Annotated in this window: 45 protein-coding genes and 1 other RNA gene (1 of these 46 running past the window's edge); 26 read left to right on the forward strand and 20 right to left on the reverse strand. The window is 61.7% G+C overall.

The genetic code is table 11. The features are described 5' to 3' along the window. Positions 1 to 200: 200 nt before the first annotated feature. The 8 genes from PMI16_RS14035 to PMI16_RS14070 form a co-directional block, all read right to left on the reverse strand. The gene (locus PMI16_RS14035) at positions 201 to 932 is read right to left on the reverse strand and encodes a 2OG-Fe(II) oxygenase (RefSeq protein WP_007880549.1); all 732 of its coding nucleotides are present in this window, start codon (positions 930 to 932) and stop codon (positions 201 to 203) included. Positions 933 to 1,052: 120 nt separating this feature from the next. Further along, positions 1,053 to 1,895 carry an aldo/keto reductase gene (locus PMI16_RS14040; RefSeq protein WP_007880550.1) on the reverse strand — a complete coding sequence of 281 codons (843 nt, stop codon included), beginning with the start codon at positions 1,893 to 1,895 and terminating at the stop codon, positions 1,053 to 1,055. A gap of 60 nt (positions 1,896 to 1,955) precedes the next feature. Next, entirely contained in the window at positions 1,956 to 3,203 is a 1,248-nt protein-coding gene (locus PMI16_RS14045) for a phospholipase D-like domain-containing protein (RefSeq protein ID WP_007880551.1), read from the reverse strand. A gap of 30 nt (positions 3,204 to 3,233) precedes the next feature. Continuing rightward, positions 3,234 to 3,875: a MotA/TolQ/ExbB proton channel family protein gene (locus PMI16_RS14050; protein ID WP_007880552.1), complete on the reverse strand. Its 642-nt coding sequence runs from the start codon at positions 3,873 to 3,875 to the stop codon at positions 3,234 to 3,236. A 64-nt stretch (positions 3,876 to 3,939) separates the two neighbouring features. Next, a complete protein-coding gene (locus PMI16_RS14055) occupies positions 3,940 to 6,339 on the reverse strand; it encodes a TonB-dependent receptor (RefSeq protein WP_007880554.1) in 2,400 nt (799 codons plus the stop codon). Between the two features lie 68 nt (positions 6,340 to 6,407). Next, positions 6,408 to 7,142 carry an energy transducer TonB gene (locus tag PMI16_RS14060; protein ID WP_007880556.1) on the reverse strand — a complete coding sequence of 245 codons (735 nt, stop codon included), beginning with the start codon at positions 7,140 to 7,142 and terminating at the stop codon, positions 6,408 to 6,410. Continuing rightward, positions 7,139 to 7,546 carry an ExbD/TolR family protein gene (locus tag PMI16_RS14065; RefSeq protein WP_007880564.1) on the reverse strand — a complete coding sequence of 136 codons (408 nt, stop codon included), beginning with the start codon at positions 7,544 to 7,546 and terminating at the stop codon, positions 7,139 to 7,141. The genes PMI16_RS14060 and PMI16_RS14065 overlap by 4 nt, the downstream gene beginning before the upstream one ends. Positions 7,547 to 7,661: 115 nt before the next feature. Then, positions 7,662 to 8,231, reverse strand: coding sequence for a hypothetical protein (locus PMI16_RS14070; RefSeq protein WP_007880565.1), 570 nt, complete (start codon positions 8,229 to 8,231; stop codon positions 7,662 to 7,664). 207 nt (positions 8,232 to 8,438) lie between these two features. Here PMI16_RS14070 and PMI16_RS14075 point away from each other — a divergent pair, with 207 nt between their 5' ends. Both PMI16_RS14075 and PMI16_RS14080 read left to right on the forward strand, forming a co-directional pair. Beyond that, positions 8,439 to 8,801, forward strand: coding sequence for a transcriptional regulator (locus PMI16_RS14075; protein ID WP_007880571.1), 363 nt, complete (start codon positions 8,439 to 8,441; stop codon positions 8,799 to 8,801). Between the two features lie 121 nt (positions 8,802 to 8,922). Further along, positions 8,923 to 9,678, forward strand: coding sequence for a CDP-diacylglycerol diphosphatase (locus tag PMI16_RS14080; RefSeq protein WP_007880573.1), 756 nt, complete (start codon positions 8,923 to 8,925; stop codon positions 9,676 to 9,678). A gap of 34 nt (positions 9,679 to 9,712) precedes the next feature. On the opposite strand, the gene PMI16_RS14085 is transcribed toward PMI16_RS14080, so the two are convergent. Further along, entirely contained in the window at positions 9,713 to 10,153 is a 441-nt protein-coding gene (locus tag PMI16_RS14085; protein WP_007880575.1) for a MerR family transcriptional regulator, read from the reverse strand. Positions 10,154 to 10,269: 116 nt separating this feature from the next. On the opposite strand from PMI16_RS14085, the gene PMI16_RS14090 reads away from it, so the two are divergent. Then, positions 10,270 to 11,328, forward strand: a complete 1,059-nt coding sequence (locus tag PMI16_RS14090) for an SDR family oxidoreductase (protein WP_007880578.1) — start codon at positions 10,270 to 10,272, stop codon at positions 11,326 to 11,328. A gap of 11 nt (positions 11,329 to 11,339) precedes the next feature. Here PMI16_RS14090 and PMI16_RS14095 read toward each other — a convergent pair whose 3' ends face one another. Further along, positions 11,340 to 12,347 (reverse strand): GlxA family transcriptional regulator, encoded by a 1,008-nt coding sequence (locus PMI16_RS14095; RefSeq protein ID WP_007880579.1) that lies wholly within the window; start codon positions 12,345 to 12,347, stop codon positions 11,340 to 11,342. Between the two features lie 130 nt (positions 12,348 to 12,477). Between PMI16_RS14095 and PMI16_RS14100 the strand changes: the two genes are divergently transcribed. The 10 genes from PMI16_RS14100 (at position 12,478) to PMI16_RS14145 (ending at position 28,085) form a co-directional block, all read left to right on the forward strand. Further along, positions 12,478 to 13,233 carry an SDR family oxidoreductase gene (locus PMI16_RS14100; protein ID WP_007880582.1) on the forward strand — a complete coding sequence of 252 codons (756 nt, stop codon included), beginning with the start codon at positions 12,478 to 12,480 and terminating at the stop codon, positions 13,231 to 13,233. Positions 13,234 to 13,243: 10 nt separating this feature from the next. Then, the gene (locus PMI16_RS14105; protein WP_007880583.1) at positions 13,244 to 13,672 is read left to right on the forward strand and encodes a hypothetical protein; all 429 of its coding nucleotides are present in this window, start codon (positions 13,244 to 13,246) and stop codon (positions 13,670 to 13,672) included. A 79-nt stretch (positions 13,673 to 13,751) separates the two neighbouring features. After that, positions 13,752 to 14,543: a MipA/OmpV family protein gene (locus tag PMI16_RS14110; RefSeq protein ID WP_007880585.1), complete on the forward strand. Its 792-nt coding sequence runs from the start codon at positions 13,752 to 13,754 to the stop codon at positions 14,541 to 14,543. A 15-nt stretch (positions 14,544 to 14,558) separates the two neighbouring features. Beyond that, on the forward strand, positions 14,559 to 15,257 hold the full coding sequence (locus tag PMI16_RS14115) for a response regulator transcription factor (RefSeq protein WP_007880586.1): 699 nt from the start codon (positions 14,559 to 14,561) through the stop codon (positions 15,255 to 15,257). Next, entirely contained in the window at positions 15,254 to 16,597 is a 1,344-nt protein-coding gene (locus tag PMI16_RS14120; protein ID WP_007880588.1) for a sensor histidine kinase, read from the forward strand. The genes PMI16_RS14115 and PMI16_RS14120 overlap by 4 nt, the downstream gene beginning before the upstream one ends. A 128-nt stretch (positions 16,598 to 16,725) precedes the next feature. Then, positions 16,726 to 17,976, forward strand: coding sequence for an Hsp70 family protein (locus PMI16_RS14125; RefSeq protein WP_007880590.1), 1,251 nt, complete (start codon positions 16,726 to 16,728; stop codon positions 17,974 to 17,976). A gap of 228 nt (positions 17,977 to 18,204) precedes the next feature. Next, complete coding sequence (locus tag PMI16_RS14130; RefSeq protein ID WP_034380593.1) at positions 18,205 to 20,469, forward strand: CHASE2 domain-containing protein; 2,265 nt, start codon at positions 18,205 to 18,207, stop codon at positions 20,467 to 20,469. Positions 20,470 to 21,083: 614 nt separating this feature from the next. Continuing rightward, positions 21,084 to 22,688, forward strand: a complete 1,605-nt coding sequence (locus PMI16_RS14135) for a ShlB/FhaC/HecB family hemolysin secretion/activation protein (RefSeq protein WP_007880592.1) — start codon at positions 21,084 to 21,086, stop codon at positions 22,686 to 22,688. Between the two features lie 259 nt (positions 22,689 to 22,947). After that, positions 22,948 to 27,297 (forward strand): beta strand repeat-containing protein, encoded by a 4,350-nt coding sequence (locus PMI16_RS14140; protein ID WP_443134893.1) that lies wholly within the window; start codon positions 22,948 to 22,950, stop codon positions 27,295 to 27,297. Positions 27,298 to 27,317: 20 nt separating this feature from the next. Continuing rightward, entirely contained in the window at positions 27,318 to 28,085 is a 768-nt protein-coding gene (locus PMI16_RS14145) for a FecR family protein (protein WP_007880595.1), read from the forward strand. Between the two features lie 77 nt (positions 28,086 to 28,162). Here PMI16_RS14145 and PMI16_RS14150 read toward each other — a convergent pair whose 3' ends face one another. Next, on the reverse strand, positions 28,163 to 28,936 hold the full coding sequence (locus tag PMI16_RS14150) for a 3',5'-cyclic-nucleotide phosphodiesterase (RefSeq protein WP_007880602.1): 774 nt from the start codon (positions 28,934 to 28,936) through the stop codon (positions 28,163 to 28,165). Between the two features lie 408 nt (positions 28,937 to 29,344). Between PMI16_RS14150 and PMI16_RS14155 the strand changes: the two genes are divergently transcribed. The 8 genes from PMI16_RS14155 (at position 29,345) to PMI16_RS14190 (ending at position 40,580) form a co-directional block, all read left to right on the forward strand. Beyond that, entirely contained in the window at positions 29,345 to 30,976 is a 1,632-nt protein-coding gene (locus tag PMI16_RS14155) for an HD family phosphohydrolase (RefSeq protein ID WP_007880603.1), read from the forward strand. A gap of 189 nt (positions 30,977 to 31,165) precedes the next feature. Continuing rightward, entirely contained in the window at positions 31,166 to 32,758 is a 1,593-nt protein-coding gene (locus tag PMI16_RS14160; RefSeq protein ID WP_007880604.1) for a hypothetical protein, read from the forward strand. A 104-nt stretch (positions 32,759 to 32,862) separates the two neighbouring features. Then, positions 32,863 to 33,528, forward strand: a complete 666-nt coding sequence (locus PMI16_RS14165; protein WP_007880605.1) for a hypothetical protein — start codon at positions 32,863 to 32,865, stop codon at positions 33,526 to 33,528. A 76-nt stretch (positions 33,529 to 33,604) separates the two neighbouring features. Further along, positions 33,605 to 34,519 (forward strand): LysR family transcriptional regulator, encoded by a 915-nt coding sequence (locus tag PMI16_RS14170; RefSeq protein WP_007880606.1) that lies wholly within the window; start codon positions 33,605 to 33,607, stop codon positions 34,517 to 34,519. Positions 34,520 to 34,817: 298 nt separating this feature from the next. Continuing rightward, positions 34,818 to 36,155, forward strand: coding sequence for an MFS transporter (locus tag PMI16_RS14175; protein WP_007880613.1), 1,338 nt, complete (start codon positions 34,818 to 34,820; stop codon positions 36,153 to 36,155). A gap of 20 nt (positions 36,156 to 36,175) precedes the next feature. After that, on the forward strand, positions 36,176 to 37,165 hold the full coding sequence (locus PMI16_RS14180; RefSeq protein WP_007880614.1) for a M14 family metallopeptidase: 990 nt from the start codon (positions 36,176 to 36,178) through the stop codon (positions 37,163 to 37,165). Between the two features lie 47 nt (positions 37,166 to 37,212). Then, complete coding sequence (locus PMI16_RS14185) at positions 37,213 to 38,814, forward strand: methyl-accepting chemotaxis protein (RefSeq protein WP_007880615.1); 1,602 nt, start codon at positions 37,213 to 37,215, stop codon at positions 38,812 to 38,814. 269 nt (positions 38,815 to 39,083) lie between these two features. After that, entirely contained in the window at positions 39,084 to 40,580 is a 1,497-nt protein-coding gene (locus tag PMI16_RS14190; RefSeq protein WP_007880618.1) for a SulP family inorganic anion transporter, read from the forward strand. A gap of 69 nt (positions 40,581 to 40,649) precedes the next feature. On the opposite strand, the gene PMI16_RS14195 is transcribed toward PMI16_RS14190, so the two are convergent. From PMI16_RS14195 to PMI16_RS14215, 5 genes are all read right to left on the reverse strand, one after another. Beyond that, on the reverse strand, positions 40,650 to 41,153 hold the full coding sequence (locus PMI16_RS14195; protein WP_007880620.1) for a DUF1993 domain-containing protein: 504 nt from the start codon (positions 41,151 to 41,153) through the stop codon (positions 40,650 to 40,652). Positions 41,154 to 41,391: 238 nt separating this feature from the next. Next, a complete protein-coding gene (locus tag PMI16_RS14200; RefSeq protein ID WP_007880622.1) occupies positions 41,392 to 42,945 on the reverse strand; it encodes an efflux transporter outer membrane subunit in 1,554 nt (517 codons plus the stop codon). Positions 42,946 to 42,974: 29 nt separating this feature from the next. Beyond that, positions 42,975 to 46,187, reverse strand: a complete 3,213-nt coding sequence (locus PMI16_RS14205) for an efflux RND transporter permease subunit (protein WP_007880623.1) — start codon at positions 46,185 to 46,187, stop codon at positions 42,975 to 42,977. Positions 46,188 to 46,272: 85 nt separating this feature from the next. Next, entirely contained in the window at positions 46,273 to 47,478 is a 1,206-nt protein-coding gene (locus tag PMI16_RS14210) for an efflux RND transporter periplasmic adaptor subunit (RefSeq protein WP_007880624.1), read from the reverse strand. An 11-nt stretch (positions 47,479 to 47,489) separates the two neighbouring features. Next, complete coding sequence (locus tag PMI16_RS14215) at positions 47,490 to 48,347, reverse strand: alpha/beta hydrolase (RefSeq protein ID WP_034380597.1); 858 nt, start codon at positions 48,345 to 48,347, stop codon at positions 47,490 to 47,492. 354 nt (positions 48,348 to 48,701) lie between these two features. Here PMI16_RS14215 and PMI16_RS14220 point away from each other — a divergent pair, with 354 nt between their 5' ends. The 3 genes from PMI16_RS14220 (at position 48,702) to PMI16_RS14230 (ending at position 52,612) form a co-directional block, all read left to right on the forward strand. After that, positions 48,702 to 49,721 carry a LysR family transcriptional regulator gene (locus PMI16_RS14220; RefSeq protein WP_007880630.1) on the forward strand — a complete coding sequence of 340 codons (1,020 nt, stop codon included), beginning with the start codon at positions 48,702 to 48,704 and terminating at the stop codon, positions 49,719 to 49,721. Positions 49,722 to 50,507: 786 nt separating this feature from the next. Further along, a complete protein-coding gene (locus PMI16_RS14225; protein ID WP_007880632.1) occupies positions 50,508 to 51,512 on the forward strand; it encodes an AraC family transcriptional regulator in 1,005 nt (334 codons plus the stop codon). Between the two features lie 92 nt (positions 51,513 to 51,604). Beyond that, positions 51,605 to 52,612 (forward strand): aldo/keto reductase, encoded by a 1,008-nt coding sequence (locus tag PMI16_RS14230; RefSeq protein ID WP_007880633.1) that lies wholly within the window; start codon positions 51,605 to 51,607, stop codon positions 52,610 to 52,612. Positions 52,613 to 52,627: 15 nt separating this feature from the next. Here the strand turns inward: PMI16_RS14230 and PMI16_RS14235 are convergent, their stop codons facing one another. The 4 genes from PMI16_RS14235 to PMI16_RS14250 form a co-directional block, all read right to left on the reverse strand. After that, on the reverse strand, positions 52,628 to 53,302 hold the full coding sequence (locus PMI16_RS14235) for a hypothetical protein (protein ID WP_007880634.1): 675 nt from the start codon (positions 53,300 to 53,302) through the stop codon (positions 52,628 to 52,630). 273 nt (positions 53,303 to 53,575) lie between these two features. Then, the gene (locus PMI16_RS14240) at positions 53,576 to 54,331 is read right to left on the reverse strand and encodes an HpcH/HpaI aldolase family protein (protein ID WP_007880636.1); all 756 of its coding nucleotides are present in this window, start codon (positions 54,329 to 54,331) and stop codon (positions 53,576 to 53,578) included. Between the two features lie 90 nt (positions 54,332 to 54,421). Further along, a complete protein-coding gene (locus tag PMI16_RS14245) occupies positions 54,422 to 55,699 on the reverse strand; it encodes a D-amino acid dehydrogenase (protein ID WP_007880637.1) in 1,278 nt (425 codons plus the stop codon). A 131-nt stretch (positions 55,700 to 55,830) separates the two neighbouring features. After that, the gene (locus tag PMI16_RS14250) at positions 55,831 to 57,024 is read right to left on the reverse strand and encodes a branched-chain amino acid ABC transporter substrate-binding protein (protein ID WP_237719867.1); all 1,194 of its coding nucleotides are present in this window, start codon (positions 57,022 to 57,024) and stop codon (positions 55,831 to 55,833) included. Positions 57,025 to 57,226: 202 nt separating this feature from the next. On the opposite strand from PMI16_RS14250, the gene rnpB reads away from it, so the two are divergent. Then, positions 57,227 to 57,559: RNase P RNA component class A (rnpB, locus tag PMI16_RS25035), an RNA gene on the forward strand. Between the two features lie 83 nt (positions 57,560 to 57,642). Next, a protein-coding gene (locus tag PMI16_RS14255) for an enoyl-CoA hydratase/isomerase family protein (protein WP_007880639.1) crosses the window boundary here: on the forward strand, positions 57,643 to 57,671 show its 5' end (the start). It continues 1,129 nt past the right edge of the window; the window shows 29 of its 1,158 coding nt (coding positions 1–29); the start codon lies at positions 57,643 to 57,645; its stop codon lies off the right edge, out of view.

Genomic DNA, 57,671 nt, shown 5'->3' on the forward strand with positions numbered 1-57,671 from the left:
CCGGGCGCCATCGGGGAGCCGGCGACCGCACTGGTCGGCCCGGCCGTGGCGAACGCCCTGTTTGCCGCCACCGGCAAGCGCGTACGCAAGATCCCGCTGTCGCCGGACAACATCAAGTCAGCCTGACCATAGCGGCGGCATCAAGGCACTCTCGTTCACGGCGGGAGTGCCGTTTTTATCCGGACAGCCGCGACCGGCACTTACAGCGCATCATGAAAAATCACGCCCACCGCATAGCGATTGCCTGAACGTAAACGGCTCACGCCGTGACGCATCTTCACCCGGTAAAAACCGCGCGTGCCTTGTACCGGCCTCTCGTTGACCGCGAAAACGACGGCGTCGCCCTTGCGCAGCGGCACCACCTCGGCGCGCGACTGCATGCGCGGACGCTGCTCCGTCATGACGAATTCGCCGCCGCTGAAATCGCGTCCCGGGTCCGACAGCAAGATCGCCATCTGGATAGGAAAGACATGTTCGCCGTACAAATCCTGATGCAGGCAGTTGTAGTCGCCGGTCTGGTATTTGAGGATCAGGGGCGTCGGCCGTAGCTGGCCGGCGGTGCGGCAGCGCGCAATGAACTGTTCATGTGCAGAGGGATAGCGCGCCTCGATACCCATGGCCTCGTTCCAGCGATTCGCGAGCGGCGCAAGGTGGGGATAGAAAGCCTTGCGCAACGCGCCGATGATTTCCGGCAAGGGATAGCTGAAATACTTGTATTCGCCCTGTCCAAAGCCGTGACGCGCCATCACCACGCGGCTGCGATAGATCTCGTCACAGGGATAACGCGCAATCAGCGCGTCGCATTCCTGCGCCGTCAGCAAGGCCGGCAAACGGGCGCAGCCGTACTGATTCAGTTCGGCGTCGATGTCTTGCCAGTTCAGCGCATGCGCGCGTTGCGCAATCGTGTCGGTGCGTTCAGCAACGGTATTCATCGGGTCATCCTTTCACATGCCAATCGCACAGTGTAGGAAGACGAGGCCGCGGCGGCACTCCGCCGCTTGCTTTCGAATTCGCCGGCGCCGCTCGTTCAGCCGCCAGGCCTCACGGCGTCATCACAGCATCTCCAGCGGACGGCGCTTCTTGGGCGGCGGGAAGGCCTTGTCGAGTTCGGCGAAATCCGTCGCGCTCAACGCCAGTTCCAGGCTGGCGCGGTTGTCTTGCACATGTTGCAAGGAGGATGCCTTGGGAATCGAAATCACGCCCGGGCGGCGCAGCGTCCATGCCAGGGCGACCTGGGCGGGCGTGGCGCCATGGCGTCTGGCGATGGCGGCCAGCGCCGCCTCCTTGAGGATGCGCCCCTGCTCGATCGGCGAGTAGGCCATGATGGCGACGTTCTGCTCCGTGCAATAAGGCTGCAGGTCGAATTCGATGCCGCGCCGCGAGAGGTTGTACAGCACCTGATTGACCTGCACGTGATGGCCGTTGTCCTGCTCCAGCAATTCGGCCATGTCGTCGTTGTCCAGATTGCTCACGCCCCAGGCGCCGATCTTGCCCTGTTCGATGAGCGTTTCCATCGCGTCGATGGTCGCGGACAAAGGCGGCGTGCCGCGCCAGTGCAGCAAATAGAGATCGATGCGCTCGACCGCCATGCGTTTCAGACTGGCTTCACAAGCCTTGATCGTCCCCTGGCGCGAGGCGTTGAAAGGCAACACCTTGCTGACCAGATAGACCTGGTCGCGGCGGCCGGCAATGGCCCGGCCGACAACTTTTTCGGCACCGCCGTTGGCGTACATTTCCGCGGTGTCGATCAGCGTCATGCCGAGGTCGATGCCTTGCTGCAGGGCGCGCACTTCATCGGCTGCGCGGGCAGCCGACTCGCCCATGTTCCAGGTGCCCTGGCCGAGCACGGGTACGCGGTCGCCGTTGCCGAGAGTAATGGTGGGGATGGGATTCATGGAGGCTCCGTCATGCTGAACTGATTGGACCGAGCCTCCAATGTAGCGCAACTTGTGCCTTCAGGGGTCGGCCTGCTCTTTTCCCTTGACCGGCCGGGGGTAGTTTTTCAGTACGTCGATAGTCTGGGCGTAGGGCGAACTCCAGGTCTGCTCATGCAGTTCGGCCACGCGCCTTGCCATCTTCTCGTTGCGGATCACGACTTCCAGATTGCGCGAGTTGTCGAGATAACCGCCGCTCCAGTTGCTGGTGCCGATCCAGGCGACCTGGCCGTCGATGGACATGGACTTGGTGTGGATCACGCGCGCAAACGGAATGAAGCCGGACGACGCCTGCGGCAGCGTGACGATGCGGATCTCCATGTTGGGCAGGACCGCCAGGCTTTGCAGATAGCGGATCGCCGGTTGCTCGGTGTTCCAGCTCGACACCATCAGCTTGACCTTGACGCCGCGCGTGAGCGCCGCACGAATGGCGTTGTCGATCACCGCATAGTAAGGACGCGTCTTGTTGGGGCCGTAACTGAGCGGGGCATAGTCCAGCAGTTGCACGCGCACCTCGGTCTTGGCCGCGGCCAGCAGGCGCACCAGTTCGGTTTGCGAATCGCCTACGCCGGCAGGATTGAAGGCGTTGGGACTGGCGACCAGGTAGGCGGCTTGTTTGTCGTCGGCAGGCACCACGCCGGCATTGAGCACCGGCACGGTTTTGCCTTGCGCGATCAGCGCCTGCGCATTCCAGTCGGTTTCAAAAATCTGCTGCACTTGTCTGGCAATGGCCGCATCGCTGATGCGCAGGCCGGTCTCGTGGATGTGGCTGAACGAGCGCCAGTCGAAGTTCTGGCTGCCGACATAGGCGCTTTCGCCGTCGACCACCAGATACTTGGCGTGGATGATGCCGTTGCCGGTCAGTCTGGAATAGTCGAGCTGGCGGAACTCCAGATTCGGAATCTGCCTGAGCCGGTCGATGGTGGCCTGATCGGAGGCGAACTCGCCTTTCTTTTCCATCAGGAAGCGGATCTTCACGCCGCGCTGTCCGGCCGCGGCCAGATGCGCGATGATGCCGTCGAGCGCTTCGCCCGGCTTGCCGGCGACGTAGAACTGGCCGAACACGATCTCCCGCCTGGCGGCGTCGAACATGCTGTTCCACACCGTGACCGCATCGCGCAGGTCGGGTGTGGCGAGTGCGGTTTCTTGCGGCACGGTGTGCACCAGCTCGAAGCCGGGGATGGCGAACTCGGCCCTGGCGTTGCCTTGCAAGGCAAGGGTGGCGGCGAGAGCGCAGAGCAGCCGGGTAAAGGTATGCAATGGACGCATGTGGATTGGATGGTCTCGTGGTCGGTTGAATCAGGCGACGTGCAGTTTGCCGTTGTGCGGCTGCGGCTGGTCTTGTCCGGCAATGCGGCCGACACAGGCGCGCAGCATCAGGACCTTCAGATGATCGTTGATGCGTTCGATGCGTTCCTGAAACATGTTGAAAAAGAACATGCCCACCACCGCGATGCCGATGCCCAGCGCCGTCGCATAGAGCGCGGTGCCGATGCCTTGCGACACCTGGCCCGGATCGGACACGCCCGACACGGCCAGCGCCTTGAAGGTGTCGATGATGCCGAGGATCGTACCCAGCAGACCCAGCAGCGGCGCGGCAGTGACGATGGTGTCGAGTATCCACAGCCGCTGTTGCACTTCGCCGCGATGGGCGATGTAGACGGATTCGCTGAAATCCTCCAGGTCCTTGTCGGAACCGAGGTGATGCTTTTCAGCCAGTATCTCCGACACCAGCGCCAACGGCAGGCTGGCGCGCGAGCGCAGCGCATCCGGCAATTCGCGCACGTGTTGCACGGCATGCGTCATGGCCTTTTCCAGCCCGACGGCCTGGCGCAGCGTGTAACCGAAAAACAGGCCGCGCTCGACGATCACGAAGATCGCCAGCGCCGCGCAGGCGTACATCAGGTAAAAAGCCACTTCGTGGAGTAGTTGCATGTTCATGATTACCTCTCTTGCAGATGTTCGGGGCGACAGGTTTGCACCCGTCGCCCATAGGGACTGACGATTAGAAATCCGCCGTTAACGTGACCGAGAACGTACGCGGTGCGCTCACGTAGAACGACGGCGCCGTGCCGGCGATGCTGCCGATAGCCTGTGCATTGGTGGTGAACTGGCTGCCGCTGCCCGAACTCAGGTTCAGGTACTGCTTGTCGAACAGGTTGGAGACGTTGAAGCGCACGGTCGGCTTCTTGATCCATGCCACCGACGGGAAAGTCATCCCCGCGCCGGCATTGAACACGGTGTAGCCGCCGATGGCGTCGTCGTTGACCAGCGTGGTGTAGCGGCGGCCGGTGTACTTGGCCTGGCCGAACACGTACCAGCCGTCCTGCGCGTACTGCAGACTCAGACCGCTCAGCCAGTTAGGCGTGTCGGGGAATTCCTTGTCGGCGGTCGGCAGCGAGTTGCTCGCGTCCCAGCGCATGTCCTGCTTCATCTTGCTCTTGATGTAGGACAGCGAACCATACAGCGCCAGGTTGCGTGTCAGCGCGTAGCCTGATTCCAGTTCGAAGCCCTTGGAGGTGGAATCGCCGACGTTGAAGTCGGTACGATTGCCGGTGTCCGGGTTATACGACGAAGCGATGCGGTTCTTGTAATCGACGAAGAACACCGAGCTGGAGAAGGTCAGCTTGTCGGTCGAATAGCGATAACCAAGGTCGTAGTTCCAGGATGTTTCCTTGTCGACCGGGACGTTGCGCACGGTGCCGCCGGTGGATACGCCATTGACGATCGTATTGCCCGAGAGCAGTGCGAAGTAAGAGAAGTTGCCCGGCGCCTTGAAGTTCTTGGCGGCGTTGAAGAATACCGACCGCGCCTGATCCAGTTGATACTTCAGGCCGAGGCTGGGCAGGAAATCCGAATACGACTTTTGCAGCGTGTAAAAACCGCTCGCGCTCTGGCTTGGGTTGTTGGTGAAGTTGCGGTCGATGCTGGAATAGCGTGCGCCCAGTTGCAGGTTCAGCTTGTCCTGCATCATGCTGATGCTGTCCTGCACGAAGGCCGACTTGCCGGTGCTGATGGTCATGGTGTCGCGATACTGGACGTAAGAGCCGTCCTGGTTCCTGATCCATGCGCCCGAGTTGTTTTGCCATACGTCGGAAGAATTGCCGCTGTTGTCGATGGTGGCGAACGGGCCGGTTTGCTGGTGGCGCGCGCGTTCGTACCAGTAGCCGAACATCAGGCGGTGGTTGTCGAGCTGCTGGTTGTACTTCAGCGTCACGCCCGGACGATAGGTGCGGGTGCGGCTGCCTTCGTAGACGAACACGGTGTCGCGCGTATCGCCGTCGCCGTTGATGTCGCGCACGCCGCCGCCCAGCAGGTTGCCGGCATTGCCTTCGGTGAGCGTCTGCAACTGATTCGCACCGGTGCCGAAGCCGTACCACATGTAAGGATTGACGTCGACGCTGGACGTCGGCGTCAGCTGGAAGTGGGCATTGACGGTGGCCAGGTAGTTGCGGAAGGGATTGAGGTTATAGCCGTAGTAGAGATCCTTGTTGCCGGTGTTGATGCCGGCATTGGCGGCGTAGGTCGAATCGTTTTGCGCGGTGCCGTTGACGCCCGGCTGATGCACCGGCGCCTGGGTGCCGAAGTCGTAGTCGCGGCCGAACTGGGCGATCTGCGCCTTGGTCAGCGAGCGGTAGTTGTTGTTGACCGCCGTGTTGTACATCAGGCTGCCGTCGATGAAGCTGCCGCTGCCCAGGTCGAGCTTGCTGTTGAAGTCCATGTGCTGCTTGTCGGCGCCGCCCTGGCCCTTGAACTTGTCGGCGGTCGTGTTCGAGTACGACAGGAAAAACTTGAACTTGCCGTCGAAGATCTTGCCCGAGTCCACGCGCATGTATTGCTTGCGCAGATTGTTGGAGCCGAAAATGGTGGAGACCCGGAAGCGGCGTTCGTCTTCCGGGCTGCACAGGGTCATGCCGATGTTGCCGCCGGAGGCGCCGACGTGCGGCGCCTCGGTGTCGGTCGAACCTTGCGTGACGAAGACGTCGCACAGATTTTCCGCATCGGTGTATTCCTGCGGATAGACGGCGAAGCTGCCGGAGTCGTTGACCGGTGCGCCGTTGATGGTGAAGCCGAGCTGGTCGCTGTTGAAGCCGCGCACGCGGATGTTGCCGCCGAACAGGCCGGTGCCGTCCTGGTCATACGTGTTCACGCCCGGCAGCAGATTGATCATCTGGTACGGATTGCTGGTGGCGCTTTGTTTTTCCATGTAGTCGCGATTGACCGAGCTGCGCGCCTTCGGCGATTCTTCGGCCTGGATCAGGCCGGTGGCTTGCGGCGTGCCGGCGCTGCCTTGCACGGTCACCTTGCCGACCTCGGTGGCGTCGTCGGCAGCGTAGGCGATTGGGCTGGATGCCATGAAAATGCCGGAGATCAGCAGCGATAGCCGGCTAAGTTTGTGTTGCATGTTCTTACTCCCCTGAAGGTGGTATTGGCGTTGTAGTAAAAATGCGTGGATGTCCGGCGGCTGAGGCCTCAGCCGCCTGGAATGAATTCCAGCTCTGCGGTGAAACGGTGTGTGTTCTCGCCCGCCCAGGTGTTCTCGGGGAAGGCGCTGAAACTGGCGCGGGTGATGGTCTTGCGCGCGGCGTCGTCGAGCAGCATGGAGTTCGATGACGCATCGATGCCGACATCGACCACCGAGCCGTCGCGCTTGAGCACGAACCACAGGCGCACCTTGCCCTGCGGACGCATCTGGCTGGCTTCGCGTCCGGTCGGGTAGCGCTTGATGCTGTTGAGATGCGCCCGCAGCTTGCCGACGTATTCGGCTTCGACGTTCGCGGCAACGGGTCTGGCCGGTGCCGGAGCAGCGACCGGAGCGGGCGCAGGCGTGGGTTGTTGCGGTGCCGGTTCAGCAGCGCGGGGCGCTGTGGCGGGCAATTCAGGCGTCGTCGTTGCTGTCGGCGTGCTCGGTGCAGGCGCATTGACCACCGGTTTGGCGGCCGGCTGTTGAACCGGCTTCGGTACGGGTGGTGGCGGCTGTACGACCTTCGGCTTGGGCGGTTCGGGTGGTTGCACCGGCTTGGGTATCTCCTGCGGTGGCTCAGGCGACATCAGGGAAATCTGCACCGGCGTCTCGTCGGTATGACGCACCAGCTTGACGGTCTGCTGCACGCCCAGCAACGCCAGCGCAACCAGCGCCAGCACCGACGGCATCGTGGCGACGGTCTCGCGGAAGCGGAACAGCAGCGGCGGCGCGTTGGCAATCATGATTTGCGCGTGGCGATGGAAATCGAATCGAAGCCGCCTTGCTTCAACGCATCCATCACGTCCACCAGGCGTTGCACTTCCACGCCGCGGTCGCTATTGACGATGATGTTGAGCTTCTCGCCGTTCTTGCGGATTTCGTTGAGGCGGGCGATCAGGCCGTTGAGCGGCGTATCGACGCCGTCGACCTGGATCGCGTCCTTCAGGCCGATGGTGATGACGGCCTTGTTCTGCGGCTTCAGGTCCTGGGCGGTGCTGGAACTGGGCAGATGGGTTTTGAGGCCGAGCGCAGGAATCACGTTCAGGCTGATCAGCACGAAAAAGACCAGCAAAAACATCATCACGTCGATCATCGGAATGATTTCGACGCGGGCCTTCCGCTTCTTGGGTTCGTCCCAGCTACGCATGACTTGCTCCCGTTACAGATATGACAAATGGCTTATCGCTATAATTTTTATAACGATGCGGAAGCGTAGCGGGGAATTATTTCGTGCGTATTACAAGAAAAGGCAATGCGGAAGATTAGCGATTCGGCAATGGCATGAAAGACAACAAAGTCTTGATCGCGTAGACTACGATCAGCGAGCCGATCAGGTCGCCGATCGACATCACGATCAGGCCGGACCAGAAGTGGTAGGAAACGCCGCGGAAGGCAAACCAGATCAGTTGCAGCAGAGGATTGGACAAGGCGTAGATCAGCACGCACAGCATCAGCCGCGCGGTGGTCAGGTTGGTCAGCGAGCGCCGCAGGTCCATGCCTTCAAGCGTGAAGCGATAGGCCAGATAAGGCGCCAGCGCCGAGATGAGGGCGTAGCCCACGGTAGTGACGGGATCGGCCGGAAACAGGTTGTACAGGCAGGCTGCGAGCAGGGAGGCGACGAAGATGCCGACCAGCGCCGCCTCGGCGAACAACAGCGTGCAGATCAGGCGCACGCCGGCCGGCAGGTAGATCCAGGCGATCCCTTGCGTGAACTCGGTCTGCTTGAACAGCCAGTCGTTGGCCATGTAGGACAGCAGATAGCAAACCGCCGTGACCGTCGCGGTGGCGAGGCCGAGGCGCAGGCGGGCGGAAGGTGTGGGAAGGGTGTCCATAACGGCGCGTATCTTACGCAGTTTTCATGTGTATTTTGTGACGTGCAGCAATACCTGTGGCGAAATCGCCGCGCAGCCGGACGTCGCATAACGCCGGAATTGCCAATTATCGCAGCATTGTCGTATTATCCGTTATGAAATTAAGAACATATTTCAATAAAACCAAGAATTTCTTGCCAGCTATAAACCAAGACAAATATCGTAGCCATGGATAAACCAGCCCGTCCCGCAGACATCTATCTGCGCTTTCTCCAGCTTGCCAACGCGCTGCGCGGATTGCCGTCGCTGTCGTCGCTGGACCCGTTGGAAGATCGTATCCTTGCCTTCATCGCGCAGGCCGGACAGGAGCAGCAGCGCCTGTCGGTGCGCGACCTGATGGCGCAAAGCGAATTCGGCTCGCCGGCGATGCTGCACACGCGTCTGAAATCCATGCGCGAAAAAGGCTGGATCGTGCTGGCCGATACCGACGACCCGCGTCGCAAGCAGGTGGAACTCAGCCAGGCCGCCTGGCTGCATTTCGACAAACTGTCCAAGTGCCTGGTGCAGGCCACCAAGGATCTCGACAAATAAAAAACGCCGGATTGCTCCGGCGTTTTTTGTTTGCACCAAAGCGGATGCTCCGTGCTGTAATCGGCGCGACACATCAGATCGCTAAATTCCCCCTATTGCGGTTCTTCTCCAGCCATTCATCATGCGACTTCTTTCGTTCCCGTTGCTGTCCTGCTTCATCCTGAGCGTTCTCGCGACATTCACAGCGCCAACGCAAGCCGCCAACCCCGACGCGCTGTGGCAGATCGTCAGCGGGCAATGCGTGCCCAGCAGCGAGAAGACCGGCGATCCGCAACCCTGCGTCATGGTCGACCGCGCGCGCGGCTTCATCATCCTCAAGGACATCGTCGGCGCCGCGCAATATCTGCTGATCCCGACCGCGCGCCTGTCCGGCATCGAAAGCCGCGAGCTGCTGCAGGCCGACGCGCCGAACTACTGGCAGTACGCCTGGGAACAACGCCACCGCGTCGGCGAAGCGCTCGGCCGCCCGCTGGAGCCGAGCCAGCTCGGCCTTGAAGTCAACTCCGCCGCCGCGCGCAGCCAGTTGCAGCTGCACATCCACATCGACTGCATGCGCGCCGACCTGCCGCAGGTGTTGTCGGCACATCGGCGCGATCCTCTCGGCAAATGGATGCCGCTGGCGCTCGACGGCCACGTCTACTCCGTCATGCGCCTGAGCGCCGCTGCCCTGCAAACGCAGAATCCGTTCAAGCTGGCGGCCGCGCGCAGCGCGCATGCCGCGACGGCGATGGGCGCGCAATCCCTGCTGCTGACCGGGGGGCGCTTCGACGACGGCGACGAAGGTTTTTATCTCATCAACATGCCGGTCAACTTCGACAAGGGCGAGGAAGGCAGCGCCGAGGTCTTGCTCGACCACGGCTGCGCCATTGCGAAGTAGGTTCGAACCCGCAGGCCATTTCCGAGCGATGCACTCAGCGCATCGGTTTCTTCGCCGGCCGCGTAGCGGGCGTATGCAACTGCGTCTTCATGCGTTTGGCCATCGCCGACGGGTCGATGCAACCGCCGGTTTCCCAGCTTTCGATCATCGTCTGGCGCATCATGCGCAGATCCTGGCGCTGCGTCTGCAGTGCGGCGATCATCTTGTCCATCTCGCGCAGCCGCTCATCGACGCTGTGCAAGGTGCCATCGTCGGGACCTGCCGGCGTCGCATCGAAAAAGACGCGGACGCTGTCCAGCGGAAAACCCAGGCTCTGCGCAATGCGGATCACGTACACGCGCTGCACGTCGACATCCGAATAACTCCGATAGCCGTTGCTGCCGCGTTCCGGCGCCGGCAGCAGGCCGCTGCGTTCATAAAAGCGGATGGCCGACGCCGTCAGGCCGGTCTGTTCTGCGAGTTCGCTGATTTTCATGGGATTGTTTGCGTGCCTGATCTGTGTGCTTGACCTTCAACCTGACTTCAAGCTTAGTATCCCTGTGATCCGGCGTCCAGCGGAATTCCGCCACGCCTCACACTGAAAGGAAAATCATGGCGAATGGAACGAATTGCGCGGACGGAGAACTGGTATTGGTCACAGGCGGTTCGGGATTCATCGGCGCGCACTGCATCGTACAATTGCTGGAGGCGGGATACCGCGTGCGCACCACCTTGCGGTCATTGTCCCGCGAGGCCGAAGTACGCGCGATGCTTCACGCTGGCGGCGTGCAATCCGACGCCGGACTGAGCTTCGTTACCGCCGATTTGCTCAAAGACGCCGGCTGGGCGGAGGCCGTGGCGGGATGCGCCTTCGTCTTGCACGTCGCCTCGCCGTTCCCCGCCAGCGTGCCGAAGCATGAGGACGATCTGATCGTGCCGGCGCGCGAAGGCACGCTGCGCGTGTTGCGCGCGGCACGCGACGCCGGCGTTCGACGCGTAGTGCTGACTTCCTCTTTCGCCGCCGTCGGTTATGGTATGCCGGACACGTCGCAGCCGTTCACCGAAGAAAATTGGACCAATCCGGACGCGCCGCAGGTAGCCGCCTATTACAAATCCAAGACCCTGGCCGAGCGCGCCGCCTGGGATTTCATCGCCCGCGAAGGCGGTGCACTGGAGTTGTCGGTGGTCAATCCGGTCGGCGTCTTCGGCCCGGCGCTGGGCGCGGATGTCTCGACATCGATAGAAATCATCCGACGCATGATGGACGGCGAAATGCCGGGCCTGCCGCGCATCACCTTCAGCATCGTCGACGTGCGCGACGTGGCGCAACTGCACTTGCTGGCAATGACCGACCCGGCGGCGACAGGCCAGCGCTTCCTGGCCGTCGCCGGCGAGAGCATTCCCCTGCAGGAAGTCGCGCGCATGTTGAAAGCGCGGATGGGGAAAGCCGCCGCACGCGTGCCGACGCGCCTGCTGCCGAACTGGTTGCTGCGCGTGCTGGCGCTGCTGGATCGTTCGGTCGCGCTGGTGGTGCCAGAGCTGGGCAAGGTGCGTCAGGTCAGCAACGACAAGGCGCGCCGCGTATTGGGCTGGGCGCCGCGCTCGAATGAAGAGGCCATCGTGGCGAGTGCGCAGAGTTTGCTCGCGCTCGGCCTGCTGAAAAAGAAGTAGCCCAACAGTTCTTAACGCGAAAAACGCTTGCGATAGTCGCGCGGCGCCACGCCGAGGTTGCGCTGGAAGGTGGTCCGCATTCTTTCTTCATCGCCGAAACCGCACTTGTCGGCGATCTGATCGATGTTGTGAGAAGAGTCTTCCAGCAAACGGCGCGCCGCCTCCAGGCGAAATATCTCGACCGCCTTGGCCGGCGTGCGACCGGTTTCCTGCTTGTAGGTGCGGGCGAAATTGCGTGGGCTCATGCGCGCGCGTTCGGCCAGTGCTTCGACGGTCAGGTTCCTGCTGCCGAGATTGTTGCCTATCCAGGTGTGCAGTTCATCGAATGCGGAACTGCCTTGCGTCTGCGATTGCAGCAGTTCGCTGAACTGTGCCTGGCCGCCTGGGCGCTTGAGGAAGACCACCATCTCGCGCGCCGCCTCCATCGCGACTTCGCGTCCGCAATCCTGCTCTACTAGCGCCAGCGCGAGATCGATGCCGGCGCTGACGCCGGCCGAAGTCCACAGCGTGTCCTGCTGCACGAAGATGGCGTCGCGGTCGATCTCGACGGCGGGAAAGCGTTCCGTCAGCATGTCGCACATCGCCCAGTGTGTCGCGGCGCGCCGGCCGTCCAGCAAGCCTGCCTGCGCCAGCAAAAAGGTGCCGCTGCATACCGACGCCGTGCGCCGCACTGCTGAAGACGCCTGCTGCAACCAGCCAATCAGCGCTTCGCAAGCGTCCAGCACCTGCACGATATGCGGCGAGCCCGGCACCACGATGGTGTCGATGTCGGCGAGGTCGAAGTCGGTCATGCGCGCGGTATCGATGGCGGCGCCTTCCGCGGTGTGCATCAGCCCGCCCGCAAGGCTGGCGATATGGCGCAGGTAACCGGGCAGGCCGCGTTTTTCCATGGCTTTGGACGCCGCCCAGAACACCGTCTGCGGCCCGGTCGCATCGAGCAGGCCCATGTCCGGATAGGCGACGAAGAGTATTTGGCGCGGCTTGACGCGATGTGGCAGGAATTCAGGGATATGTGTCATTTCCGCGAAATTCTTTCACACTTAGGATGGCAAGGTCAATGCAGCGCGGCGCGCAGTCGCTGCTGCAGGGCGTCTGCGTTGAGCATGTCATCTCTGCCCGTATCCCGGGCAAAAATCTAAAGGTCTAAGTATGAAAATCGTAGTTATCGGCGGCACCGGCCTGATCGGCACCAAACTCGTCAACCTGCTGCGCCAGCGCGGCCATGAAGTCCTCGCTGCCTCGCCGGCCTCGGGTGTCAATGCGGTGACCGGCGAAGGTCTGGCCGCTGCGCTGGCCGGTGCGCAAGTCGTGGTGGACGTGGCCAATTCACCTTCTTTCGAAGACAAGGCCGTGCTGGAGTTCTTCGAAAAATCCGGCCGCAACCTGCTCGCCGCCGAAGCCGCCGCCGGCGTGCAGCATCACGTCGCCCTGTCGGTGGTCGGCACCGATCGCCTGCTCGACAGCGGCTATTTCCGCGCCAAGATGGCGCAGGAGACCTTGATCAAAGCCGGCAAGATTCCGTACACGATCGTACACGCCACGCAGTTCTTCGAATTCCTCGGCGGCATTGCGCAATCAGGCGCCGACGGCGATACCGTGCGCCTGTCGCCGGCGCTGGTGCAGCCGATTTCGTCCGATGACGTCGCCGCCGCCACGGCGGATTACACGCTGGCCGCGCCGGTCAACGGCACGGTGGAAATCGCCGGCCCCGAGTGTGTCAGCCTGGCCGCACTGGTGCAACGCTATCTGACTAATATTGGCGATGCGCGCCATGTCGTCCCCGATCCCGAGGCGCTGTACTTCGGCGTCAGGCTCAACGACAAGTCGCTCATGCCCGGCAACGATGCGCGTCTGGGCACGGTGAACTTCGCCACCTGGTTCAGCCAGTCGAAGAAGCCGGCGTGACGGATTGCTCATGATGCATGCTGCAACTGCAAGGCGCATTCCCGCGCTGCTCTGGCTGCCGCTGGGTTTCAACGTCCTGTTCCTGTGCGTGAACGGCGTGTTCATGCTGATCGCGCCCAAGACCTGGTACGAGATCGTTCCCGGCGTCAGCGAGACAGGTTTCTTCAACCAGCACTTCGTGCGCGACATCGGCATCGTGCAACTGTTTCTCGGCGCGGCCTTTGCGTTGGGCGCAGTGCGTCCGGCACAGCGGCCGGCCTTGTGGGCGGCGGCGACGGTCTGGCTGATCGCGCACGCCGCCTTCCATGTATGGGAAGTCGCCGCCGGCATCTGTGCGCCGTCGGCGCTGCTACGGGATTTCGCGGCAGTCAGCCTGCCGGCGCTGATCGGCGTCGCTCTCACTGCGTGGACCTGGCGCATTCGTACAGGCCGGCGGTAAGTGAGCAGTAAGACTCCCTGTCGGATCATCGTGTCGCAATATTCCTTTCCAACACGATGCATCCGATCCGGGAGTCTTCATGCGGCACTACCAGTCTTTCCTCAACATCATCGTCCTCGGCGTGGCGGCCAGCACCGCTTCTTTTGCCTGCGCACAGGAAGTCGATGCAAAAGCCGACGTAAATGCAGGCGCCAACGCCGATGAGCCGGCCCTGGGCCTCGGCCTGGGCGTCGGCATCCAGCGCAGCCCCTACCGCGGCTACGGCACCAAGACCAGGGCGCTGCCCATTCTTTTATACAACAGCAAGTACTTCCACGTGGCCGGCACCACCGCAGACTTCAAGCTGGGCAGCGTCAGCCAGTTCGATTTCACCCTGCGCGCCAAGTATTCCAACGATGGCTACAAGTCCGGCGACGCTCCCATCCTCAACGGCATGGATGAACGCAAGGACGGTTTCTGGCTGGGCGGCGCGGCCGCATGGCGCGCGCCGTTCGCCAAATTCACGCTGGAGTGGCTCAAGGCCGCCGGCAACAGCGACGGCCAGACCGTCAAGCTGGGCGTCGAACGCGGCTTCAGCGTCGGCCGCGTCAAGCTGACGCCGCATCTGGGCGTGACCTGGATGAACAACGACTACGTCAATTACTACTATGGCGTAAAGTCGACGGAAGCGACGTCGACGCGCGCGGCCTATACCGGCAAGTCGACCACCAATGCCAGCGCAGGATTGCGCGCCGACTACAGCCTGACCAGGTCGCAACTGATGTTCCTCGACCTGAGCGTGACACACTACGGCAGCGGCATCACCGACAGCCCATTGGTGGATCGTTCGACCACGCCGTCGCTGCGACTGGGCTATCTTTATAAATTTTAAGACCTGAGGACGGATATGAACCGCATCGCGTTGCTGGAAGATCATGAGCGCATGGCCGCGCTGATCGTCAAGGCGTTGGCGGCGGCCGGCATCGAGGCCGACGTCTATTCCACCATCGCGCATGCGCTCGCCGGTTTCTCGCAGATCGCCTATCCGGTGCTGGTGCTCGACCGCAGCGTGCCGGACGGCGACGGCCTGGATCTGGTGCGCCAGTTGCGCGCGCGCAATGTGCTCACGCCCTGCCTGATGCTCACGGCGCGCGATGCGCTGCATGACCGCGTGGCCGGCCTCGAAGCCGGTGCCGACGACTATCTGCCCAAGCCGTTCTCGATGGAAGAAATGGTGGCGCGCGTGCGCGCCCTGTTGCGGCGGCCGGCGCAGTTGCAAAGCCTGGCGCCGCAGTTCGCCGGCATCCTCGTCGAACCGGACGCCGGCTGCATGCGTCACGGCGACGAATCGGTATCGCTGGCCGCCGCCGAGATGCAGTTGATGCTGGTGCTGGTGCGCGCCGCCGGCAAGGCCGTGCGCCGCTCCGCGCTGGAAGCGGCGGCATGGGGGTTGTCGGCGCCGGTCACGCCCAACGCGCTCGACGTCGCGCTGCACCGTCTGCGCCGCAAGCTTGTCGCCATCGATTCCACGCTGCAGATCGCCAACATCCGCGGCCACGGCTATGCCTTGCTCGATGCGGAAAAGCAAGCGCAGGCGGCGTCATGAAAAGCCTGTCCTTTCGATTGCTGACCACGACCGCGATCGTGCTGACCTGCATCAGCGGCATCATCGTGCTGGCGCTCGCCTTGCTGCTGCGCTGGGGGCCGGACATGTTGATCAACCTCGAACTCAGCCGTAATGCCGAACGCATCGTCGGCAGCTTGCATTTCAACGCCGCCGGCATGCCTGACGGCATTCGGCTGAATCAGAAGATGACGGCGGTCTACAGCGTACTCCAGCAGGATGCGGCGTACCGCGTCCTCGACCAGCACGGCGCGCTGCTGATGTCGTCGGACAACGGCGCGACTGCCTACGTACCGGAGGGCGAGGACTTCGATGCGGAACGCAGTCGCTTCCGGCTGGTCGGCGGCGCCGGCATGCTGCAGGTGATGACCTTGCCGTTCACGCACGACGGTCGGCAGTTCTATGTGCAGATGATGCGCAGCGAACGCATGCACCGCGTCATGCTCGGCAGCGACAGCGAAAGGACGCAAAAAATCGTCATCGTCGCCGCCATCATCGCCATGTTGATGTTCAGCCTGGTGGTGGTGTGGACGCTGCATCGCGCCCTGAAACCGTTGCGCGAAGCTTCGGCCGCGGCTGGCAAGATCCAGGTCGACAACCTGTCGGCGCGTCTGTCGCTGGAAGGCGTGCCGAGCGAACTCGCGCCGTTGTTCAACGCCTTCAATCTGGCGCTGCAACGGCTCGACGACGGCTATCGCGTGCAACGCGAGTTCCTCGCCACCGCGGCGCATGAGCTGAAGACGCCGCTGGCGCTGATTCGCGGCCAGATCGAACTCGCGGGCGGCAATGACGTGCAGGACCGCAGCGCCTTGCTGCGCGATCTCGATCACATGGCGCGCCAGGTGCATCAACTGCTGCACCTGGCCGAAGCCAGCGAGCGCCAGAATTACGCGATGGAAGACATCGACGTCAAGGACATCGCCGCCGAAGCGACCGCGCAACTCGAACGCCTTGCGCTGCGACGCGAGGTCCATGTCGTCGGCGCCGCCAATGACGAGCCGGTGATGGTCGCGGCCGATCGCGGCGCCTTGTTCGTCCTGCTGCGCAATCTGATCGAGAACGCCATCCACCATGCTCCGCCCGGCAGCGCGGTTGACGTCGACGTCAACCGGCAAGGCATCACGGTCAGAGACTACGGCGACGGTATTTCTGCCGAGGCCATGCCGCAGTTGTTCAAACGCTTCTGGCGCGGCGCCCATCGGCGCGACGAAGGCGCCGGGCTGGGTTTGTCGATCTGCGAGGAAATCGCGCAGGCGCACGGCTGGGCGCTGTGGGCGGAGAATGCGGCGCCCGGCGCCAGTTTTACCGTGGCATTCAAGTGATTTTGTTTGTTATTTAGGCAATTTTCCCGCAATGCGGAAAGACGCGTGCAAGGTATCCGCTTTACTACAGACATGCGCCGTGCTTTTCTATATCATCCGGCCTTTGCAAAAATACGGCAGGGATAAGCATGTCAGACGCTTGCGGCGTGGATTTCGGGACGTCCAATTCCACGATGGGATGGAGCAGGCAGGGACAACCATCCTTGCTGGCGCTGGAAGACGGCAAGATGACCTTGCCTTCGGTGGTCTTCTTCAACGCCGACGAAAACGAATTCAGCTACGGCCGCGCCGCGCTGTCGACGTATCTGGCCGGCTACGAAGGCCGTCTGATGCGTTCGCTCAAAAGCCTGCTCGGCTCCGGCATGATCGACGGCCAGACCGAAGTCGGCGGGCGCGCCTTGCCGTTCCGCGCGTTGCTGTCGCAATTCATCGGCGAACTCAAACAACGCGGCGAACGTTCCGCCGGCCGTCGCTTCGACAGCGTGGTGCTGGGGCGTCCGGTGCATTTCGTCGATGACAACGCCGAAGCCGATCAACTGGCGCAAGACACGCTCGAAGAAATTGCGCGCGCGGTCGGCTTCAAGCACATCGATTTCCAGTACGAACCGATCGCCGCCGCCTTCGATTACGAATCCACCATAGCCCGCGAAGAACTCGTGCTCATCGCCGACATCGGCGGCGGCACCTCCGACTTTTCGCTGGTGCGCCTGTCGCCGGAGCGCGCCAAGAAAACCGAGCGTCGCGACGACATCCTCGCCACCGGCGGCGTGCATATCGGCGGCACCGATTTCGACAAATACCTCAGCTTGTCCAGCGTCATGCCGCTGCTTGGCCTTGGCAGCAAGCTCGCCGGCAACAGCGAAGTGCCGTCCGGCTACTACTTCAACCTGGCGACCTGGCACACCATCAACCTGATCTACACGCGCAAGGCCTGGCAGCAATTGCAGGACGTCTATCGCGAAGTCAGCGAGCGCGACAAGTTCGCGCGCCTGCTCGACCTGGTCGAACAGCGCGCCGGCCACTGGCTGGCATTGCAGGTGGAGGCGGCCAAGATCGGCTTGTCCGGCGGCGAATCGGTTACGCTCGACCTCGATCGCCTGCGTCCGCCGGAGTCGCTGCAATTGCAGCGCGCCGATTTCGACGCCAGCATCGATCATCTGGTGGAGTCGGTCGAACAGACCGTCGGCAAGCTGCTCGGCGACGCCGGCATCAAGGCCGACGCCATCGACTCGGTGTTCTTCACCGGCGGCTCCAGCGGCGTGCATCTGCTGCGCCGTCGCATCGCCGCATTGGTGCCGAATGCGCGACAAGTCGAAGGCGACCTGTTCGGCAGCATCGGTTCCGGCCTGGCGTTGGATGCCGTACGGAAATTCTCCTGATTTGCTCTGACGCGTAAAAAACACGCCGTCGTCCCAGCGCACGCTGGGACCCAGCGTCGTTCGTCCTTTCAAGCTCCCCCTCATGCTTTCAACGTCACTGGGTCCTGGCTTTCGTCAGGACGACGGAGCGTGAGAAGAATGTTGCTTCGATGTGCTTCCCTGTAAATTCCATTGTGATCGGCCATGACTGCTGGCATCATCGCAACAAATAAATCTCAGGGGGAAGCTGTGCTGCGTCGTCTCTTCGCAAAACACGGTGGGCGCTGGCTGCTGGCGCTGGCATTGACGCTGGCGGCCGGTGCGCAGGTGATGGGCTATCTGCCCGGCTTGCTGACCGACCGCATCGATCTGTTCTTCTACGACATGCGCATGCGCATCGCCAAGGTGGAGACCGATCCGCGCATCGTCATCGTCGACATCGACGAAAAGAGCATCGGCGAAATCGGTCGCTGGCCGTGGAGCCGCGACGTCGTCGCCGCCCTCATCAGCAAGATGACCGACAGCTACGAAGCGCAGACCGTCGCCTTCGACGTACTGTTCGCCGAACCCGACAACAGCTCCGGCTACGCCACCCTGGAAAGCCTCGCTCGCAGCGAACTGAAATCGCTGCCGCAATTCGGCCAGCAATTGCAGGCGCTCAAGCCCAAACTCGATTTCGACGCGCGCATGGCTGCGGCCATCAATGGCCGGCCGGTGGTGATGGGCTACAACCTGTCCAACGAGCCCGACGCCATCGCCAAGGGCGAGCTGCCCAAGCCGGTCTTCACCACCGCCACGCTGGGCGGCCGCCGTCTCGACGTCACCCGCTGGAAAGCCTACGGCGCCAACCTGCCGCAATTGCAGCAAGCGGCCGAAGCGGGCGGCTTCTTCAATCCGCTGCTCGACAGCGACGGCCTGATCCGCCGCGTGCCGCTGATCGCCCAGGTCGGCGACAATTTCTACGAATCGCTGGCGCTGGCGAGCGCGCGCTCGGCGCTCGGCGCTTCGCGCATGAAGCCGATTTTCCTGCAGCAGGATGCCGTGATGTCGGACCAACAGCTGCGCGATTACGGCGCGCTCGAATCGATTGCACTCGATACCAAACCGCGCCCGATGTTCATTCCGGTCGAGCGCCACCTGACTACGCTGGTGACCTATCGCGGTCGCGGCGGCGTCCACGGCGGCGCCTTCCGCTATGTGTCGGCGGTGGACATCCTCAAGGGACGCATTCCCAAGAACGACCTGGCCGGTCGCATCCTGCTGGTCGGCACCACGGTGCCGGGCTTGTACGACTTGCGGGCCACGCCGGTGAGCCCGAATTATCCCGGCGTCGAAATCCACGCCAACATCATCGCCTCCATCCTCGACGGCGACTTCAAGCAGCAGCCGGAATTCGCGGTCGGCTTCAACCTCGTGCAGATCGCGGTCATCGGACTGGTGCTGGGTTTGCTGCTGCCGCTGCTCGGCCCTTTGCTGTCCATCGTGCTGTCGTCGGCGGCCGCGTTCGGCATCGGTGCATTCAACTTCTGGCTGTACGACAGTGCCGGCCTGGTGTTGCCGATGGCGACCGCGTTGATCCTGATCGCGGCGCTGTTCATCTGCAACCTCGGCTGGGGCTATCTGTTCGAATACCGCAACCGCCGCGCCATCGTCAATCTGTTCGGCGAATACGTCGCGCCCGAACTGGTGGCCGAAATGGCCGCCAATCCCGCCAGCTACAACATGGAAGGCGAGAGCCGCGAACTGACCGTGATGTTCTCCGACGTGCGCGGCTTCACGACAATTTCCGAAGGCCTGCAGCCCAACGAATTGCGCGAATACATCAACGCCTACCTGACCGCCATGTCGGAAGACATCCGCGGCAACCGCGGCACGCTCGACAAATACATCGGCGACGCCGTGATGGCCTTCTGGGGGGCGCCGATTGCCTTGCCCGACCACGCCGCGCGCGCGGTGACCACGGCGCTGAAGATGCAGCAAAGCTGCATCGTGCTCAATGAAGAATTCGCCAAGCGCAACTGGCCGCCGCTGAAGATCGGCATCGGCCTCAACACCGGCAACATGCGCGTGGGCGACATGGGCTCCAAGATCCGCAAGGCGTACACGGTGATGGGCGACGCCGTCAATCTGTCGTCGCGGCTGGAGTCGATCACCAAGGTCTACGGCGTCGGCGTGCTGGTCGGACAAGCCACGCGCGCCGCCGCACCGGAGTTCGCCTATCGCGAACTCGACAGCGTGCGCGTCAAGGGCAAGAACGAGCCGGTGCCGATTTTCGAACCGCTGGGACTGGCGTCGGAACTGACGCCGGCGCAGCGCGAGCAACTCGATAAGTGGACGGCGGCGTTGGCGCTGGTGCGTCAGCAACAGTGGGACCAGGCCGAGCAAATCATTATTGCCTTGCGGCAAGAGGATGCGCATGGCCTGTACGATCTCTACCTGCAGCGCATCGCTTATTTCCGTGCGCATTCATTGCCGCCGGATTGGGATGGCGTGACCACCTTCGAGACAAAATAACAACGGTGAAAGTGCTTTGCCGGCAAGATTTTCGAGATTAATTTTCCAGGTGGAAATTTTTCCGACAGGTCTTTGTCAGTTAAGTTAAGACCGATACCGGATAGTGTTAATTTTTGTCGACAGGCAATAGGCTCTCTATCTATACTCGCAAGTATGTCGCGCTGTTCGGGGTGGGTGGCGCGGGCACGGTGGTTTTCGTCGCAACATCGCCTGCATCATTCGTATCTCGCGCAAGAAGAACAAGAAGATCCGCGAAACCGATGCAGCGCATGCGGCGCTGGCAACTGCCGTCGTACAACAACTCTCCGAAGAATAAACAAGGCCGGAAATGCCGCGATACTCGCGTTCTTCCGGCTGTCGTTGCGAGCTTGGTATTTGCAATGCAGTAGGGGACGCCGTAGGGGATATCGATACGGCAACACTGCAGGCAGTGCAGCAGGGCAGTATGCAGCACGTCGGACGCATCGCGGGTGCACCGGCAAAAAGAGGGTAGGGAATCCATCATAAATCGAGACGACGTCAGGTCGGTTGCCGGGTAGACCGGCGCCCGGCGGCCGTCGTCCTGAGAACGAAATAAAAAAATGAAACAACGTTTACTGCAGTGTTTATTGGGGATGACATTGACGGTTGCGGCCGCGAGCGCGCTCGCCGACGACAGCTTCAATATCGTGCGCTTCCAGGTCGATGGCAACACGCTGTTGTCCGCGGAAGAAGTGCAGCATCTGGTGGCGCCGATGGTCGGCCCCGGCCGCGTCTACGGCGACGTGCAGAAAGCGCTGGAAGCGCTCGAGAACGCCTATCGCAAGGAAGGCTACAGCGCGGTGCAAGTGTATGTGCCGGAGCAGGAACTCACCAGCGGCGTGGTCAGGATTCAGGTGACTGAAAACATGATCAAGGACGTCACCGTCACCGGCAACAAATACTTCAGCGAAAAGAATATCCGCGCCAGCCTGCCGGAAGTGGAGATCGGCAAGACGCCGAATCTGCGCGTCATTTCAGAAGCGGTGCAACTGAGCAACGACAGCCCGGCCAAGCAGATCAACGTCAACCTGAGCTCCAGCGAAGAAGACGGCAAGATCAACGCCGAGATCAAGGTCACCGACAACGACCCGCTGCGCGTGTTCATGACGCTCGACAACACCGGCGCCGCGTCGACCGGCAACTGGCGCACCGGCGTGGCGGTCCAGTACGCCAACCTGTTCGACCGCGACCAGGTCGGTACGCTGGCCTACACCACCTCGCCGGACAGCCCGAGCGGCGTGAAGGTCGATCTCTACTCGCTCGGTTATCGCATTCCGCTCTACGGCATCGGCGACAGCATCGATTTCATCTACGGCAAGTCCAGCGTCAATTCTCCGGGATCGTCGCCGACGCTGGGCGGATTGCTCGGCTTCACCGGCAAGGGCGATGTCTACGGCCTGCGCTGGAACCATTTCTTCGCGCGCGAAGGCGAGACCAGCAGCAAGCTGGTGTTCGGCGTCGATTACAAAAAAATCGACTCGCGCTGCAGCATCGGCGGCGTCGAGCTGAGCATCGCGCCGCCGACGCCGCCGGTGGCGTCCTGCGTGCCCTACACCACCATGCCGCTGAGCGCGACCTACAGCAGCCAGACGCGCAGCGCCACGCAGAGCACCGATTACAACATCGGCCTCGCGCGCAACTGGGGCACCGGCACGTCCTACACCAACACCACCACCGACGGCCGTACCGACCGTTATTCCTACCTGACGCCGGGCAGCCGCAATACGCACGACGACTTCATGATCTTGCGCGCCGGCGCCTCGATTTTCAAAGGCTTCCAGAGCGACTGGCAAATGCGCATCGCCTTCACCGGGCAATACGCCAAGGACCCGCTGGTCTCGGCCGAACAATTCGGGCTGGTCGGCGCCACCACCGTGCGCGGCTTCACCGAACGCGCCGTCGCCGCCGACAGCGGCCTGATCGTCAATGCCGAGGTCTACACGCCCGAACTGGCGAGCAAAGGCAACCTGCGCCTGCTGGCCTTCTACGACATCGGTCGCGGCTACAACAACAACGTCGGCAGCAGCGGCCTGCCCAACAATCTGACGGTGGCGAGCATCGGCTTCGGCGCGCGCTATGCGCTGGGCCGCGACTTCAACGTGAAACTGGACGTCGCCCGGGTCGCCAACCCGGGTACGTCGCTGACCGAAAAACGTGGTGATCTGAATGCGCATGTAAGCGCGACATTGGGGTTCTGACATGAATAATCCAGGCCAAAAAACTATGACGGGCAAGGACGCCGCGCGCGTCGAATTGTTGCCGCCGTCGTTCACCCTGCGCGTGGGCAATCGCCGCCTGACCATGAGCCGGCGTCCGCGCAAACCGGTGCCGACCCTGCTGACAGGCCTGCTGCGCCGCTCGTGGCGCGCGATGTTCGGCAAGTCCTTGCGCATCTCGGTGACGGCCGCGGCGATCTGCGCGGCATGGAATGTGTCGGCGCTGGCAGCGGCGCCGCCAGTGAACACCTTGCCGACCGGCGGCGCCATCACCTACGGCAACGCGACGATCACGCAAAACGGCAATACGCTCAACATCAACCAGACCTCGGGCCAGGCGATCGGCAGCTTCACGACGTTCAGCATCGGCTCCAACGCCGTGGTCGACATCAGCCAGCCGAACGCGGCGGCAGCCTTCCTTGCGCGCGTGACCGGCTCCGATCCGTCGCTGATCTACGGCTTGTTGAAATCGAACGGCACGGTTGCCCTGATCAATCAGAACGGCATCCTGGTCGGCCCGACCGGCGTAGTCGACGTCGCCCGTTTCATTGCAAGTACGCTGAACATCAGCGACAGCGATTTTCTGGCAGGACGTCTGACGTTCAACAACGGCGCGACTGCCGGCAGCGTGGAGAACCAGGGCACCATCAAGAGCGCCACCGGCGGCAGCGTTTATCTGATCGGCGCCAACGTCACCAACAGCGGCGTGATCACCAGCCCGAACGGCGAGATCCTGCTGGCTGCAGGCCAGACGGTGCAACTGGTCGACACCGCCACGCCGGGCGTGTCGGTGAACGTGACCGGCTCCGCCGGCAGCGTCACCAATCTCGGCACCATTTCAGCAGCGGCAGGCCGCATCGGCATCGCCGCCGGCCTGATCAACAACAGCGGCAACATCAATGCCAGCAGCGTGGTCAGCGACGGCGGCCGCATCTTCCTGCGCGCTTCGCAAAACCTGACGACCACGGCGTCGTCGAATATCAGCGCCGACGGCGCCAGCACCGGCAAGGGCGGCAGCGTGGTGTTGTATTCGGACGGCGCGGCTTACATCGACGGCGATGTCTCGGCGCAGGGCGCGGCGGGCAAGGGCGGCTATGTCGAGACTTCCGGTCTGAAGTCGCTGGATGTGGTCAAGGTGCCGACGGTAGGCAGCGGCGGCCAGTGGTACATCGACCCTTACGATCTGGAAGTGGTGAGCGATTCGTTTGCCCCCAACAACACGACGGCAGATCCTGTTAACGCCATCAGTTCGAGCGGCGATAGTTCAAAAATCCGGGCCTCGACCATCGTGGGTTTGCTGAACGGCGGCACGGACGTGACGTTGACAACCGGTAACAGCGGCGGATCGGATGCCGGCAACATCACTGTCAGCGCGAACATCAACAAGGTCGGGGCCTCCAATTCCAACCTGACCCTGAATGCCCAGAACAATATTTCCATCAACGCCAACATCACCAGCAGCGGCAGCGCGCTGAACCTGACGTTGAACAGCTACTACCGCGGGGATGACAGCGGATCTCACGACGTTAACGTGAATCATGCAGACATTTCGCTCAACGGCGGCGTGCTGACCGTGACAAATGGCAACAGCACATCGCATTCGGGCAATGGTGGGTTGAATCTCAACAATGGTTCGCGCCTGCTGCTGACGCAAGCAAGCAGCGGTTTGATGGCCGGCGACGTCACGGTGGATGGCACCAGTTCGCTGCTCATCAGCCAAGGCTCTGCATCGGTGGGCACCTTCACCAATAGCGGTACTGCCAACATCAGCGGCAGCGGTACGATCAACGTCAGCGGCGATGTCAACAACCACAATCTGCTCAATCTGAGCGGAAGCGGCAACGTGAATATCTCGGGTAGCATCAACAATACGGATACCGGCACCATCAACGTGGATGCCACATCGCTGCACTTCAACCAGACCAATAGCCTCAATACCTCCGGCAACTTCAATGTCAATGGCGGAACCCTCACGGTTCAGGGCGGCAATGTCTCCGGCAATGTCAACGTCGCCTCCGGTGCGGCATTCAATCTGAATTACATGAATGTCGGCAATGCCACCGGAGCCACCAGTTTCACGGGCACGGGGAGCATGGCGTGGGCAGGGAATATCACTTTGCTCTCGGACATCACCTTGGCGGCCAACGGTCCGTCTCTGACGCTGAATGGCGGCAATCCCGAGTTCGTTCTGGCCTATTCCGGTCAAACTCCCCGCACCTTGATCACCAACAATACCGTGACGGTCAACGGGCGGGCGTCATTGGATCCCGGCGTGATCTGGAACAATAGCGGCACGGTCAACATTAACGCTCTTAACCAAGAGGGAGACAGACTCTCGCTTGGAGGAAATGCGCAGTTCAATAACCTGCAAGGCGGCACAATCAACCTGACCGGACCGACGTCACTGATCGCGAATGCCGGGGATTTCAACAATCAGGCCGGCGCTACCTTGAATCTCGGTACTTGCTCGACGCTGGATGTCGGTAGCAACGCGAAGTTTGCCAACGCAGGCAATATCACGATGCAGGTCGCCTCCAAAATTCTTGCTTCAAACGCCGCCAATTCCGGGATCATCAGCGGGAACGGCACGATTACTTCATCAGGCGTCTTCACAAATAGTGGCGTCGTGACATTGGGTGACAACGGATCTCTTACCGCAACGTCATTCGCCAACAGCCTTGGTGCAACAGTCAACGGAACCGGAGCAGTCTCGGTGTCTGGAGATTTTAATAACAACGGCATCGTTGCTTTGGGTACTGCAGGCAGCATCGCCGCCGTGAATTTCAACAACAACAACGGCGGAGCGGTAAACGGCAACGGTACTTATACATTAAGCGATACATTCAATAACAATGGCACCTTATCACCAGGTGGCGATGGTGCGATTGGCGCTATTAACATCACAGGGAAATATACGCCGGGCAGTGCCGGAGTCGTAAAAATCGATGTTGGCGGTGCTGGTGTCGGCGCATATGACACGTTGAGTTTCGGAGGCGGTATTGTTTTTGGTAATAGTGGCTCAGATATCTATGGGAGCCTGACGACAAACCTGTTGGGTGGTTATGCGCCAACAGTGGACACGACGTTCAATGTTTTCTCCGTTGGCACCACTTCTACGGGATATTTCCGTCACGTTGATGGTTCCATTCTTGGCACGGGCAACAACAGAAGCATGTTGAAAGCACGTTATGACGGAACCAACGGTGCTCCTGTCCTGGTCATGAAAGGTAGTGAAGACATCACGTATACAGGTACTGTCGAAAGTCAGTGGAAGTATTCTAGTAATTGGCAGGGCGGTATTCTGCCGACAGCGATTGATAACGTGATCGTGAACTCAGGCGGCGCTTTGTCGCATGGATCGTATGACGGTACCGATACGGTGAACAGCCTCCAGCTTGCCAGCGGCAGCAGTTTCTATTTGAGCGGCGGCACGCTGAACGTGGGGAATATCACCTCCAGCGCCAATTTCAACCTCGGTGGCGGCTATTTGAATCTGACCGGTACGGCAACGCTGAGCTCCTTGAGCATGTCCAATGGCTCCACATTTAACGGCGTTGGCACGGGATCGAGCATCAACGTCACCAACAATTTTGCACAGAATGGCGGCGTCATCGCGAGTGATGGAGACATTGCATTGACGCAGGTCGCCAATCTTGATCCGGAAGTTTCCGGCAACCTGATGGTCGGCACGATCACGGCGCGCAATCTCGTGCTGCAGGCGCAAGGCGGTTCGATCAGACAGAATGAGGTGACGCAGCTGCACGTCAGGCAACAACTGACGACCGCCTCATCCACCGGCACCACGCTGACCAATAGCGGCAACCAGATTGCGGCCTATACCGGCGCCAACACCGGCGTCGGCAACATCGCCCTGACCAATACGCTGAATGTCTCCGACACCAGCGTGGTACTCCTCAATGGCATCACCAATGCGGCCGGCAATGTCACGGTCGACAACACGGGCGCCATGGCGACCACCGGTAGTATCAGCGCGTTGAACAGCACCTTGCATTCGACGGTATCGCTGTCGACGCACAGCCCGCTGACCATCGGCAGCGGCGGCGTCAGTGCTGACGGCAATATTCTGCTCTCTGCCGGCAATAGCGGCTCTGCTACCGACAATCTGATCATCAACGGTGTCGTGACTTCGGCGGGCGGCAACATCAACCTGTTCGCCGGCAACAGCATGTCGGTCAATGCCAACATCTCAACCTCGGCGCCGGGACAAGCGCTGTTTAACGTGGTCAACGGCACCGTCACTTATGCGCCAGGCGTGAGCATCACCGATGTCAGCGGTACACAGATACCGGTTGCCGCAGTGGTTGCGCAGGTGGTGACGCCGGTTGTGACGCAAACGATCGCGCCGGCGGCCAATACCGTCATTACCAGCACGACGTCGCCTCAGTCCACGACCGTCACCGTCGTTGCGCCGGCATTGTCTTCCACGTCGTCGACGAACACGGCAACGGAAACCATGACCACCGGCGGCGATCCGGGCACCTTCGGGGGCAGCGATACGTCTGGCTCGGGCAAGAGTTCGACGTCTGAAAAGACGGGGACCAAAACCGCTTCCAAGTTGTATTGCAGCTGATATCTCGAGGACATCATTCAATGAAACAATCTATCCAAACGAGATATGGTTCCACCCGCGCTGCATTGCTGCGCGCCTGGCAACTGGCATGCCTGCTGGCGTTGTTGAGCTGGGGCAGCCTGGCGTTCGCGCAGGTGGTCGGCACCGTCACCCATCTGTCCGGCGTGCTGACGGTCAAGCGCGCGGACGGCAGCACCGCGGTGCTGGCGATCCAGTCGAAGATCCAGCAGGGCGATACCCTGATCACGGAATCCAACACCTACACGCGCGTGAAGTTTCTCGACGACGCCGAGATCGTCTTGCGTCCGGGTTCGCAGCTGGTGGTCAAGAGTTACCTCTATGACGCAGAGAAGCCGGCCCAGGACAACGTTGCCCTGAGCCTGGTCAAGGGCGGCTTGCGCGCCGTCACCGGGCTGGTCGGCAAACGCAACCACGACGCCGTCAGTTTCGACACGCCGACGGCGACCATCGGTATCCGGGGCACCCATTTCGGCGCGCTGTTCTGCCAGAACGATTGCGGCGGCGTGCCGACGCCAAGCGGCAGCACGCCGGCCAACGGCTTGCACGTCGACGTGGCGCAAGGCGCGATCGTGGTCGCCAACCCTGCCGGGCAGCAGGTGTTCCAATCCGGCTGGTTCGGCTATGTCGCCAGTGGGACCACGCCGCCCGTGGTGGTGCCGCCGACCCGGGGCGTTCCTTTGTTAATTCCGCTGTCGATCAGCAGGAACGCGCCACCGGCCGCGCAGCAGAACGCCGCCGGCAAGGACGTGGATTGTGTCGTGCAATAGGGTGTGATGCGTGATGCGAGGTGCGTCGGCTGCTGTTGTTGCAGCGGCGTCGGCGCATCTGCAGAGCCGTGTTGGTTTTAGAAGAGCAGCACCGACTCAGCCTGCAGCATGCCGAGCTTGCGCGTACCGGCACCCTGCAGCAGTTCCTTCTCGATCTGATGGAACAGGCCGGGTTTGGCGTGCGTGACGAGAATTTCCGGATCGCTCCTGAGCTTGGCCAGGTCGGCCAGCAGCAGGCTGGGGCAGAAATGCTTGGACAGCACGGCGAGTTCGCGCTCGCTGTCGGGGAAGGCCGCCTCGACGATCAGGTAGCGCAGGTTGTCGATGGCGTTGACGCTGTCCCACAGCGCATCGCAGCTGGTGGTGTCGCCGCTGAAGACCAGGCTGGCGTTGCTGCTCAAATCTTCCAGGTGGTAACCGACGGCCGGCACCGTATGGTTGGCCGGCAGCGCGGTGATGCTGCGCTCGCCGATCAGCAGCGACTTGCCGACTTCGATGGTGTTGAAGCGCAGGAAGGGATTTTCCGGCGAGGGGATTTCGCTGAAGTCGGGCCAGATCTGCCAGTTGAAGATGTGCTTGCGGATGACGTCTTGCGTGGCCTGTGTGGCGTGCATGGTCAGCGGCGTGTTGCGCTGGTCGCCGACGCTGTCGAGGATGAACGGCAGGCAGGCGATGTGGTCCAGGTGCGAATGCGTGATGAAGACGTGGTCGATGGCGGCCAGCGCTTGCAGGGGCAGATCGTTCACGCCGGTGCCGGCGTCGATCAGGATGTCGCTGTCGACCAGCAGGGATGTCGTGCGCAGCGTGTTGCCGCCTATGCCGCCGCTGCATCCGAGAATTTCTACGCGCATCGTTTGGATTTGATTGAGATGATGATTGTTGCGACCGGAACAGATGTGTTCGTACGGAAATCTTCCGCGGTCCCCCTGTGTGCCAACTCTTCTTTTTGTCGTGAAAGATTGCTGTGTGGAAGCTGAATGTGGCAATCTATGCAACTGGTTTCGATGGTAAGTTATCCGCTGGTCTAAATCAATAAAAAGCGCGGCGCGCATGCGGGAAACGCGACGAAACAACAGGGCAAGCCGACGCCGCTCAAGCGCGGTCGTCTCGTGACGATAACAAGCAGGAAAAAGGCGCTCTGCTTGACATTTTATTGTCAGTATTGAAGCGTATCTTTCCAGAATCACAGCAAGCAAACGTTTTCACTGCATCAAAGAATGCGATGCAGGCCAGCTATCTCCATTGAGCCGACGAACAACATGAAAAACCAGCATCTTGATATCGCCCACCGCCTCGAAAAACTGACCGAACTCAGCGTGGCGCTCAGCAGCAACCGCAACATCCCGCTGTTGCTCGAGCGCATCCTGCAGACCGCGCGCAGCATCACCCTGGCCGACGGCGGCACGCTGTATCGCACGGTGGAGGAGGAAGACAGCCTGGCGTTTTACATCTCGATCAACGATACGCTGGGCATGCACCAGGGCGGCAGCAGCGCGCAGAAGATCACCATCCCCAACATCCAGCTGACCAATCCCGACGGCACCAAGAACCTCGGCGCCGTGGCCGCCTATGCCGCCAATACGCGCAAGTCGGTCAACATTCCCGACGTCTACCAGGCCAAGGAATTCAACTTCTCCGGCATGCGCATGTTCGACGAGAAGTTCAACTACCACTCGCAGTCCTTCCTGACCGTGCCGATGCAGGATCACGAAGGCGAACTGGTCGGCGTGCTGCAACTGGTCAACGCCATCGATCCGGACACCGGCAAGCCGCACCCGTTTTCGCAGACCGACCAGTATTTCATCGAAGCGCTGGCGTCGCAGGCGGCCATCGCCATCACCAACCAGCAACTGATCTACCGCCTCGAAAATCTGTTCGAACATTTCATCAAGCTCATCAACATGGGCATCGATGAAAAGTCGCCGCACACCGGTCGCCACTGCGAGCACGTGCCCGAGCTGGCGATGATGCTGGCCGAGGCCGCGCATGAAACCACCGAAGGTCCGGTGGCCGAATTCAAGATGTCCGAGCGCGACCGCCGCGAGCTGTGGGTGGCCGGCCTGCTGCACGACTGCGGCAAGATCACCACGCCGGATCACGTGGTCGAAAAGTCGACCAAGCTGCAAACCATCTACGACCGCATCGGCCTGATCGACACGCGCTTCGAAGTGCTCAAGCGCGATGCCGAAATCGCCGTCCTCAAGAAAAAGCTGGCGCTGGGCGCCGCCCTCGACGCCACGCAAAACGAAGCGCTGGACCGCGAACTGCAGGAACAATGCGCCGCGCTCGACGCCGACCGCAATTTCTTGCGCAAGGCCAACATCGGCAGCGAAGGCATGAAGCCGGAAGACCAGGATCACGTCACCGCCATCGCCGCGCGCCAATGGCGCGGTCCGGAGGGCGAAGTCATCTCCGCGCTGACCGAAGACGAAATCACCAATCTGCGCATTCGCATGGGCACGCTCAACGACGCCGAGCGCCAGATCATCAACAACCACATCGTCGTCACCATCAAGATGCTGGAGTCGCTGCCGTGGCCGAAGCAATTGCGCAACGTCACCGAATACGCCGGCGGCCACCACGAACGCATGGACGGCAAGGGGTATCCGAAGGGACTCACGCGCGAGCAGATGTCGCTGCCGGCGCGCATGATGGCGATCGCCGACATCTTCGAGGCGCTCACCGCCGCTGATCGTCCCTACAAGCGCGGCAACACGCTCAGCGAAGCGCTGGAAATCCTCGGCGGTTTCCGCCAGCGCGACCACATCGATCCGGATCTGTTCGACGTGTTCGTGCGCAGCAAGGTCTATCGGAAATACGCGGAGAAGTTCATGCCGGCCAACCAGATCGATGAAGTCGATCACAGCAAGATTCCGGGCTTCGTTCCCTAACGCGGTCTGCGCCGGGAAGTCTCTCCTTGCTCGGCGCTCTCGGCGAACTGCGGCAGCTTCATCGGCGGGTAGAGCTTCAGCGAGCGCGCCGCCTTCATGTTGATCAGCACTTAATGGTGCGCTCGCCGTGAAACTGTTTATCTGCGCTGGATACCTCGCCAACAAGAAAAAGAGAAGGGAATCCGCCTGATGAATGCATCGACGGACATCGAAACGGAAGCACTCCCGGCGGTGCAGCAAACAAGGCCCGCGCGGCAGGGGCCGGCTGCGTCGTTCTTCCGCCGGCACTTGCGCGGCGACTATTCGCTGGGACGCTCCTACTGGCTGCACATGGTGGTGTTCGCGGCGCTGCTGCCGCGCGTGCTGGGGATTGCGCTGACTCCGGTCTTTGCCGAGCGGCCGGCGCGTTACGGCGCTGCCGCGACTTTGCTCGTGCTGATGTTGGGCTGGCTGGCCTGGATCTGGGGCGCGTGGGGCACCTGGATGTCTGCAGGCAGGCACGTGCAGCGCGGCGGCAAGCGTGCATGGGCGAATGTCGCCAGGACGATGCTGGTGTTCGGACTGATCGGCACCATCGGCAACGTGGTCAGGATCCACGGCGTGCTGGGCGAATACACGCGCACGGCGTTCGGCGCGCAGCTGGGACCGGAGACGGTCTTCGAGGTGCGCGCCGACGGCCGTTCCATCCTGCTCAAGGGCGGCATCAACGACGACACTGCCGAACGTTTCGTCAAAACACTCGACGCCGCGCCTTCGGTGCGCACGGTGGTGCTGTACTCCAGCGGCGGCTGGGTGACGCAGGGTCGCCGGCTGGCGAAGATCATCGCCGCGCGCGGTCTCGACACCTATGTCGAACAGGATTGCGCCTCGGCCTGCACCATCGCTTTCCTGGCGGGCAAGAGCCGGGCGGCCGATCCTGCCGCGCGCATCGGCTTCCATGCCTTCCATTCCCTGGGCGGCCTCGACGAAAAGTTCGCCCAGTCTTCCGACGAGAAGCTGGCGCGCGACACCTACGGCCAGGCCGGCCTGTCGCCTGCTTTCATCAACCGCATCGTCGGCACCAGCCACAACAGCGTCTGGTATCCCAGCCATGACGAGTTGCTGCAGGCCGGCGTGCTGACCCGCACCAGCCTGGGCGGCGAGACCGCGACGCTGGCCACGGTTGCTTCCACGCGCGAAAAGCTGGAGGATGAATTCAAAAGGTCGGAAGTGTTCGACGTCCTGTCGGTGAAGTATCCGGACGATTTCCAACGCATCGTCGACGACGCCTGGAAGAAGGCGCAAGACAAGCGGCCGGACAGCGAGATCGTCGCGGCCGCGCGGACGCAGCTGAACCGGATGACCGACCGGCTGCTGCCGATCGCATCGGACAAATCGCTGATGGATTTCCAGCACCTGCTGCTTGAACGCGCCGAGGCCCTGCGCCTGCAAAACAGTGAAGCCTGCGCCGCCACCTTGTTCCCCGGCGCACAGACGGCGCCTGCGAGAGTCTCGCTGCCGCGGGAATTCACCGATCGCGAAGCGCGCTTCACCGCCGCCATGATCCGCGACAGCAGTCCCGACAACCGGAAGACCTTCAGCAAGGAAGAGACGCAGCAGGCCGTGCGCACTTTGCTGGCGTCGCTGACGCCGGCGCAGCAGCAACTTCTGGCATCGCCGCAACAGCGCGCGGCGTCCCCCGGCGCGACCTGCGCGATGGTGATCGCCTACCTCAAGGCGATCGACATGCAGCCGGAAGTAATGCGCAAGCACACGCTGCGGGTGCTGTATTCGAGGGGGTGAAAGCGGTGCCGCCCAGAGAGGCGGCATGAACGCGTTGAGGTGACGTAGAATTCACTTCTACAAACCAACGGCCTATTTGTTTGCCGTCTAAAAAGGGGAAAAGGATGCAAAAAACGGGAAAACTCTTGATAGGCCTGCTCGTACTTCTGCTGGCCGGATGTGCGGCAAAGAGCGTTCAGCGCGATTATGCTTTGGACGAGAAGTCGGGAAAAGGCATCGTCATCGTATCGGTATCGCATGATCAGCGAGGTTCAAGAGCGCTTAATGCAATCTTCTATGTTGACTTTAAACCTGGCATCATCATGCCCGAGCACATGATGTTGAAGACACTCGGCGAGAGTTTTCCCGGCATCCCCAAAGCCAGCGAATTCAAGGATAACTATGGTCAGGTACTGGCGCTCGAATTGCCCGCCGGCATGCATCAGATCAATAGCTGGAGAGCCTCGCGTTCGGGAGGGTTTCAAATCAGCCCGCGGGACATGCCGCCGCCATTGGAGTTTGAAGTGGTTGCGGGAAAAATTCAGTATCTGGGCAACCTGCACCTGATTCTGGAGGGCGGAAGGAATATCTTTGGTATTCCCATCGTATCCGACGCACATCCGGAGGTGCGCGACATGCGTCAACGGGACATCGCAATGATCGAACGCAAATATCCGCAGTTCAAGGAGCACATCGATATCGCCTTGCTTCCTCTCGGTCTTTGGCCGGAAGAACACGATACATCGAGTACCGTCTTGCCGATATATATTCCTGTTCCCATCAAAAAATAGAAAATGATGTCGCTGATCTGAACACGTTCGCGGATTGTGGCGAACGTCTTCAGATCGCAATGAAAGGAACGGCAACGTGTATCTGATATGGCTGGAAGACTTCATCGAACTGGCGCGCACGCGCAGTTTTTCGCGTGCGGCGGAGAATCGTTTCGTCACGCATCCGGCTTTCGGTCGTCGTATCAAGGCGCTGGAGCAATGGGTCGGCGCCGAGCTGGTGGTGCGCACGCATCCGGTGTCGCTGACGGCGGCGGGGCAGCTTTTTCTCGACGCGGCGACGCATTCGACCGACGTGCTGTACGCTGCGCGAGCGCAGCTGCAAGATAGTTCCAGCCCGGTCGAGCAGACCTTGCGCGTGGCGACCGGCCGCACGCTGGCGCGGACGTTTTTTCCGGACTGGTATGAGAGCATCAACCAGCGCTTCGGTCCTTTTCCCGTTTCGGTCAGTACCGGCGGCGCACAGGAGGTGATCCTGCGGCTGGGCGCGGGCGATGCCGACTTGCTGGTGATCTATTCGAGCCCGACCACGCGCCTGCTGATCGATCCGATGCGCTATGAATCGCTGACGCTGGCGCGCGAAATCCTGTTGCCGGTGGTGGCCGCCGACGCCAGGGGACGGCCGCGCTTCAAGCTGGCGCCGGCCAGCGCAGCAACGCCGACGCCGTGGCTGGGCTTCTCGCAATCGCTGACCTTGCGCGGCGTGCTGGCCAAGCATCTGGCCGGCTTGCCCAAGAAGGTTTCCCTGCGCATGGTGTATGAAGCCGACTCCTACGAATCCATCCACGAGATGGCGCGCCGCGGCGTCGGCGTGGCCTGGTTGCCGCAGCGGCTGGTGCAGGAAGACATCAACGAGCGCCGCCTGCTGGTCATCGGCGAGCCGGAGATGCGCGTCAGTTTCGACATCTCGCTGTATCGCGTGCGCGGCAACGACAACGCACTGGTCAATGCGATCTGGGACGGCGTGGCGTCGGACGCCATCGACAAGCCCTGACAGGCCGCATCCTGCATCGCGCTGCCGGCGCCTTCTGCGGCAAAAAGCACAAGCCTGTGCCGAAACGGCAATAAGCAAAAAATCGCGCTCACTATACTCCCTCGAAGTTCTCGAAACGTCTTTTGGTACGTCTGGAAAGATGCTCACAAATAGAGTGCAATAGAGTACAACATGCACTATTTTCGAACATCGTGTCAGACGCGCCATAACGTGCGAGTCAAATAGAATAAGCGGCGCAGACATGACTGCCATCGCAGCAGCAATGCGCCGCATCGAGAGAAAATGGGAGTCACACCGCATGTCAGCCGAATTCGAGTCTTCATCACCGCTTGCCGCAGAACATCGTGCCACCGCACCGCAGGCAGCCAAACGCAAGAATCCCTGGAAAGAAATCTGCGCCGCCAGCATCGGCAACGCGCTGGAGTTTTACGACCTGCTGATCTACGGCTACTTCGCCGTGGTGATCGGCAAGCTGTTCTTCCCGGCCCAGGATGAAACGACCTCGCTGCTGCTGAGCGTCGGCACCTTCGGCATCTCCTTCGTGATCCGTCCGCTCGGCGCCATCGTGCTCGGCTCCTACGCCGACCGGGCCGGCCGCAAGGCTTCGCTCACGGCGTCGATCCTGATCATGATGGTCGGAACGGCGATGATTGCGTTTGCGCCGACCTATGCGCAGATCGGCATCGCTTCGCCGCTGATCATCATCGTGGCGCGCCTGTTGCAGGGCTTTTCCACCGGTGGCGAATTCGGCGCGGCGACGGCCTTCATGGTCGAGCATGCCGACGCCAAGCGGCGCGGTTTTTTCGCCAGCTGGCAATTGTCGACGCAAGGTCTGGCCACGGTGCTCGCCGCCGGCGTGAGCGCCTTGCTGAGCTTCAACCTGACCGACGCCCAGCTCAACGACTGGGGCTGGCGCGTGGCGTTCTGCTTCGGTTTGCTGGTGGGGCCGGTCGGTCTTTACATCCGCAGCCAGATCGACGAGACGCCCGAGTTCAAGAAAATCGCTGCCGACGCGGCCGTCGCCAAGGCGGAGAAATCGCCGCTGATGCTCGTGCTGGTGCGCGACCGCGTCAAGCTGCTGCTCGCCATCGGCGTGGTGGCCGGCGCCACCGCCTTCAACTACGTGCACAAGCTGTACATGCCGACTTATGCACTGAAGCAGTTGCACATCCCCGCCACTTCGTCCTTCATCGGTGCGCTGATCACCGGGCTGGTGCTGATGCTGACCGCGCCGGTGTTCGGCACCTTGTCGGATCGCTACGGCCGCTTCCGCGTGCTGACGATCGCGATGCTGTCCATCGGCCTGACCTCGTATCCGCTGTTCATGCTGCTCAACACCTGGCCGACCGTGACCATGCTGATCGCGGTGCAGGGCATCGTGGGCGTGTTGATCGCGGCTTGCCTGGGACCGATCCCGGCCATGCTGTCGGATATCTTCCCGACCCAGACGCGCGGCACAGGTCTTGCTCTTAGCTATAACTTCTCGGTGACCTTGTTCGGCGGCTTCTCGCCGCTGATCGTGACGTGGATGATCGCGGCAACCGCGAACAAGATGGCGCCGAGTTTCTATGTCATGGCGACCGCGTTGATCAGCCTTGTGGCCGTGATCGCGCTGGGGCGCCGGATGGGCCGATAATTTTAGCTGGAGTCTTTTGCATGAAAACCCTGGAACAAGTACGCGCACAACTGAAACACTATCCGCTCGAGGTGGAATTCCCTGCCATCGACAAATGGCAACACGGCAATACCGGCGTCGACTACGTGCACAGCATCGACAGCGGCATCGCCGGTCCGCACGTGATGATCATGGCGCTGATGCACGGCAATGAAGTCAGCGGCGCGATTACCGTCGAACGCTTGCTGCAGGCCGGATTGAAGCCACTTAAAGGACGCATCACGCTGGGTTTTGCCAACGTCGAAGCCTATCGCCGCTTCGATGCGCGCAATCCGGATGCGACGCGCTACATCGATGAAGACATGAACCGGGTCTGGTCGTCGTCGCGTCTCGACGGCGCCGAGGATAGCGTTGAATTGCGCCGCGCGCGCCAGTTGCGTCCCATCATCGACACGGTCGACTACATGCTCGACCTGCATTCCATGCATGAAGAAGCGCCGCCGTTGATCGTCAGCGGTCCGCTCGAAAAAGGCATCCGGTTCGCCGCCGATGTCGGTGCGCCCGAGCACGTGATCATCGACGTCGGTCATCCCAACGGCAAGCGCATGCGCGACTATGCCGGTTTCGGCGACCCGGCCAGCGCCAAGAATGCCTTGCTGATCGAAACCGGCCAGCATTTCTCCGCGCGCAGCAAGGAAGTCGCGATGGATTCGGCCTGCCGTTTCCTGATCGCCACCGGCGCGATGGCTGCGAGCGAATTGAGCGTCTTCATGCTGGCGGCCGAACCGGCGCAGGCACAGCAGCGCTTCATCCGCGTGACCGAGCCGGTGGTGGCGACGTCCTATGATTTTGAATTCGCCGAAGACTATCGCGGCATGGAAATCATCGCCAAGGCCGGCACCGTCATCGCGCGCGAAGGCGAGCGCGAATTCGTCACGCCCTACGACAACTGCGTCATCGTCATGCCGTCGCTGCGCCATCTCGGGCCCGGCGTGACCGTGGTGCGGTTGGGGCATATCGTCGCGCGTTAGCTCAAGGGCTGCGGGCGGCACAACAAGTTCAGGGGAGTAAGCGCGTCATGGGGAAAATGAAAATCGGCAAACGGCTGGCATTGGGGTTTGCCGTGATCATGCTGCTGTCCATCGTCATCGCGGCGATCGGCATCTGGCGCCTGCAGGTGGTGTCGGACGTTACGCGCGCGATGGTCGAGCAGTCGGCGCGCAAGGAGCGGCTGATTTCCAGCTGGTACGGCAGCCTGCGCGCCGGCATCGTGCGCACCATCGCGATTTCGCGCAGCGCCGATCCCACGCTCAAGACTTACTTCATCGACGAAGCCAAGGCCTCGACCAACAACTCCTCGCGCCTGCAAAAAGAGATAGGCGAGTTGCTCGGCAGCGAAGAGGAGAAGGCCTTGTTCCAGAACATCGGCGAACGCCGCAAGGTCTATCTCGCGTCGCACTATCGCATCCTCGATCTGAAGTCGGCCGGCAACATCGATGAAGGCAATCGTCTGCTGGACCAGGAGTTCGTGCCGCTGGCGAAGAGCTATCAGGACGCCATGCTCAGGCTGCTGGAGCTGGAGCAACGCGACATCGACAAGACCACCCAGCAGATCGACGACATCGCCGCCGGCAGTCGCCGCTTGCTGCTGGTCCTCGAAGGGGTGGCGCTGTTGCTGGGTTGTTTTTGCGCCTGGTACCTGACGATGGGTATCACGCGTCCGATCAATATCGCGCTGGGGATCTCGCGCCGCGTTGCCGATGGCGACCTGACTACGCAGATCAGTGGCGCCGAAGGCAAGGGCGGCGATGAAGTGGGCCAACTGTTGTCTTCGCTGAACGACATGAACGGCAGCTTGCGCAACATCGTCAGCAACGTCCGCACCGGCACCGATACGATCGCCATCGCCTCGGCCGAGATCAGCACCGGCAATCACGATCTGTCGGCGCGCACCGAGCAGCAGGCGAGTGCGCTCGAAGAGACCGCGTCGGCGATGGAAGAACTGATTTCCACCGTGCGCCGGAATGCGGACAATGCCGACACCGCCAGCCGGCTGGCGTCGGCGGCATCCGGCATTGCTATCGAAGGCGGCGAAGTGGTCGGCCGCGTGGTGGCGACGATGACCGCCATCAACGGCTCGTCGCGCAAGATCGTCGACATCATCAGCGTGATCGACGGCATTGCCTTCCAGACCAATATCCTGGCTTTGAACGCCGCCGTCGAAGCCGCCCGCGCCGGCGAGCAGGGGCGCGGCTTCGCGGTGGTCGCCAGCGAAGTGCGCAGCCTGGCGCAGCGCAGCGCCACCGCTGCCAAGGAAATTAAATTACTCATCGACGACTCCGTGAAAAAAGTCGGCGACGGCAGCGTATTGGTGGAACAGGCCGGCGCGACCATGGGGCGCGTTGTCGATAGCGTCAGGAAGGTCGCCGACATCGTCGGTGAAATCAGCCTTGCCAGTCGCGAGCAATCCTCCGGCATCGGGCAGGTCAACGACGCCATCAGTCAGATGGACCAGATGACCCAGCAGAACGCGGCGCTGGTGGAGCAGGCCGCAGCGGCGGCATCGTCCATGCAGAATCAGGCTGCGGCGCTGGCGCAACTGGTGAGCGTGTTTTCGCTCGACCACGGATCCAGGCAGGCCTCGGCGTTGCCGCTTTACGCCGCCCCCCGGCTGGCCTGAACCGGGCCGTCGTACCGGGTATTGCACCGGATGCGGTAAAATGCCGGATCGGCGCCGCGCCTTGCTGGCGCTGGTCCGGCTGACGTATTGCCTCCTACGCAACAATCTGACATCTCCATTTCTCCGAAACGTTGTCCGCCGCTGCTTGTTCCTGGCGCAACGTCTTTCCTGCAGGTCGTCATCGCTGTTTTGCCTATGGCTGGTGTGTAAATTGCATGCGTCTGATTCTGTCAGAACGTCCGCCGGCATCGGATTACGGATAACGACCAATGAACAAGAATTCTCTTCGGGATGAATGGTTTTCGAACGCCCAAGCCAATGTCCTGGCCGGCCTGACCTCGTCCTTTGCGTTGGTGCCCGAGTGCATCGCCTTCGCGCTGGTGGCGCAGCTCAACCCGTTGATGGGTTTGTATGGCGCCTTCATCATCTGCACCGTGACGGCACTGTTCGGCGGACGCCCGGGCATGATTTCCGGCGCGGCAGGTTCGATGGCGGTGGTGATCGTGGCGCTGGTGGTGCAGCACGGTGCGCAATATTTCCTCGCCACGGTGGTGCTGGGCGGCGTGCTGATGCTGCTGTTCGGCGCCTTGCGGCTGGGCAAGCTGGTGCGCATGGTGCCGCATCCGGTGATGCTGGGCTTCGTCAATGGCCTGGCGATCGTCATCGCCATGGCGCAGCTGGAACATTTCAAACAAGTCACGCCGGACGGCGTGCACTGGCTGCAGGGCGCGCCGCTGCTGGTCATGGCGGGGCTGGTGATCGTCACCATGCTGATCGTCTACCTGCTGCCGCGCGTGACCAAAGTGATCCCGCCGGCGCTGGCGGCCATCGTTGGCATCGGCGTGCTGAGCCAGCTGCTGCATCTGCCCACGCGCACGCTGGGCGACATGGCGCACATCGCGGGCGATTTGCCGATTTTCCATTTTCCTGAAGTGCCGCTCACGCTGGAAACGCTGCGCATCATCGCGCCGTATGCGGTGCTGATGGCCATCGTCGGCCTGCTGGAAACCCTGCTCACCTTCAATCTCACCGACGACATCACCGAGACGCGCGGCCAGGCCAATCGGGAGTGTCTGGCGCTGGGCGCGGCCAATGTCTTGTCCGGACTGTTCGGCGGCATGGGTGGCTGCGCCATGATCGGCCAGACCATGATCAACCTCGGTTCGGGCGGTCGTTCGTGCCTGTCGGGCGTGGTCAGCGGCGTGATGATCCTGCTGTTCATCCTGTTCCTGTCGCCGTGGATCGAGCGCATCCCGCTGGCGGCGCTGGTGGGCGTGATGTTCGTGGTGGCGCAGCAGACTTTCGCGTGGGGTTCGCTGCGCGTGCTGGGCAAGGTGCCGCGCCATGACGCGCTGGTGATTGTCGCTGTCACCGTCATCACCGTCTTTACCGATCTGGCCGTGGCGGTGTTGTGCGGCATCGTGATTGCCGCGCTCAACTTCGCCTGGCAGCATGCGCGCGAAATACGTGCCGACATCAGTCAGTCCGGCGCCGGGGAAAAGACCTATGTGCTGCACGGCACACTGTTCTTTGCCTCGACCGCGCATTTTCAGGAATTGTTCGACGTGGCGCGCGATCCGCAGCGCGTGATGCTTGATTGCCGCCATGTGCGCCTGGCCGACCATTCGGCCATTGCGGCGCTGGAAAGTCTGACGGAGCGTTATGCGAAGGCCGGTAAGCAGATGCAGCTGGCGCATCTGTCCAAACGCTGCCGGCAGTTGTTGCAGCGCGCGGGGATGGCGCCGGAACAACTCGCTCTTCAATGAGTACGCAATAAGCGCGCAATAAAAAACCGGCCTCAGGCCGGTTTTTTATTGCGCGATGCAGGGCCTTGACTAGAACCCGAGGTAATCCATCTTGCCGATCTTCACACCCTTGTGACGCAGGATGTCGTAGGCCGTCGTGACGTGGAACAGGAAATTCGGCAGCACGAAGGTGAACAGATAGGTCTGGCCGGTGAATGTCGTTTCCTGGCCGCGCAGCTTGATGACGATTTCGCGTTCTTGGCTGCCGTCGAATTGTTCCGGCTTCAGGGTTTCGAGGAAGGCAATCGTCTTGGCGATGCGCTCCTGCAATTGCGGGAAGGTGGTTTCTTCATCGGCGAAGCTCGGCGGCTGGATGGCCGTCAGGCGCGACGAGCCCAACTTGGCAGCATCGCTGGCGCGCTGGATTTGCCCGGTCAGTGCATACATGTCGTCAAACAGACGCGCGCTCAGGAAGGTCTCCGGATCGAGCTGGTTTTCTTCGATATGGGCGACAGCCTTGTTGAGCAAGGTCGACAAGATGGTCAGCGCGCGGGTGAAGACGGGGATGGAAGCCTGGTACATGGTGAGCGACATAGTGACTCCTGGAATGGGTGGGACAGACGTTGGCAACACTGCCGATGGCGTCTTGCCTGTTTTGGATAACAACTACATGACAAAGAACAACAACGGCTGCTGCTATCTTCTTCCATCATGAAGACAAGCGACCGCAGGGAATAAAAAAACCGACCAGCCCGGCATGGGCAACCGAACCGGTCGGCAAGGGGACGAAACACCTCATGGCGGCCGCACCGTGATTCAGTGCGGCGCGCCCTTACATCTTGTTGCCGGCCGCGTCGTTCTTCGCCTGCGTCTCAGTGGGCGCCAGCGGACCGTGCCAGCCGCCGCCGAGTGCGCGGATCAGGTTGACGGTCGAGCGAGCGCGTTCGCCGTCGAGCTGGACCGCGGCGCGTTGCTGTTGCAATACGGTGCGGTCGGCGTCGATCACGTTGAAGTAGCTGACCGAACCTTCGCGATACTGCACGTGCGACAGGTTGGCGGCGCGGTTCGATGCAGACACCGCGTCATCCTGCGCCTTGGTCTGGTCGCCCAGGATGCGCAGGCTGGCAAGGTTGTCTTCCACTTCGCGGAAGGCCGTCAGCACGGTCTGGCGATAGTTGGCGACGTCTTCTTCATACGCGGCGCGGGCACGATTGACGCCGGCTTCACGGCGACCGCCGTCGAAGATCGGCAGCGTCAGCGCCGTACCCACCAACGGACCCAGCAAGAAGGTGCGGCTCGACCAGTTGAACAGGTCGCCCAGCTTGGCCGATTCATAACCGAGACCGCCGGTCAGATCCAGACGCGGGAACCAGGCCGAACGGGCCACGCCGACGCGGGCGTTGGCGGCTGCCATGGCGCGTTCCGCGGCAGCGATGTCGGGACGGCGTTCCAGCAGGTCGGACGGCAGGCCGGCCGGGATCGTGATCGACAAACGCGTCAGCGGCTGCGGCGTGAAGTTGAACTCGGCCGGCGTCTTGCCCAGCAGGATCGCCAGTGCGTGTTCCGCATTGGCGCGCTGGCGGGCGATGCCGAAGGATTCCGATTGGGCGGAAGCCAGCTCGGACTTGGCGCGGGCGACGTCGACTTCGCTGATGTCGCCTTCGTCGAAGCGGCGTTGGACCAGCTTCAGCGATTGGGCGCGCAGTTCGACGGTGCCGCTGTACAGTTCTTGCTCGGCATCCAGTTCGCGCAGCAGGAAGTATTGCTGGGCGACGTCGGCTTGCAACGCCAGGCGCACCGAGTGGAACAGCGCTTCGCTGCGTTGCGCATCGGCGGTTGCCGCATCGACGGTGGAGGCGACGCGACCGAACAGGTCGGCTTCATACGACACGCCCAACTGTGCACGCCAGAGGGTGGTCGGCGTGGTGTTGGCGTCCGGCGCCAGGCCTTGCGAGGCCGGCGACTGGCGTTGACGGGTCGCGCCGAAGCCGGCGTCGATTTGCGGGAACAGACCGGAGCGTGCATCCTGGCGCAGGGCGCGCGACTGGCTCAGGCGGGCGGCGGCAGCCTTCAGGTTTTGATTGGCGTCGAGCGCCTGGATTTCCAGGGCGTTGAGGCCTTCATCGTTGAAGATCTTCCACCATTCGCCGCGGGCCATGTCTTCGGCCGGTTGCGCGGTCTTCCAGTCGGAAGCTGCTTTTGCGTCAGCGGCTTCCTTGTAGGCGACCGAGGTGTTCACGGCGGGGCGTTCGTAGGTCGGCGCCACCGAGCAGCCTGCCAGCACCAGCATGGCTGCCAGCAGGACCGAACTTACTCTGAGACCTTGGACGGGCTTGAGCAGCTTGCCGCCCAGGCCTCCGAAGTTGTCGATTGATAGTGCGTTCATGTTATTTTTCCTTTGCTCATTGGCCGCGATTAACGACCATCGTGCGAATCGGCAGCCGGGACATGCGTACCGGCAGTCATCGGCGCTTCATGCTTGTGTGCGGTCTGCAGTTTCTTGCCGCCGCTGATGCTACGCAGCAGCACATAGAACACCGGCGTCAGGAACAGGCCGAACAGCGTCACGCCCAGCATGCCGAAGAACACCGCGATGCCCATCGCATGGCGCATTTCCGAACCGGCGCCCGACGACGTCACCAGCGGCACCACGCCCATGATGAACGCGATCGAGGTCATCAGGATCGGACGCAGACGCAGGCGGCTGGCGTCGATCGCGGCACGGATCACGGTGCTGCCTTGCAGTTCCAGTTCGCGGGCGAATTCCACGATCAGGATCGCGTTCTTCGCCGACAGACCCACCAGCACCATCAGACCGATTTGCGTGAAGATGTTGTTGTCGCCCTTGGTCAGCCAGACGCCGGTCAACGCCGCCAGGATGCTCATCGGCACGATCAGGATCACGGCCAGCGGCAGGGTCAGGCTTTCATACAGCGCCGCCAGCACCAGGAACACCAGCAGTACGCTGATCGGGAACACCCACACGCCGGCATTGCCTGCAAGGATCTTCTGATAGGTCAGGTCCGTCCATTCGAAGCGCACGCCGCGTGGCAGGGTTGCTGCAGCAACGCGTTCAGCCGCTTTCTCTGCCTGATCCGACGAATAGCCGGGAGCCGGGCCGCCGTTGATGTCGGCTGCGGTGAAGCCGTTGTAGCGCACCACCATTTCAGGGCCGAAAGTCTGCTTGACCTTGACTACCGAAGACAGCGGCACCATGTCGCCGGCGGCATTGCGGGTCTTGAGCTGGCCGATGTCGTCGGCCTTGGCGCGGAATGGCGCATCAGCCTGGGCACGCACCTGATACACGCGGCCGAAACGGTTGAAGTCATTGACGTACAGCGAACCCAGGTAGATCTGCATGGTGTTGAACACATCGGTCACGGGAATGCCGAGCTGCTTGGCTTTCACGCGGTCGAGGTCGACGTCCAGTTGCGGCACGTTGATCTGGTAGCTGGAGAACATCGGACCCAGTGCCGGTTCCTTGGCAGCGGCCTTCATGAAGGCTTGCGCCGCGGCGTCGAGTTCAGCGTAACCGACCGCGCCGTGGTCTTCGATCTGCATCTTGAAGCCGCCCAGCGTACCCAGACCCATCACCGGCGGCGGTGGGAACACGGCCGTGAAGGCTTCCTTGATGCCGCCGAATTTCTTGTTCAGCGACATGGCGATGGCGGTGCCCGACAGTTCCTTGCTCTTGCGTTCTTCGAAGGGTTTCAGGCCGACGAACACGATACCGGCGGAGGAGCTGTTGGTGAAGCCGTTGATCGACAAACCAGGGAAGGCAATCGCGCTGTCGACACCCGGTTCCTTCAGCATGATGTCGCTCATCTTGCGCATCACGTCTTCGCTGCGGTCGATCGAGGCGCCGTTAGGCAATTGCGCGAAGGCCACCAGGTATTGCTTGTCCTGGCCCGGCACGAAGCCGCCCGGCACGATGTAGGCGATGCCCACGGTGGCCGCCAGCAGCAGGGCGTACACGCCCATGGCCGAAGCCTTGCGCGAGATCACGCCGGTCACGCCTTTGCTGTAACCCTCGGAAGCGCGGTTGAAGAAGCGATTGAAGCGCACGAAGAAACCACCGAGGAAGCGGTCCATCTGACGCGTCAGCCAGTCCGGCTTGGCGCCGTGGCCCTTGAGCAGCATCGCAGCCAAGGCAGGCGACAGGGTCAGCGAGTTGAATGCCGAGATCACGGTCGAGATCGCAATCGTCATCGCAAACTGCTTGTAGAACTGACCGGTCAAACCTGTCATGAAGGCCAGCGGAACGAACACCGCCACCAGCGTCAGCGCAATCGCAATGATCGGGCCGGACACTTCCTGCATGGCGCGATAGGTTGCTTCACGCGGACTCAGCCCTGCGCCGATATTCCGCTCGACGTTCTCCACGACCACAATGGCATCGTCGACCACAATCCCGATGGCGAGCACCATGCCGAACAGCGACAGGGCGTTGATGGAGTAACCGAAGCCCAGCATCAGCGAGAAGGTACCGACGATCGACACCGGCACGGCCAGCAGCGGGATGATCGAGGCGCGCCAGGTTTGCAGGAAGATGATCACCACGATCACGACCAGCGCAATCGCTTCGAGCAGGGTATGGACAACCGCTTCGATACTGGCGCGCACGAACTGGGTCGGGTCATAGACGATCTTGTATTCCACCGACGACGGGAAGTCTTTCGACAGGTCCTTCATCGCGGCGCGCACTTGCGTCGACACGTCCAGCGCATTGGCGCCAGGCGCCTGGAAGATCGGGATCGCCACCGCGGGCTTGTTGTCCAGCAGCGAGCGCAGGCCGTATTCGGACGCGGCCAGCTCGACGCGGGCGACGTCGCCCAGCTTGGTGATGGCGCCGTCAGGCGCGCTCTTGAGGATGATTTCGCGGAACTCTTCTTCGCTCTTCAGACGACCCTGGGCGTTGACGGACAATTGCACCGGCACGTCGGGCGAGCTGGGCGAAGCGCCGATGACGCCGGCGGCAACCTGCACGTTTTGTTCGCGGATCGACTTGATGACGTCGCTGGCGGTCAGGCCGCGTTGCGAGACCTTGTTCGGATCGAGCCAGACGCGCATGGAGTAGTTGCCCGAACCGAACAGGCCGACTTCGCCGACGCCCTGGATACGCGCCAGGCGGTCCTTCACGTTCAGCACGGCGTAGTTGCGCAGGTAGGTCGTGTCGTAGCGGTTGTCCGGCGAGATCAGGTGGACCACCATGGTCAGCGTCGGCGAGCTCTTGATGGTCGTCACGCCCAGGCGTTGCACGTCTTCAGGCAGGCGCGGCAAGGCTTGGGCAACGCGGTTCTGCACCAGTTGCTGGGCCTTGTCGGGATCGACGCCGAGACGGAAGTTGACCGTGATGGTCAGGTTGCCGTCGCTGTTGGCTTGCGACTGCATGTACAGCATGTTTTCCACGCCGTTGATCTGCTCTTCCAGCGGCGACGCCACTGTTTCGGCGATGACCTTCGGGTTGGCGCCCGGATACTGCGCGCGCACCACGACCGATGGCGGCACCACTTCCGGATATTCGGAAATGGGCAGCTGGAACATGGCCAGCACCCCGGCCAGCAGCAGCAGTATCGAGAGCACGCCCGCGAAAATCGGGCGGTCGATAAAGAATTTTGAAATGTTCATGGGAATTCCCCGTTAATAATCTTTTGAAGCGGATCTTTTGAACCGGATCTTTTAAGCTCAGTATTAAATTTCTGATGAGCCAGTCTTAAGCTTTCTTGTCAGCCTTGGCGCCGGCAACCTTGACCATCGGCACCACGTTCGGTGCGACGGTGTCGCCCGGACGGACGCGTTGCAGGCCGTTGACGACGATGCGTTCACCCGACTTCAGGCCGTTTTCGATGACGCGCAGACCGTCCTGGTTGGCGCCGACGCGGACTTCACGGTAAGTAGCGTGGTTGTCCTTGTCGAGCACCAGCACGAAACGTTTGTCCTGGTCGGTGCCGAGCGCTTTTTCATCGATCAGCAGTGCTTCGCGCGGTGCGCCGCCGCCGAGGCGGATGCGGGCGTACAGGCCCGGCAGCAACTGGCCGTCGGCGTTGTCGAACACGGCGCGCACGCGGATGGTGCCGGAAGAAGTGTCGATACGGTTGTCGATCGAACCGACCTTGCCTTCGCGCGAGTAAGCGTCTTCATTGGCCAGGCCCAGGAACACCGGTACTTGCGTACCCTTGGCGCGCGCCGGATTGACGTATTTCAGGAAGCTTTGCTCATCCACGTCGAACGATGCGTAGATCTTCGACATCGACACCAGTGTCGACAGCGCCGGTGTGCTGGAGCCGACCGAAACGATGTTGCCGACGGTGACTTCGGCGCGCGACATGCGGCCCGAGACAGGCGCGGTGATCTGCGTGTATTCCAGGTTCAGCTTGGCCGAACGCAGGGCGGCTTGCGCAGCTTGCACGTTGGCGGCGGCTTCGCGGGAAGCATTTTGCTTTTCTTCGTAGTCGCGTTTGGCGATGGCGTTGTCGCCCAGCAGGCGTTGACCGCGCGCCACATCCGAGGCGGTGTAGGCGGCACGGGCTTCGGCGCCGGCCAGTTGCGCTTGCGCGCGGGCGACTTCAGCGGCGTAAGGACGCGGGTCGATGGTAAACAGCACATCGCCCTTCTTGACCATCGCGCCATCCTTGAAGTGCACGGCGGTCAGGGTACCGGACACCAGCGGACGGATCTCGACGCGGTCGACTGCTTCGAGACGGCCGGAGTATTGCTGCCAGTCGGTGATCTGTTTGCTGACGACTTCGGCGACGTCGACGCTGGCGGCTTGCGGCGCTTGCTGTGCAACGGCGGTGGAGTCGACGCCGATGGCCGACAGCGTGCCGGCGACGGCGATGGCGATGACGGTCAGTACGGCCGCAGTGGCCAGATAGCGGTTGCGGAAGGTTGGGGTTGGGTTTTGGATATCGTTAGACATGGTGGACCTCATTAGGAAGGTTGGAAAGCAAGGTTTGTGGGGCCTGTACCGGTCACGTTGAAGCGACGGCGCAGGAATTCGACGATTTCTTTGAGCAGGGGAATATGGGTGCGCAGCGCGCCGTGGGTCAGGCCGGCGAAGCGCGCGACTTGCGTGTGCACGCCGGCGCGGATCAGCGAGGACGCATATTTTTCCGCTTCGGTATGCAGCACGTCGCACTCGGCCGTGGCGATGAAGGCCGGCGGCAGTCCCGCCAGGCGGCTGGCTTCCAGCGGCGCGGCGTAGGGATGCAGGCGTTGCATGGTCTGCGGCAGGTACTGGCGGTAGCCGGCGGCGCATTTCTCTGCGGTGATATCCGAATTCAGGCGCTTGGCGTCGCCCAGCAAGGTCATGCTGGGATCGAGCATCGGGCTGATCAGCACTTGCGCGGCAAACGGCGCGGCGCAACGGTCGCGCGTGATCATGGTCAGGCTGGCGGCCAGGTTGCCGCCGGCGTCGTCGCCCGCGACCGCGATGCGGCTGGTGTCGATGTGCAGGTCGGCGGCATTCTTCACGGCCCAGCAGCAGGCGGCGTAGGCGTCTTCCGGCGCGGCCGGGAAGGGCTTGGCCGGCGCCAGCGCGTAATCGACCGACAACACCACGGCATGGCTGTGCTGCGAAATGTATTGCGCCTGCAGGTCGGCATCGTCGAGCCCGCCCGAGACGAAACCGCCGCCATGGAAATACAAAACCAACGGCAGCAGCGGACCGGAGGTGTTCTTCAGCTTCTTCTCGCCGCTCGCCAGCGGGTGATACAGGCGCACAGGGATGCGTCCGATCGGGCCGGGGACGGTGAAATTGCTGACGGCGGATTCTTGTAAAACTTCCATGATGGGGTGGCTGGCGCAAAAGCCAGGTTCGCTAGATTGAAGCGGATTGTGCGCCACAGCACGGGGGCCGATAAAGCAGGCAAAATCAACAACACTGTTCGCCATGCCCGAACAATAGGCGTAAAATGACTGAATTAGTTTGGCGAGAATCGTGGGCGAGCCAATGCTGCTGCGGTTTTCGGGGTTTTTTTGATTAGCCGGAGAAGGCATGAAAAAGCCCGCCAATGGCAGAAAAAGATGGCAAATTGGCAGTAAAAAAGGCAGTTTTGGCGCTGTTGCAAAACAATCGCCGACATGGATTTGTGCAAATTTGGCGACATGCTTGAGATATGCATCGTTGCCCGGGAGAATCGAATGGACAGATTTCAGGCAATGCAGGTCTTTACGGCCGTGGTCGACGCCAACAGCTTTACGCGCGCGGCCGACAACCTCAATTTGCCGCGCACCACGGTGACGACGATCGTGCAGGGACTGGAGAGTTTGCTGCAGGTGCGTCTGCTCAATCGCACCACGCGCCGCATCAGTCTCACGCCCGACGGCGCTGCATATTACGAGCGCTGCGTGCGCATCCTGGCCGAGGTCGACGAGACCGAAGCATCGTTCCGCAACGTCACGCGCGGTCCGCAAGGACGCCTGCGCATCGACGTGCCGGCCTCGATCGGCCGTCTGCTGTTGCTGCCCAATCTGTGCGACTTCTATACCAAATACCCGGACATCGAACTGGTCATGGGCATGAGCGACCGGCCGGTCGACATGGTGCAGGAGGCGGTCGACTGCGTGATCCGCGTCGGCGACTTGCAGGATTCGAGCATGGTGGCGCGTCGCATCGGCACCTTCCAGGCCGTGACCTGCGGTTCGCCGACCTATTTCGAGCGCCACGGCATGCCGCACACCATCGAGGATCTGCAGAATCACAAGTCGGTGCATTACTTCTCCAGCCGCACCGGCCGCACCATCGACTGGGACTTCATGGTCGACGGTTCCGCCCACGAAGTGAAGATGGCCGGCAAGCTGTCGGTCAATGACGGCGATGCTTACGTGGCGTGCGCGTTGCAGGGTTTCGGCCTGGTGCAGGCGCCGTTGTACATGATTCAGCCTTACCTCGAAGACGGTCGCCTGGTCGAAGTCCTGTCGCAGTGGAAGCCGGTTCCCATGCCGATTTCCGTGGTCTATCTGCACAACCGCCACTTGTCGCCCAAGGTGCGCGCCTTCGTCGACTGGGTCGCCGAGCTGTTCGCCACCTGCCCGCTGCAAAAAGGCTGCCAGATGGGCATGGCCGACGAGGCCAAGGAATGCCATTTCACGTCTCGGCCGGAGAGCAATACCATCCGCGCCGTGATCGAACAGCACAACATCGCCGAGAGCGTGTTCTAAAGCGCCTGCCCGGTCTCTCGTTTTTCCATGCAGCGGCCCGCCTGATGTCGAGATCAGGGGCGTCGCTGTTTTTGCGTGGGCGATCGCTTGCATGTGCGTGGTCCTTGTTGTCTGTCGGCCGGCAGCATCGATAGCTCCGCAGGCTGCAATGTGAAAGAAGGCAGCGTGTCCTCCCGCCGGAAAGGGCGAAAAGCGTCTGGTCGATGGTGTCTGGAAAGTTGGTGAAGAGCCGAAGCAGCAGCGCGAATACTCGCACCGGTCATCGGCGGTCCTGTGAAGCACTGTCTTGCATGGTCGAACCTGAAACGGCGCGATGGACAGTTTGAATCGTGTGTTTTGGCGTGAAGAGATTATGCGCGCAGCGCAGCAATTTTCGTTTGCTGAAAGCTGTCGAATATTTGCCTGATTCTCCAATGTATTGGTGAATCAGGCAGTTTTTGCCGATTTCGGGTCGGTTTTTGCTTGCGTTGACTGATCTGATTGTCGATGCGATCGGCAAAAGCACCCGCATTTCCGAAATACGAGCAGGCTGGGAGATGCGCGCTGTATGTCAGGCGGAATAAGGCATCGTGGCTTGTACTTTCGGGCGGCGTAAAAATGCAAAGCATGTGCGCTCATGTTGCAGTTTGACTGCGGGCGGGAGGGAAATCCGGATTCCGGATCAGGTTCGGATACCTGATTCTCCTGATTATTTGCCTATTTCTCCAACTTGAGGCGATGGAGATTCAGGCAAGTCCGCAATCTGGAGTAAGCTGACCGTTTCCCTCTCCCATCCGAAATCACGCCATGGATCTGAACGACGCCTCTACCGACCTGGACTATGCCTCCGGCGCGCCTGCGCCGCTGTCTTCCGCGACCGTCACGCCGGATGGCGAAGCCGATGAACGGTTGCGCGCTGCACAGCGCGAGCTGGTGACGCTGATTTCGCGCTTGACCGAAGGCGTCGAAGGTTCGCTGGAAACCGGCATCGAAGGCTTCTTCCTGCATCGCATCACCAATCCGCAGGGGCCCAAGCATGCGGTGCAAAAGCCGGTGTTCGCCGTGATCGCGCAGGGCGCCAAGCGCCTGTTCGTCGGCGACGACGTCTATGACTACGATCCGATGCACTATCTGGTGTCGTCGGTGGATTTGCCGATGGTGGGCAAGGTGACCATCAGCAGTCCCGAGACGCCTTATCTGGGTTTGCGCATCGATCTCGACACCAAGGAAATCGGCTCGCTGATCGGCGACGAGCATCTGCCGCAGGGCATTCCGTCGGACGCTTCGCGCGGGCTGTTCGTCAACCGTCTCGACGCCACGCTGCTGGATGCGGTGCTGCGCTTGTTGCGCCTGCTGGATACGCCGCGCGATATTCCCATCCTGGCGCCCATGGTCAAACGCGAGATCCTGTACCGCCTGCTGATGAACGGACAGGGCGCGTTGCTGCGCCAGACCGTACTGCAGGACAGCCAGATGAACCGCATCGCCAAGGCCATCCGGATGATGAAGGAGAGCTTCGCACAGCCGCTGCGCGTGGACGACATCGCGCGCGACGTGCACATGAGCGTGTCGTCGCTGCATCATCATTTCAAGGTGGTGACGGCGATGAGTCCGCTGCAATACCAGAAAAACTTGCGCCTGCAGGAGGCGCGTCGCCTGATTCTCGCCGACGACGTCAGCGTGGCGCTTGCTTCGCAGGCGGTGGGTTACGAGAGCCCCTCGCAGTTCAGCCGCGAATACAGCCGCATGTTCGGTTCGCCGCCATTGCGCGACAAACGCCGCTGGCTGGAAGAAGAAGCGCCGATTCTTTAATCCGGGCTGTTTCGGCAAGAATCGGGGCAAGGCGCTAGAATCGTCTTCCTCGCTTCCCCCGACCTTCATCTCATCCTTACCGGAGACGCACCATGCAATATCGACGCCTTGGAAAAAACAACCTGAAAGTTTCGGCCTTGTGCCTCGGGACCATGATGTTCGGCGACCAGACCGCGATCGACGAAGCGCGCAACATCGTCGCCTCGGCGCGCGAGCATGGCGTCAACTTCATCGATACCGCCGACGTCTACAGCAAGGGCAAGTCGGAAGAGATGGTCGGCCAGCTGTTGCAAGGGCAGCGCGGCGACTGGGTGCTGGCGAGCAAACTCGGCAACCCCATGAGCAGCACGCCGAACCAGTCGCACTACTCGCGCCACTGGATCGTCACCGAGACCGACAACATCCTGCGCCGTCTCGACACCGATTACCTCGACGTGCTGTACATGCACCGCGACTATCACGAAGAAAATCTGGAAGAAGCGATCCAGGCGCTGGGCGACCTGATCCGCGCGGGCAAGATCCGCGGCTTTGGGGTGTCCAACTTCCGCGGCTGGCGCATCGCCGAGATCGCGCGCCTGTGCGAGAAGAACAATGTGCCGCTGCCGCTGGTGTGCCAGCCGTATTACAACTTGCTCAACCGCATGCCGGAAGTGGAAATCCTGCCGGCCTGCGCCAACTACGGCCTTGGCGTCGTGCCATACAGCCCGATCGCGCGCGGCGTGCTGACCGGCAAATACAAGCCGGGCCAGAAGCCGGACGAGAACACGCGTGCCGGCCGCGGCGACAAGCGCATCATGGAAACGGAATTCCGTGAAGAGTCGCTGGTCATCGCCGAGCGCTTGCAAGAACATTGCGCGGCGCGCGGCGTCAAGCTGGGCCAGTTTGCGACGGCATGGGTGTTGGCCAATTCCGCGATCAGCAGCGTGATCGCCGGACCGCGCACGCTGGCGCAGATGGAAGATTATTACGATGCGGTGGAGTTGCAGATTTCCGCCGAAGAAGAGGCGATGATCGATGCGCTGGTGACGCCGGGGCATTCGTCGACGCCGGGTTACAACGATCCGAGTTATCCCTTCTTCGGCCGCGTTCCCCTCAAGTAATCCAAGTAACAGGCCCTAGCTGGAGGTCGCGGGGGCCGCATTTTTCTTCGGGTGGTTGATGGTGTCTTCCCGGTGTTGTTGCTGCTCCTGTTCGGCGCGCCGTTCTTCGTTCCGGCACAGGTTGAGCATCATGAAATGGCTTTGCGGGCCGGGGTCGCGTCTGAGCGTGCAGGATGGCGCCGGCTGCACGATCCTGGCGATGGTCAGCTGCATGCGCGCTGCACCGTCCGGTAACGCCACATCGTTGTCGTCGCGCTTGCGTGCCAGCGTGCGGCCGGTTTCATCGACGCTGGTCCGGTCGCTGGAAATGACGTCGATGCTGACGCGTTTGACAAGGCGCGTCGCGCAGCCGTTGTCGATGTGCATGTCGTCGATGTCGACATGGAGTTGTTCGGTCTTGCGTATGCGTTGCCCGTCCTGGGTGAGATAAGTGACGCGGTTGCTGACTTCGGGGAATTCCCTGGTCGGAAGATGCAGTTGCGCCGCTTCGCGGGCGCAGGCGCGATAGAGTTGTTCGGCGGCGCGCAAGGCGCCGCCCTGCGGCAGCGTGTCCCAGCTGCCGGCCTCTTGCGGCGTTGCCGCCAGCGTGTTTTCGCGAGGCGCGGAATCCTTGAGGCAGGCGCTCAGCAACAGCGTTGCCGCCAGCAGAGTTGCGATGGCGGGAGAGAGTCGGTGCGTCGGAAGCGTCATGATGTTCCCCTGTTATGTCCCTTGTCCAACGAGGCGCCGGCTCAAGTGAGCTGAGCCGGCCGTCGAAGTTTCCGGAGGGGATTATGCGATTTCCCGCGTGAGGCTTGAATAGGATTTTTCTTAAAATCGATCTTTCGTCAGACAATTACAATAATTGTCACGGCTGTTTTTCGAGGATGTGAATTTGTCATCGAACAATGACGATATTCGACTTTTCTCCTACGCAGGAGGAGCGTGAGCGCCGTCGCTTAACCGATAACTTATTCCGATGACTTATCCGCGCAGGATGTCCAGGCGGCGCATGGTTTCGGCGCGCAGCAATTGGGCGTCGGTACCGGGCACGAGCATGTCGACGCCGCAGGCCTTCATGCGCTCGGCCATGTCGACCGAGCCGCAGAAGATGCCGACATATTTGCCGCGTGCATGCGCCATGTCGATCAGATGCCGGAAGGCTTGGTCGACCTGGTCGTCGTTCCAGGCATCGGGCGCCAGGCCCATGTCGATGGCGAGGTCGCTGGGGCCGATGAAGATGCCGTCGAGGTCCGGCACCGAGAGAATCTCTTCCGCCGCCGCCAGTCCCTGGCGCGTCTCGATCATGGCCAGCGTGAGGATGGTGCGGTTGGCGTGTTCGAAATAATCCTTGCCGCCGTACAGCACGCCGCGCGCCGGACCGTAGCTGCGGCCGCCGCGCGGCGAGTAGTGACAGGCGCGCACGAATTTCTCGGCGTCTTCCTTGCTGTTGACGAGCGGGCAGATCACGCCGTAAGCGCCGGCGTCGAGCAGTTTGTTGATTTCGCCGAGGCTGTTTTCGGAGCAGCGCACCAGCGGCACGGCCGGGGTTGCGGAAATCGCCTGCAGCATGGGCACGGCGGTTTCGACTGAAAACAGGCCGTGCTGCAAGTCGATCGTCACCGCGTCGTAGCCGCAATCGGCGATCAGTTCCGCCAGAAAAGAATTGCCGATGGACGCCCAGCCGTTCAGGGCCAGTTTCTTTTGCGCGAATAGCGTGCGCAGATGGTTTTCCCGCATTCCGGTCTCCTCAAGTTTCTTTAGTTGTCGTCGGGATATGGTATGCGGAATCCGGCGATCACGCAGATCGCCGGTAATGTCGCAGAGGAATCAGCGACCGTAGCGGAACGGCGCATCGTCGATCGCGGCCTTGCGTCCGCCGATCTGCGCCGCCAGCAGCGCCGCGCTGCCGCAGGCGAGTGTCCAGCCGAGTGCGCCCTGGCCGATGTTCAGATACAGGTTTTTCACCGGCGAGGCGCCGATGACCGGTACGCCGCTGGGCGTGGCCGGGCGGAATCCCGCCCAGGGCGACAATTGCGAAGCCTTCTGGTTGAGGATACTGCCGGGGAAGAGTTCGTTGGTACCGTCGATCAGTTCGTTGATGGCGCGATCGGGGATGCGCGTGTCCATGCCGACCAGTTCAACGCGGCCGGCCACGCGCAGGCGATTGCCGAGACGCGCGTAGACGATTTTTTTCGAGATGTCGGTGATGGAGACTTGCGGCGCGGCCGACTGCGTGAAGCTGTCTTCCAGCGGCACCGTGATGCTGTATCCCTTGAGCGGGTACAGCGGCAGGCTGAAGCCGGCCTGCCGCGCGAAGGCGGCGCTGTCGGCGCCCAGCGCCAGCACGAAGGCATCGGCGTCGATCGCTTGCCCATCCGTTTGCACCGACGCGATGGTGCCGTCTTTCATGTTCACTTGCGTGACGGCGGTGGATGGCATGAAGCGGAAGCCGGCCTTGCCGCGCATCGCCGTCACCAGTCCCTGGCAAAACTGCGCGCAGTCGCCGGTGGCTTCGCTGGGCGTATAGACGCCGCCGGCCCAGTGTCGGCCGTTTCGACTGGCGTTGCCGAGCGCCGGTTCGATCTCGAGGCAGCGCGCGGCGTCGATGACTTCCTGCCGGCAGCCGTATTGAGACTGGAAGGCGACTTGCTTGCGCGCCGACGCCAGGCCGGCCGGATCGGTATACATCACCAGCTTGCCGGCGGTGCGGTGGCTGAAGTCGAACGGCGCGGCCTGGTGCAGCCGGGTCAATTCATCGCGGCTGTAAAACGCCAGTTGCAGCAACTCGATGGTGGTGCGCTTGACGCGTGCGGAATTGCAGGCGCCGAGAAATTTGATCAGCCAGCGCCATTGCGCCGGATCCAGTTTGGGTTTCAGGGTCAGCGGCGAGTCGGCGCTGAACAGGTAATGCGGCCAGTGCGTCCACACCGACGGGTCGGCCAGCGGCGCGACATAGGAGTAGCTCAACTGGGCGCCGTTGCCCATGCTGGTGCCGGCGCCGGCCTCGGGGCGCGCGTCCAGCAAGGTCACATCATGGCCGTCTTGCAGCAGGCGATAAGCCGATGTGACGCCGATGATGCCGGCGCCTAATACGCAGATATGCATTGCCTTTTCCTGTGATGCGGGGATGTTGCCGATTCGGAATGTCGACTATACGCAATTCCGGTTTACCTGTCGCATGCCAAATCGGCATGGTGGATGCGCCGCGCGCGGCGAACGACAAATCGCTTATTTGCTTACTTGCTGCCGAAGCTTTGTATCGGCATCCATTTGCCGTCCTGCACCCGATAGATGGTGTAGGCCGGGTTGGCGAGATTGCCTTCGGCGTCGAATGAAATGGTGCCGGTCAGGCCCTTGTATTTCATGTTGTGCAGGGCGTTGGCGATGCGTGCAGGTTCCAGCGAATTGGCCTGCTGCGCGGCGGCCGCGATCATGTGTGCGGCATCATAGGCGAACGGTGCGAAAAACTCGATCCGGTCGCCATAGGCGGCGTTGAATTTTTCCTTGAACTTTTTCCAGCCGTTCATTTTTTCCTGCGCCTGGCCGGGCGCCAGTCCAAGTGCGCCGTTGCCGTCCGCGCCCGTCAGTTGGAGAAACGTCGGACCGACGATGCCGTCCGCCGCCAGCAGTTCGGCATGGACGTTCATCCGTTTGATGCCGAGCATCAGCGCGGCGGCTTGCGGCCCCAGTCCGCCGAAAAATATCAGGTCGGCATTCTTGCTTTTGCATTCGGCGAGCGCGGCATTGAAATCGGAAGTTTTGCTGCTGATCGATTGCCGGGTCACGATTTCTCCTCCCTTTTCCTGCACGCCCCGGATGAATTGCGTCGCCAGCATGGTGCCGAACGCGGTGTCGTCGTGTACCACCGCGATGCGTCCGGCTTTGAGGTTCTGGAGCGCATAGGCGCTTGCGTAGCGGCTGCCGTCGTCGTCGTGGCCGACGATGCGGAAGCTGGTCGCGTAGCCGTTCTGCGTATATTGCCGTCCGGTCGATCCCGGCGCGATCTGGGCGATGCCGGCGGCGTTGTAGATAGTGGCGGCGCGCATGCTGGCGCCGGTGTTCCAATGACCGATGACCGCGGCGACTTCCGACTTGACCAGATAGGCGGCGACCAGCGCGGCGGTGCCCGGATCGCCGCGATCGTCTTGCGGCAGCAGTTTGAATACCACCGGTTTGCCGCCGATGGACGTGCCGTGCGCATTGACTTCCGCCAGCGCCAGTTCGGCGGCATGCATCTGGCTTTGCCCCATGCGCGCCGAGCTGCCGGAAAGCGGTCCGGCAAAACCGATTTGCACGATCTGCGCGGAGGCATTCGGCGCCGCTTGCAGCGGCAATGGCAGCAGCATTGTCAGGCAGATCACCAGGGCTGCCCGAGGTATGCCGGTGCGGCGGTGTTGTGTGAAGGGCGAAGGAAAACGAAGCGTTGTCATTGTCTGATGCCCCTTGATCAGGAAAGGAAGTCGGCGCATGTTCCGCATCCGGTCATGCTGGCCAATTATCGACAATAAGATGCCACCCCTGAAGCGAAAATGTTGGATATTCATGAACTATTTGCTCTGTCGTTGCTTTCCGGATTCGTGCTGCACTGCACGCCTCGCCGGTCCGGCAGGCGGCTGAGGTACAATGACGGCCGAAGCAAGCCAGACAGCCGCTGGTCATCGTGTCATGCGATGGCGGGAGGAAGGTCCGGACTCCATAGAGCAGGGTGACGGTTAACGGCCGTCCGCCGAAAGCCGGCGCAAGCCGGTATAAGGCGAGGAACAGGGCCACAGAGACGAGCGTATTAAGTTACGGTGAAACGCGGTAACCTCCACCCGGAGCAATCTCAAATAGGCACGCGTTGATGTTGCTCGCGGAGCGTGCGGGTAGAGAGCTTGAGCGCCGGAGCAATCCGGCGCCTAGAGGAATGGCTGTCATAACGGGCAACCGTCGTAACAGAATCCGGCCTATCGGCTTGCTTCAATTAAATTATATAAATCGATCTCCCGGCTCACGAGGCCGGCGAGGTCGCACAAGACGATTTCAGATCAGAGACACTCAGGATTCCCATGAGCCAACCGGTTTTGTTTGAAGAACT

Source organism: Herbaspirillum sp. CF444, assembly GCF_000282135.1.
Classification (GTDB): domain Bacteria; phylum Pseudomonadota; class Gammaproteobacteria; order Burkholderiales; family Burkholderiaceae_D; genus Herbaspirillum.

What these genes read in the sequence shown, in the direction of transcription:
- PMI16_RS14045 (WP_007880551.1), bottom strand. Translation starts at nt 3,203, where the DNA reads ATGCGTCCATTGCATACCTTTACCCGGCTGCTCTGCGCTCTCGCCGCC.
- PMI16_RS14220 (WP_007880630.1), top strand. Translation starts at nt 48,702, where the DNA reads ATGGACAGATTTCAGGCAATGCAGGTCTTTACGGCCGTGGTCGACGCC.
- PMI16_RS14090 (WP_007880578.1), top strand. Translation starts at nt 10,270, where the DNA reads ATGGCGAATGGAACGAATTGCGCGGACGGAGAACTGGTATTGGTCACA.
- PMI16_RS14135 (WP_007880592.1), top strand. Translation starts at nt 21,084, where the DNA reads ATGACATTGACGGTTGCGGCCGCGAGCGCGCTCGCCGACGACAGCTTC.
- PMI16_RS14240 (WP_007880636.1), bottom strand. Translation starts at nt 54,331, where the DNA reads ATGCGGGAAAACCATCTGCGCACGCTATTCGCGCAAAAGAAACTGGCC.
- PMI16_RS14035 (WP_007880549.1), bottom strand. Translation starts at nt 932, where the DNA reads ATGAATACCGTTGCTGAACGCACCGACACGATTGCGCAACGCGCGCAT.
- PMI16_RS14245 (WP_007880637.1), bottom strand. Translation starts at nt 55,699, where the DNA reads ATGCATATCTGCGTATTAGGCGCCGGCATCATCGGCGTCACATCGGCT.
- PMI16_RS14055 (WP_007880554.1), bottom strand. Translation starts at nt 6,339, where the DNA reads ATGCAACACAAACTTAGCCGGCTATCGCTGCTGATCTCCGGCATTTTC.
- PMI16_RS14060 (WP_007880556.1), bottom strand. Translation starts at nt 7,142, where the DNA reads ATGATTGCCAACGCGCCGCCGCTGCTGTTCCGCTTCCGCGAGACCGTC.
- PMI16_RS14050 (WP_007880552.1), bottom strand. Translation starts at nt 3,875, where the DNA reads ATGAACATGCAACTACTCCACGAAGTGGCTTTTTACCTGATGTACGCC.
- PMI16_RS14235 (WP_007880634.1), bottom strand. Translation starts at nt 53,302, where the DNA reads ATGACGCTTCCGACGCACCGACTCTCTCCCGCCATCGCAACTCTGCTG.
- PMI16_RS14165 (WP_007880605.1), top strand. Translation starts at nt 32,863, where the DNA reads ATGCAAAAAACGGGAAAACTCTTGATAGGCCTGCTCGTACTTCTGCTG.
- PMI16_RS14230 (WP_007880633.1), top strand. Translation starts at nt 51,605, where the DNA reads ATGCAATATCGACGCCTTGGAAAAAACAACCTGAAAGTTTCGGCCTTG.
- PMI16_RS14115 (WP_007880586.1), top strand. Translation starts at nt 14,559, where the DNA reads ATGAACCGCATCGCGTTGCTGGAAGATCATGAGCGCATGGCCGCGCTG.
- PMI16_RS14125 (WP_007880590.1), top strand. Translation starts at nt 16,726, where the DNA reads ATGTCAGACGCTTGCGGCGTGGATTTCGGGACGTCCAATTCCACGATG.
- PMI16_RS14180 (WP_007880614.1), top strand. Translation starts at nt 36,176, where the DNA reads ATGAAAACCCTGGAACAAGTACGCGCACAACTGAAACACTATCCGCTC.
- PMI16_RS14205 (WP_007880623.1), bottom strand. Translation starts at nt 46,187, where the DNA reads ATGAACATTTCAAAATTCTTTATCGACCGCCCGATTTTCGCGGGCGTG.
- PMI16_RS14070 (WP_007880565.1), bottom strand. Translation starts at nt 8,231, where the DNA reads ATGGACACCCTTCCCACACCTTCCGCCCGCCTGCGCCTCGGCCTCGCC.
- PMI16_RS14145 (WP_007880595.1), top strand. Translation starts at nt 27,318, where the DNA reads ATGAAACAATCTATCCAAACGAGATATGGTTCCACCCGCGCTGCATTG.
- PMI16_RS14160 (WP_007880604.1), top strand. Translation starts at nt 31,166, where the DNA reads ATGAATGCATCGACGGACATCGAAACGGAAGCACTCCCGGCGGTGCAG.
- PMI16_RS14040 (WP_007880550.1), bottom strand. Translation starts at nt 1,895, where the DNA reads ATGAATCCCATCCCCACCATTACTCTCGGCAACGGCGACCGCGTACCC.
- PMI16_RS14175 (WP_007880613.1), top strand. Translation starts at nt 34,818, where the DNA reads ATGTCAGCCGAATTCGAGTCTTCATCACCGCTTGCCGCAGAACATCGT.
- PMI16_RS14095 (WP_007880579.1), bottom strand. Translation starts at nt 12,347, where the DNA reads ATGACACATATCCCTGAATTCCTGCCACATCGCGTCAAGCCGCGCCAA.
- PMI16_RS14085 (WP_007880575.1), bottom strand. Translation starts at nt 10,153, where the DNA reads ATGAAAATCAGCGAACTCGCAGAACAGACCGGCCTGACGGCGTCGGCC.
- PMI16_RS14120 (WP_007880588.1), top strand. Translation starts at nt 15,254, where the DNA reads ATGAAAAGCCTGTCCTTTCGATTGCTGACCACGACCGCGATCGTGCTG.
- PMI16_RS14075 (WP_007880571.1), top strand. Translation starts at nt 8,439, where the DNA reads ATGGATAAACCAGCCCGTCCCGCAGACATCTATCTGCGCTTTCTCCAG.
- PMI16_RS14150 (WP_007880602.1), bottom strand. Translation starts at nt 28,936, where the DNA reads ATGCGCGTAGAAATTCTCGGATGCAGCGGCGGCATAGGCGGCAACACG.
- PMI16_RS14065 (WP_007880564.1), bottom strand. Translation starts at nt 7,546, where the DNA reads ATGCGTAGCTGGGACGAACCCAAGAAGCGGAAGGCCCGCGTCGAAATC.
- PMI16_RS14155 (WP_007880603.1), top strand. Translation starts at nt 29,345, where the DNA reads ATGAAAAACCAGCATCTTGATATCGCCCACCGCCTCGAAAAACTGACC.
- PMI16_RS14080 (WP_007880573.1), top strand. Translation starts at nt 8,923, where the DNA reads ATGCGACTTCTTTCGTTCCCGTTGCTGTCCTGCTTCATCCTGAGCGTT.
- PMI16_RS14210 (WP_007880624.1), bottom strand. Translation starts at nt 47,478, where the DNA reads ATGTCTAACGATATCCAAAACCCAACCCCAACCTTCCGCAACCGCTAT.
- PMI16_RS14200 (WP_007880622.1), bottom strand. Translation starts at nt 42,945, where the DNA reads ATGAACGCACTATCAATCGACAACTTCGGAGGCCTGGGCGGCAAGCTG.
- PMI16_RS14250 (WP_237719867.1), bottom strand. Translation starts at nt 57,024, where the DNA reads ATGACAACGCTTCGTTTTCCTTCGCCCTTCACACAACACCGCCGCACC.
- PMI16_RS14225 (WP_007880632.1), top strand. Translation starts at nt 50,508, where the DNA reads ATGGATCTGAACGACGCCTCTACCGACCTGGACTATGCCTCCGGCGCG.
- PMI16_RS14105 (WP_007880583.1), top strand. Translation starts at nt 13,244, where the DNA reads ATGATGCATGCTGCAACTGCAAGGCGCATTCCCGCGCTGCTCTGGCTG.
- PMI16_RS14195 (WP_007880620.1), bottom strand. Translation starts at nt 41,153, where the DNA reads ATGTCGCTCACCATGTACCAGGCTTCCATCCCCGTCTTCACCCGCGCG.
- PMI16_RS14110 (WP_007880585.1), top strand. Translation starts at nt 13,752, where the DNA reads ATGCGGCACTACCAGTCTTTCCTCAACATCATCGTCCTCGGCGTGGCG.
- PMI16_RS14190 (WP_007880618.1), top strand. Translation starts at nt 39,084, where the DNA reads ATGAACAAGAATTCTCTTCGGGATGAATGGTTTTCGAACGCCCAAGCC.
- PMI16_RS14100 (WP_007880582.1), top strand. Translation starts at nt 12,478, where the DNA reads ATGAAAATCGTAGTTATCGGCGGCACCGGCCTGATCGGCACCAAACTC.
- PMI16_RS14185 (WP_007880615.1), top strand. Translation starts at nt 37,213, where the DNA reads ATGGGGAAAATGAAAATCGGCAAACGGCTGGCATTGGGGTTTGCCGTG.
- PMI16_RS14215 (WP_034380597.1), bottom strand. Translation starts at nt 48,347, where the DNA reads ATGGAAGTTTTACAAGAATCCGCCGTCAGCAATTTCACCGTCCCCGGC.